We start from the raw sequence: 41258 nt of genomic DNA on the forward strand, positions 1-41258 counted from the left end.
GGGCTTAAATCGACAGGCTGTCGCGCTTGCGGTGCAGGAATCGCAAGCTGGAAGCTTACGCCACTTTCTTAGACCATCGGCATGCACAGCATACCCTACGGCTCATCCGACATCAGGGATTGATGGGCTTGCCCAACGACATCGTTCCAGTGGCCCATTTCACGTTGTCGCACCAACCGCATGTTGGGGTACCATTCGGTGCGGTCTCCGTCACGCAACCAGCGCCAATCGGGGACCCGGCCCAGCATCACCGTCGCCGGGACCCCCAGGGCGCCGGCCAGGTGCGCGACCGAGGTGTCGGTGGTGATGACGTGATCCAGGTTCTTCATGACGGCCGCGGTGTCGGTGAACGCGCCGCCACTGGTGTCGGTGTCGTCGGGCAATCGGTCGATGGCGTCGCCGAAATCGACTTGATCGAGTTGCTCGCTGCCGAAACCAAATTGCAAACTGATCAGGTTTAAATTTTTATCTTCGGCGAGTGGTCGAAACGTTTCCAACGGGATGCTTCGGTAGACATCGGCATGATGTTTCGGATTGCCTTGCCAAGCGATCCCAATGCGTTTTCGATGGTCCTTGCCCATCGCGTTTTTTTCCATCCAGCGATCCCAGTAGCTGACCAACGGATCGGAGACATTCAGGTAACCGCTGAGGTCGTCCCGTTCGGCAAACTTTTTGGCGGCATACGGCAAGCTGCCTGTCGCCTGGTACCAGCTATCGACGGCATCGATAAAGGACGCCTGAAAATCCACCGGCGGCAATTGGCTTCCCACCGGCAGCAGCGTCTGCACGCCTCGCACGGAAGTAAACAGTGGGATCATTTGCGGGTCGGTCTGCACGACGACGCGAGCCCCTTCGGCCGCCAACACACTGGCCATGCGGATGAAATGCATCTCGTCTCCGCGACCTTGTTCGGGATACAGCAAGATCGAACGCCCTGAGATCGGCTCCCCTTTCCACAGCGGCGCGCGCGATCCAGTACGGCGCAATCCGCCCATCTTCCATCGCCAACGGTATTCCGGCCAGCCACGATCGAAGTCGCCCAGCAGCAGATAGATCACGCCCAGGTTGCGATGCAGCTCGGGATCATCGGGTGCGATTTGCAGCCCCTTTTCATACCACCGAAGTCCCCGCTCGATTTCGCCGGACCAGATCCAAAGCGTGCCACGATTTTTGTAGACCGACAGGTACTCCGGATCCTGCGACAACGCCTTGTCGAAACAGGCATCACTCTCCTGGACGTCGCCGGTCATCCGAAGCGAGTTGCCGAGGTTGTTCCATGCGATCGGGAACTCGTCTTTGAGAGCGAGCGCGGTGCGATAGGCCATGATCGAGTCGCTGTAGCGCCGCTGGTCAAACAGCGCGATACCGAGATAGACATGCGCTTCGGGATTGCGCGGCGCCTGCTTGATGACGTGCTGATACAAACGCAGCGCATCATCGATCTTGCCGGCTTGATGAACTTTCCAGCCCTGCGAGAGGACCTCGGCGACGGTCGGCATTGAAATCAGCTGTCCGGGAGAGAAGAGCGTGAGAGGCTGGTGGGGTCGAATCCAAAAAAAAGGGCGGCGATTTTTCAATCGTCGCCCTGATTTTCGGGATGGCTAAGTGGCGTAAGCTTCCAGCTTGCGTTTCGTAAGCTTCCAGCTTGCGTTCGCACGCTGACGGCAAGCAGGCTGCTTGCCCCACGGCATACGCCGGATGCGGCTAATCGAGAAACCCGACCAGGTCCTGGCTGCGGCTGGGTTGCTGCAACTTGCGAACCGCCTTGGCTTCGATCTGACGGATCCGCTCGCGGGTCACCTTGAAAATGTGCCCGACCTCTTCCAGCGTGTAGCTGTACCCGTCACCGAGTCCATAGCGGAGCTTGATGATTTCGCGTTCGCGGTAGGAGAGTGATTTGAGCACATTGGTGATTCGGTCGCGGAGCATCTCTTGCGTGGCACCGATCTGGGGGCTTTCAGCGGTTCCGTCGGGCAGCAGGTCACCGAACTGGCTGTCTTCGCTGTTGCCGACCGGACGGTCGAGCGAGATCGGGAAGCGGCTCATGGTGAGCACTCGGCGCGCCTCTTCCACCGTCACGTCAGCGCGACGTGCCGTTTCTTCGATCGTGGGCTCACGACCGAGCTCCTGCAGCAATTGCCGAGCGACGTTGCGAACGCGGCTCATCGTTTCGACCATGTGAACCGGAATCCGAATGGTTCGGCTCTGGTCGGCGACGGCACGGGTGATCGCTTGTCGAATCCACCACGTCGCGTAGGTACAGAACTTGAACCCACGGCGGTATTCGAATTTATCGACTGCCCGCATCAAGCCGGCGTTGCCTTCTTGGATCAGATCCAAGAACGACAGACCGCGGTTGCGATATTTTTTGGCGATCGAGACGACCAGCCGGAGGTTCCCTTCGCTCAACTCCCGTTTGGCCTGCTGATACTCGGCGTAGACCATTTTCAGCATGCGGACACGATTGCGAAGCGAGGTCGGCGTTTCCTGGCACGCGGTCAGGATCTGGCGACGTTCGTGAAGCAGGGCATCACGGGTTTCACGGCCGTGCTTGGTCCGCCGTTGATCGCGGACCAGCGAATCGATTTCGGAGATTCGGCGACTAAATTTGTCGAGCAGATCGATCCGAGTCTCGATCCGCTGGGTTCGCAGCCCCAGCTCTTCGATCAACCGGACGGCTCGACGTCGACGACGCGCCAGGGCACGCCAAGCTTCGGCACGACGTCGCTTGGAAGCGCTCTTGCTGAGCGCGACTTTCCAGTCGTGCTTGTTCCGTTTGAGCAACGTTTGCAGCGTCAGCAGGTTGTGCGGCAGCCGTCCGATGATCTGCTCTTTTTCGAGCCGATCGGTCACCGAAACCTGAACGGTTCGGTCGAAGGGCAATTGGCCGCGATAAACCTTCTTCAGCGTCTTGTAGGCTTCAACGAGCACATAGTGGTTTTCGAGCAACTTGGTGCGGAAGCGGCGACGGGTCTCTTCGATCCGTTTGGCCAACTCAATTTCTTGACGCCGGGTCAGCAAGGGAATTTCACCCATCTGGGTCAAGTACATCCGCACCGGGTCGTCGGACCAGGTTTCCGCCTCTTCGACGGCTAACAACTCGTCGGGACTGTCCAACTGGACTTCGCCTTCGGCCACTTGCGAAGGCGAGCCCACGCCACCATCCTCCTCGTTCTCATCAACAGGAAGTTTGCGAAAGCCACCGGTTACCGCCTCGGCGGAATGTGCGGCGACGTCTTCAAATTCGTCCAAAAGGGTGTCGAACAAAACTAAAACTCCAAGAGGAACAGTGCAGGATATCTGTAATGAATAATGATCGGTGTGTCGGTTCGGCGTAGGGGGTTTTGGTGAAATTCACCAAACCATTTACTCCAGTTCAACGGGCGGGTTGATCGTGACCAACCCACATCGCCGGGAACCATGGCGAGAACGGTGTCTGATTCAAATTCGCTGGTGAAACTCTACCACCCCCCTTACGTTTCCCTGGCGGCCGCGGCTAATTGGAAAAACTTTCCAGTTGTCCCAGTTGGCCGTGATTGGTTGACTTTGCCGGGAGCGAGAAGGCGCGCTCGCGCTGCTCCCATTTCTCCTCTCCCGTGCAAATTTTTCCCCAAGTATGCCCCCTGTCCCTACTCCGCGACGGTGAACGACGTTTCACAGCGTCCCAAATCGAACCATCAGATTTGTGCCCGCGTACAATTACTGACCTGTACCTACTCGTGCCTACTTGCACTTGCGTCGTCTCTTGCCGCGACCGACCGGAACCGTTCCGATGCTCCAACGGTGAGAGTGAACGCCAAGGATTGTGCCGACAGATGGAGATTCGTTTCTGGAATACGTGCAACCGTTGCTCGTAATGGACTTCGACCTTCGCCTTCCTGGCCGTTCCCGACGTGTTCACGCCACCAAGGTGAATCGCAAATCCGAATCCATCGGATTGCTCGCACGAACAAAGTAGTTCGTTATTAGACCGCGGGTCATCGGGGATGTCCGACAGGCGTCGTGATTGCAATGCTGGACGAGTGACGAATCATTTCGTACTGCGACCGACAATCAGTTCGGTGTGGGAGCGGCGTGTATTGTGGCGTGATCGAGGACGTCTAAGATTTTAGTCTGGTCGCCAGTCGGGTCCACCCGCAACAACTTCAAAACTTCTTCATATTTTAGCCGATGCACTTGCTATCTTGCCCAAATTGCCACGCTGAACTGACAGTCACCCCTGCACAGGCGGGGGACAGCACGCAATGCCCCCACTGTCACGCAGATGTCGCAATTCCGAAACTGGGTGAGTTGCGGGAATTGCCGCAAGTCGAGGACGACCGAGACCGGCCGACCGCGAAGGCACCTTCGGGCGGTAGCACGATCGCTTTCCTCCTGCTCGGTCTGGTTGCCGTCGCGCTGCTGTTGGGGGCGGGATACACCACTGTTCGCTGGGCAATGATCGAGACGACCACCACGACGGAATCGCACCTGGCCGAGATCGAAGAAAGCTATGCGCGTGTCGAGCCCGCTTCGGTGGTCCTGGATTTCGAAGACATGGAAGTTCGCTCGCTCGATATGGTGTCACCGTACACCTACCACGCGGTTGTCACCGAGAAGGCCAGATGGGGGTGGAACGCGGTGATCACGGCCGGTCTGGCGGTGGTTTGCGGGATCGGCGCGTTCGGCGCTGCGTCGCTTGGTCGCAAGGACTGATTCCGTCCGTCCGCTCCATGCGGACACTTGGGCAGCGGCCCGCCGCAAGCCCGCTCGCGGGCTGTCGCTGTGATGGGATTCGTCGATCCAATGGTGAGCCGCTGGCCGTAAGGCCACGGGCAGCGCCAGGAGGCCCGGCCGCTCACGCGTCGCGGCTCACTAAATCGACAGGCCGCTCGCGCCGCAGCGCGAACAGCCTACGCTGATTTATCAGCTGCAGAGCTTGATCAATTCGCGGCAGAAATCCGGCAGATCATCCGGCCGTCGGCTGGTCACGTGGTTTTGATCGACGACCACGGCGGCGTCTTGGTAATTTGCACCGGCGTTGATCAGGTCGTCTTTGATCCCCGGTGATCCGGTCACGTGGATGCCTCGGTAGACACCGGCGGAGATCGGGATCCAGCCGCCGTGACAGATCGCGGCGATCGGTTTCTTGGCATCGTTGAAGGCCCGGACTAAATCGAGCACGACGGGATCACGCCGCAATTTGTCGGGCATGAATCCGCCGGGAACGACCAACGCGTCGAAGGTCGCTTCGTCCAGCTCGTCGATCCGGGCGTCGGAGACGCAGGGGTAGCCATTCTTGCCGGCGTAACAACGCCCCGCCTCCGGGCCGGCGACGGTGACCGACGCACCGGCTTCGATCAAACGCAGTTTCGGATACCACAGTTCCAGGTCCTCGTAGATGTCTCCGACCAGGATCAGGACGTTCTTGTCCGCCAACGGAGTGTCGCTCATCAGAATCACCTACTTTTTGACCAGATAGCGTTGATACGCGGCGACGGCCAACTGGTCACAGCGTTCGTTTTCCAGATGGCCGGAATGGCCTTTCACGTGTTCGAACTTGATCTGGTGTTTCTGCATCAACCGATCCAGTTCCTGCCACTGCTCGACGTTCTTGACGGGGACGAGTTTTGAGCCGTCTTTCCGTTTCCAGCCGCGACTCTTCCATCCCTTCATCCAGCTTTGCATTCCCTGCAGCACGTAACTGCTGTCGGCATACAAGGTGACTTCGCAGGGTTCCTTCAAAGCCTTGAGCCCTTCGATCACCGCCTGCAGTTCCATCTTGTTGTTGGTGGTCTGGGGATCACCGGCGGCGCGTTCGAGTTCCTTGTCGGTTTTGCCGCACCGCAAGATAAACGCCCAGCCACCCGGTCCGGGGTTTCCGCTGCATGCGCCGTCGGTATAGAGCTGGACTGGTTTCATCGCGAGAGAGTCTTTCGGTGATCGCCGCTGCTGTCAACGGGGAACGCAGTCGAAGAGCCGGGAGGATGCAGGAGCAGGTTGGTACTGGCGTTAGACTAACGCCATCGACTTTGGCACTGAAGGCGTGATCGGAACGGCGCGAGCCGTCCGATTTCAGCTTGAAAGACCGGAGGGCTCGCGCCCTACCGCTATCAAAAAAGCACTTCGCATGGCAAGTCGATCGGCCGCGTCGGTACATCCACCGCTCCGGCGGCGTTACTTGGCGACCATGTCGCCGGTCACGTCGCCGACGGTGCCCTTGGTCGGTGCGGGCAATCCGCGCGGCTGCGAGAGTTCAGCGGCCAATTGAATCGTCTCGTCGCTCAATCGCCACGGCAATTCGACCCAAAACGTGCTGCCGCGTCCGAGCTCACTTTCAAAACCGACTTCGCCGCCGAGCAGTTTCGCCAGTTCCTTGACGATCGAAAGCCCTAAGCCGGTGCCGGCGAATTCACGGGTCAGCCCTTCGCCGTCGAGCACTTTCCGGCTCTGTCGAAACTTTTGAAAAATCACCGATTGATCCTCTTCGGCGATCCCCACGCCGGTGTCGATGATCAACAGACGGAACCGTCCGGTCGAGATGCCGCCGGACAGATCGACCACGCGGACGGTCACCATGCCACCTTCGGGCGTAAATTTGATCGCGTTGGAAAGCAGGTTGTTGACGATTTGACCGAGCTTGTTGGGATCCTGAAACGCGGTCGGCAGATCGTCGGGGACGTCGACGGTCAACGAGATGTCTTTTTCCTCCGACAGCGATCCGATCATGTCGCACTGGGCGGTCACCAGGCGGCCGAGGTCGAATTCGTTCCGCCGGACCTCCATTTTCCCCGCTTCGACCTTGGCCAGATCCAGGATGTCGTTGATCATTTCCAAGAGCAGACGTCCGCTCTTTTGAATGTTCTGCGCGTAACGCCGCTGTTTGTCGGTCAGCGAGTCGATTCCTTGTAAGACATCGGAGAATCCGATGATGCTGTTGAGCGGTGTGCGCAGCTCGTGACTCATGTTTGCCATGAAGTCGCTTTTGACGCGGTTGGCTTCGTAGAGTTGCCAGTTCAGTTGGGCGAGCTGATCGACGCGACCATCCAGTTCCGCGTTGATGATCTTTTCTTTTTCCTGGCTTTCCAACATCCCCCGCAACATTCGATTGAAGGCGTCGGCGAGCTCGCGAAACTCGTCCTCCGATTCGATCACCGCACGCTGCGTCACGTCACCATGGGTGATCGAATCGCTGACGTCGCGCAAATGATACAACGGTTCGAGCACCAGGTAGCGGATCAAGGCGTGCAGCATGTACAGCGTCGCCGCGACGATGAACAAGGCCAAGGCGACGACGATCGAGCTGATCCAGGTGGTTTGGTTTTCCGTGTCCTTGTAGGGCATGCTGACGCGGATCACTCGGAACGGCGCCAAACCGGCTTGTTCGGTGGGAGTGCCCGACGTGGCCAACGCCGCCTTTTCGCCTTCGGGAGTGTGGCAGGTGATGCAGGTCAGTTTCGGAAAGACGGGGCGATAGTAAATGTAGCGGCCGTCGACCGGTCCGAGCTGCTGGTGCACCGGCAGCGTGCCGAGCCCGATCATGCTCATCGATTCATTTTCGCCCAAGTCGATCGACTCGGAGATATCGGGTTGCTGCTGGGCGATGCGACGGGCCAGTTGGCTGCGAAATTGAGGCTCGAGGGTCCGCAGGCGTTTCAGCTCGGCGGGGTCCTCCGGCGGCGAGATCGGGGGCAGATTGGTGTACGCCACTCGGTCTTCGAGCCCCAGAATCTCGAATTCGATGTCCTTGGCGAGCATCTCTGCCCGCAGACCGGCGAGAATCGGTTGGTTGGCCGCGATCGCTTCGGGGCTGCTGGTCTGGGCCCATTTGGCGTCGCTGTGCAACAGCATCAGCTCGGCATCGGCCAGGTCTTGGGCCCGCTGCTGTGTCGTCCGCTGGACCAATCGGTTGCCGAGCGTCTGCACGACCAAGAACGCACCGCACATCAGCAGCGTGAAGGCCGACCCAAAGAAGAGCAGGCACTTTCGCTCCAGGCTCATCGACGAAAACAGTCCTTGAACCAGGCGAAACATGATAAGTTTGAATCGTTTGGAGAGGGCGAATCGGGTGAGATTGGAAAGTCACGACGCCGGAAGTATTACAGCACCGGCCCCCACCTTCGTTCTACAGTGCTTGGTTTTATCGCCTATGCTGAGGCTGCCGACAGACCGATTGCGATGTTCTCGTGCTGGCAGAACAAGAGCAATTTGCCCAGTTTATCTGCTTGTGACGCGATTTTGGGCGAATTAGCATGGTCGGTTCTCACATTCGCCGATTTCGGCGACGCCTTTACCGCTTTCCGAATCTTCCCACACATCCGCGTGTCTCGTGCGGCACATCGGCCGCTCAGGAGCCCAAAACCATGAATCGAAAGGTCCGAAACGTATTTCAGTGGACCCTGGTCGTCTGCTTGACCGTGATGCTCGGCATCGGCCCTGCATCGGCCGGCGGCTTACTCAAACGCCTCCGCGGAAACTCGTCTGATTCATGCGCAGAGGTTTGCTGCCCGGAACCGGCTTGTGTTTCCCAGCCGATCTGTCCCGCGCCCGTGGTCACTTGCTGCGATCCGACCCCGGTGGTTTGCTGCGATCCCGTCCCGGCATGTGAAACGATTCCCTGCTCGCCGGTCGTGTCCGTCGATTGCTGTGGAAGTGCCGTCGCGCCCGCGGCCCACGAAACCGCACCGATGAGCACCACCCCAGGCGATTCAGCTACCGTCGAGGCACCACCGGCTCCAGAGCCGCCAGCAGAGCCCGAGCCAGAGCCGCCAGCAGAGCCCGAGCCAGAGCCGCCAGCAGAGCCCGAGCCAGAGCCGGCTACAGAACCCGAGCCGGAGCCAGAACCGGCTACAGAGCCCGAACCGCCAGCCGCCGAAGCGGAAACTAGCGAAGCGGCGACCATGCCCGCCGAAAACGCCCCCCCAGCCGCGGAACCCAACCCGTTTGACCAGGCCCCGACGACCGAGCCCGAGCCACCGGCCACCGAACCGGCAGCCGAAGAACCCGCGCCGGCCGACGGCGGACTTGATGATCTGTTCGGTGACGCGCCCGCGACGGAAGCGCCCGCCGACGCCGCACCGGCCGCCGAAGAACCGATGGACGACCTGTTCGGCGATCCGGCTCCCGCCGACGCTGCACCGGCAACCGAAGAACCTGCACCGGCCGACGGCGGACTCGACGACCTGTTCGGTGACGCGCCCGCTGCGGAAGCCCCCGCCGACGCCGCACCGGCCGCCGAAGAACCGATGGACGACCTGTTCGGCGATCCGGCACCGGCCGACGCTGCTCCGGCAACCGAAACGCCCGCACCGGCCGACGGCGGACTCGACGACCTGTTCGGTGACGCGCCCGCTGCGGAAGCCCCCGCCGACGCCGCACCGGCGACCGAAGAACCGATGGACGACTTGTTCGGCGATCCGGCACCGGCCGACGCTGCACCGGCGACCGAAGCACCCGCACCGGCCGATGGCGGACTGGACGACCTGTTCGGCGACACGCCCGAACCAGCAGCCGACGCTTCGGACGCATCGTCGGCCACCGAGTCCCTGGACGATCTGTTCGGCGATCCGGGCGACGGCGAGAACGCACCGGCAACCGAAGAGAAGCCCGCCGATGACGCAGCGGACAATCTGGACGACCTGTTTGGAAAAACGCCCGCGGCCGAGGGTTCGCTGAGTGTTCAAGTCGTCTCGGTCGCACCCGCCGTCGCGATCAACCCGCTGGACGAGACCCATGTGCGAACGTGGATCGACAACACGGGCAAGTATCAGGTCGAAGGCCGCTTGATCGAAATCAACACCGACAACGTGCGATTGCTCAAGTCCAACGGCCGAACCTGCACGGTCCCCGCCGGACGACTGTGCCCGGCCGATGAGTCGTACGTCGATTCGATCCGCGATGAAGTCAAGCAGTCGCGATTGCCCTTGCTGAGCAGCAAGTAGCGTCCGAACTTGACATCAGGAAACGATACAGCGAGCCTATCGCATCCGCGATGGGCTCGTTTTTTTGTTGACCGCCATTTCGGCCTGTTGATTGAAGCCCGCCATGACCGACACCGTCCGATTGATGCATTACGACCCGCGCTGGCGGCAGGAGTTCGAGCAAACGCGAAGCGGGATCTTGCACAGTTGCCTCGGTTGGGTGATCGACGTTCAACACATCGGCAGCACCGCGATCGGTGGCATGATCGCCCGCCCGGTCCTGGATGTGGTTGCGGCGGTCCGCGATGACAATGATTCCCAGCAAGCGATCGCCGAATCATCAGACATGATCGAGGGGCTGAATTTCAGACGCGTCGGCACACCAATGTGGGCCGCCGAAGCGATTGTGTTCTGCAAGCCACGTAGCGGGGAAGAAACCCATCGCGTGTTTTTGACCTATTTAGATAGTCCGTTTTATCGCAGTTCGATCGCCGTCCGCGATGCGTTACGTTCCGATCGGGAACTCTCGCTGAGGTTCGAGGAAACCAAAGTCACCCGCTGGCGACGGGGAGCCGGCGAGCCGCAAAAATACGCCGATGACAAATCGGTTTTCTTTGCGCATCTGATCGAGCACCACGGGGGCTGAATCATATCGGGTGGGTCAAAGAGGCGTACGTCTTACCCGCGCAAGAACACCGGCGCGGTTTCGCTGGACGATTCGGAGTCGTAGCGATAACCGTCTTCGGCAAACTTCACCAGCTTGGCCGGCGTTTTGACTTTGTTTCGAATCACCCAGGAGGCCATCGTCCCGCGCGCCTTTTTGGCAAAGTAGCTGATCACGCGAGACTTGCCGTTACTCTGCTCTTTGAACACCGGTGCAACGATCTCGGCCTGGACGCTCTTTTTCTGAATGCTCCGGAAGTATTCGTTCGACGCCAGATTCAACAGGTACCGCGAGTCGGTTGCGTCGAGTTGCTCGTTGATCGATTGCGTGATTCGCGTTCCCCAAAACGCATACAGATCCTTGCCACGACGGGTCTTTAGTGCCGTGCCCATCTCCAACCGATACGCCAACATGGAATCGAGTGGCCGCAGCACGCCATAAAGTCCGGAAAGGATTCGCAGATGATCCTGCGCGTACAGCAGTTGTTTTTCCGTCATCTGGTCGGCCTGAAGCCCGAGATAGACGTCTCCCTTGAACGCCAAAACTGCCGGCCGAGACGCCTCTTCGGGCATCGGAAGCTGCCAGTCCTGATAGCGTCCATGATTCAGTTCGGCCAGATTCTCGCTCACGCCCATCAGCGTCTGGATCTGCTTGGGGGTTTTCTTCTTGAGCAAGTCGACCAGCTTTTCGCTCTCGGCGAGCCACTCGGGAGTGGTCCGTGCCGGGACCTTCGGTCGGGATTCATAGTCCAGTGTCTTGGCCGGCGAAAGAACGATCAGCATGATATCGATGGGAAGCGGTGTGGACGGGGGGATCGTGATGTGATGTGAAACGGTGTGGTCGACCGCAGTGGTAGACGGGGGATTGTAGAACGAGTAAAAGCCTTGCCAATCACCGAAGCGTTTTCGTCCTCCTCCGTCAAGTGACACGCCGTGCAAGAACTGAACGAATCCATCTACGACCACCCGAAGTATTACGATCTGGTCTTCGGGGCCGATTGTGCCGCGGAGACCAAGTTCATTCTGGGTTGTGCGGAGCAGTATTCGAGCCGACCGGCGAAACGATTTTTCGAGCCGGCGTGCGGGACCGGGCGGTTGCTGTACTCCCTCGCCCGCCGCGGTCACGACGTCGACGGCTTGGATTTGAACCCCAAAGCGATCGAGTTCTGCAACGCCAGGTTTGAGCGTCACGGGATGCCTTATCGCGCCTTTGTGGCCGACATGTCGGACTTTCGGCTGCGAAAAAAAACGGATGTCGCGTTCAACACCATTAACAGCTTTCGCCACCTGCCGACCGAAGCGGCCGCACGCGGGCACTTCAATTCGATGGCCGATGCGGTCCGCGTCGGGGGACTCTACCTGCTGGGCGTGCACCTGACTCCGACCAAAGCGATACCGAGTGAAGGGGAATCGTGGTCGGCTCGTCGAGGTCACCTGACGGTCAACACGCACATGTGGACCAATTCACGCGACCCCAAACGACGCGTCGAACGGTTCGGCATTCGGTTTGATATCCATCGTCCATCGGGCTCGGTGCGGATCGTCGATGAACTGGTGCTGCGCAGCTACACGATGCGTCAGATGAAGGCGTTGATCGATCACAGTGGTTTGTGGGAGATCGTCGAAACGTTTGACTTTGGCTATGACCTGTCGGACCCGATCACGGTCGATGCGGCGAGTGAAGATGTCGTCTATGTGCTCCGCCGCCGGCGTTGAGCCGACAGGATGACAACGCGTTTCCGCCCGGCTCCAAGGACTCGCTCGCAATCAAACGACCTTGTTAGCGGAACGGCACGAGCGGGCTGTCGATTTCGTCGACGTTCCGAAATCTAAACGATGATCCCAGCCCGAACGCGTTAGCGAGGGGCGCCGCGTGACCCTTTGCTCACGCATGCGGACCTCAATCGACAGCCCACGAGCCGTCCGGGTCCGCTTGAAAACACCTTGAATGGCCGCAGGGCTCGCGCCCTGCCGCTACAAAGCGACGAGTCCTAAGGCGATTGGGAACCGACGTCAAAGACGACCTTGAACGAATTCGGATTGACGGCCGACGCGAACGCGGGTTTGACCTGATCCAGCGTGTATCGATCGGTGATCAAACCGTCCACGTCGACTTGGCCGCCGGCCAGCGCATTGAGCGCTTTTGCAAACGGACCGCAGCGTGAACCGACGACGCAAATTTCGTCGATCACCAGCGCAGCGAGTGAAAGTTGATGCGGATCGGCGACGGTCGTCTTGAGCACCACCGTCCCGCGTGGCCGGACCAGGTGCATGGCCATCGGCAACCCGCTCGTCGATCCGCTGCAATCGACCACCACGTCGAATTTGTGATGGGGAAGCTCCGCGGGATCGGTCGACGGGACTTGAACCACTTCGTATCCACGATGTCCGAAACGCAGCAGTTTGACACCGTGTTTGCCGAACACGGTGATGCGGTCGGCAACGGATGAAAGTACTTGGGCCGACAGATAGCCCAATCGACCGTCACCCAAGATCGCGATCTGGTCGGAGGACGTGATCGCAACCTGTTCCAAGATCTCAAAGGCGGCGGCGAGCGGTTCGGTAAAGAGCGCCTGGTCGTCGGTCACGTTTTCGGGAACCACATGTAAATTGTGCCCCGGAATCGCGACGATTTCGGCGAACGCGCCGTCGTGACGATCGATCCCGATCACCGTCCGCTTGGGACAGTGTGTCGGTCGCCCGGCCCGGCAGGTCGGGCAGACCCGGCAATTGCAATTGATCTCGCCGACCACTCGGTGTCCCGCATGAACTCCCGTCTTCGCGATGCCGACAAATTCATGCCCCAAGATCCCACGGAACCCCATGTAACCGTGAGCGAGTTGCAGATCAGTTTCGCAAATTCCCGCCTGGAGAACCTGCACCAGCACTTCACCCTCGGCCGGCGTCGGTGCGGGGTGCGAACTCTGGTAGTGAAGACCGCCTGGGTCCAGGATGATCGCTTCCATGGGGCTCTTTCCGAATCTCAGCTTTGGATCTCGATTTCAATCGGCGCACAACATGCCCCCGAGTTTACCCGCGACCACCTTCGCAACAGGTTTCACAAATCGAGTGGCAACGGGAACACTGCAATTTACCGCGAATCTCGATCAGCGTTTTGCCACGACAGACCGGACAGACGCCGTGTCCACTGGCGCCGCAGGTGGCATCGGCTGAACTCGTCGACGTGACGTTTCTCGCGGCCAACGGAGTGGTGTCCTGTGAATCCATCAATCCAACATCCTTCACGCGTTTGATCAGTTGAACGAAACCAAAACCGCAGTCTATCCGCAAGGCTGGAACGGGTTCAACGGTGACAGCAGCAGGATTGTGCTTTAGCCAAGCATGGAGTCCAACCCTTCGTCGACCCCCGATCGTGAACTGCGATAGGCCGAAAGCATCGCAATCGGGTCGATGAACCGCCACGCAGGTAAACTGGACGCGAACACCGTCATCAAGGCCCCGCCGCGCAATGCCCAGAACACGTATCCGATTGAAAACACACTCATCCCCGCGCCCGCGGCCCCGACCATCACCATCATCGATGAGTCGTCGTCTTGCTGCTGGGGATCATCCCACTGCGTCCAAACGATGGCTTGCTGCAGGTCTCGACGCAGTAAACGCTCGAGTTGCTGCAGTTCAGGGGAGTGGCTGAGGGTCAAACTGGAGGCATCGCTTGAGACCGCATAGACCCCGTAAAGTTGTCGCTCGCCCCGTATCACTTCGTCCGGCAACCCGCCGCTACCCCGCGCATCACTCCCATCGGACGTTCCCGCGACGCCACCGTCCGCTTTGACACCTGGACCATGCAGGACCGATGCCAGGGCGATGCCGGAATCTTCGCCGGACGTTGCAGTCGCCTCGGTGCTGTCCGTTGATTCGTCGAATTCCGATTCAATCTCCGATGGAGTGTCGGCATCCGATTCGGTCGCGTTCTCTGTCTCGGGCTCCTCAGAATCCGGATCAGTTGGTGACGTCGCCACCGATCCGCTGACCGCCGGCGCGGCGACGGGCACGTCAAGGACCACCTCGGCGACATTGCTCGAAAGCGTCCCGTCGGTGACTCGGTAAAAGAACGAGTCTTGGCCGAAGAAGCCCGCGTTCGGTGTGTAGGTGAAATTGCCGCCCGGATCCAAACTGAACGTGCCGTTGGTCGGCCCGGCAACCAACACGATCGCCAGCGTGTCACCATCGATGTCGGTGTCGTTGAAGATCACCCCCGCCACTCCCACGGACAACGTTTCGCCGATCGGCACCGTGAACGATTCCCCGGTCGCCGCGGGGGCTTCATTGACATCCGTGACGGCGATCGAGTTCGTCATCGTGGTCGTCGAACCGTCACTGCTCGTGGCCCGAACCGTGATCGTTTCGCTCGACGACGTTTCGTGATCGAGCGCTCCGGCAACCCGGACAATCCCCGTCGTCGTTTCGATCGAGAATCGTCCGCCGGCGTCGTCGTCGAGCGAATACGTGACAGTGGCGCCGGCGTCTACATCGCTTGCCAGTGCAGTGATGCCGACGAGGGTTCCGGACACCGCGTCTTCGGCAACGGAATTGGCCGACGGATCAACGTCAGCAATCGCGCTGATCGCATTGTCGTTGACGGGAGTCACCGTGATGGTGAAGCTCCCGGCGATCGCCGACGCGCCGTCTTCACCGCCATCGGCGAGCGTAAACCCAAAGCCATCGCCGACCGTCTCGCTATCGTCGTGACTGTACGTCACGTCTCCATTGTCCAGATCCGCCTGCGTGAACGTATCACCCAGCGTGAGTGTCCCGAATCCCGCCAACGTCAGCGTCCCGTTGTCGACGTCGTCCGTCAGGGTGTACGTCAAGTCCATCGAAGCATCGTCAACGTCACTACCGCTGAGCATGCCCGGCGCGATCGCGGTTCCCGTCGATCCTTCGGCAACCGTCATCCCTGTATTCGATGCCAAGTTCGGTGAATCATTGACCGCAGTGATATCGACATTAACCGTTCCGATCGTTTGATCCGTTCCGCCACCGGATCCGGTGTTGCCGCCGTCGTTGGCGACCACCTGGATCGTGTCGGCGTCGTTGCCGAAGGTGTGCGGCGCAGAGTGCAAGTACTGAATGTTGGCCGGCGTGTCCAAGAACGTGTTCAAGTCCGCGAGTGTTCCGGTCAGGGTCAGTGTCCCCGTGCCCGATCCGCCGACGGTGACTCCACCGCCCGTCGAAGCCGATAAATCCCCGCCGGTCGAAGTTGTCAGCGTGACGGTTAGGTTGCCGCCGTTCTCATCCAGGTCGCTTAAATTCAGCGCCGACAGATCGACGTCGCTGCTGACATCTTCGGTGACCGTGATGTCGCTCGGCAGTCCGGCGCCCGTCGGGTCGTCGTTGGTCGCCGCGATCGAGATATCACGCGTTTGTGTGTTGGAATCCACATCGCCATCGTTGACGGTGAACGAGACCGTGCGGGTCGCGATCGATGGATTGTCGCTGCTGTTGGTGTAGGTGATGCTGCGGAGGGCGACTTCGTACTGGGCCACCGTTGCGGTGCCAGAGAGTGTCAGCGTGCCGCTGCCGGCGTTCCAGACGCCGCTGATCCCGTTCTGATCGACGAAGCTCAGCACGTCTTCACCGCTGGCGTAGTTCCCGGTGATTTGGACCACCGCTGTTTCCAGATTGGCGTCATCGACATCGCTCAGAGTCAACGTCGACGTGATCGCCACCGCGCCGTCATTTTCCGTGTAGGCCAGCGTGCTGCCTTCGATCGATGCCTCTACCGGAGCATCGTTGACATTACTGATCGTCCAGTTGAACGTGCTGCTGGAGGTCGTTCCCGCACCGTCATCGACCGTGAAATCAAAACTGTCCGATGAAGTTTGGCTGCCATCGTGATCGTAAGTGATCAGGCCCGCATCGATATCGGCTTGCGTGAAGGTGTCGCTGACGTTCAACGCTGAACCGAGACGGTACAGGGTTCCGTTGGTCGGCACCGCATCAACCGTGTAAACCAATTGCGAATCCGTGTTGTCCACGTCGGTCGTCTCCAGCATCGCCGTGGTCACGGTGTTGCCGACCGATCCTTCCGGAACCGTGGCGCCGGTGTTGGTCGCCAGCACCTGCTCATCATTGACCGCGGTAATATCGACGTTGACCGTGCCGATCGTTTGATCCGTTCCGCCACCGGAACCCGTGTTGCCGCCGTCGTTGACGACCACTTGGATCGTGTCGGCGTCATTGCCGAACGTGTGTGGCGTGCCGTGCAGGTACTGGACGTTCGCCGGCGTGTCCAAGAACGTGTTCAAATCGGCGAGTGTTCCGGTCAATGTCAGCGTGCCCGTTCCCGATCCGCCCACGGTCACTCCACCGCCGGTCGAGGCCGATAAATCGCCGCCGGTGGACGTCGAAAGCGTGACCGTCAAATTGCCACCGTTGTCATCCAGGTCACTCAGGTTCAGCGCCGACAGGTCGACGTTGCTGCTGACGTCTTCGGTCACGGTGACGTCGCTCGGCAGGCCGGCGCCCGTCGGATCATCGTTCGTCGCGGCGATCGAGATGTCGCGTGTTTGTGTGTTGGAATCCACATCGCCATCGTTGACGGTGAAGGCCACGGTGCGGGTTGCCGTCGATGGGTTGTCGCTGCTGTTGGTGTAGGTGATGCTCCGCAGCGCCGCTTCGTACTGGGCGACCGTCGCCGTGCCGGTCAGCGTCAGCGTTCCGCTGCCGGCGTTCCAGACGCCGCTGATCCCGTTCTGATCCACGAAGCTCAAAACGTCTTCGCCGCTGGCGTAATTCGCGGTGATCTGGACGACAGCTGATTCCAGGTTCGTGTCATCACTGTCGCTCAAAGAAAGCGTCGACGTGATCGCTACCGCGCCGTCATTTTCCGTGTAGGCCAGCGTACTGCCTTCGATCGATGCTTCCACCGGTGCATCGTTGACGGCGGTGACCGTCCAATTGAACGTGCTGCTGGTCGTCGTCCCAGCGCCGTCGTCGACGGTGAAGTCGAACGAATCGCTGGTCGTTTCACTGCCGTCGTGATCGTACGTGATCAGGCCCGCATCGATGTCCGCTTGCGTGAAGGTGTCGCTGACGTTCAACGCTGAACCGAGACGGTACAGGGTTCCGTTGGTCGGCACCGCATCAACCGTGTAAACCAATTGGCTGTCCGTGTTGTCCACGTCGGTCGTTTCCAGCATCGCCGTGGTCACCGTGTTGCCGACCGAGCCTTCCGGGACCGTGTCACCGGTGTTGGTCGCCAGCACCTGCTCGTCATTGACGGCCGTGATGTCGACGTTGACGGTGCCGATCGTTTGATCCGTTCCGCCACCGGAACCCGTGTTGCCGCCGTCGTTGACAACGACTTGGATCGTGTCGGCGTCGTTGCCGAAGGTGTGCGGCGCAGAGTGCAAGTACTGAATGTTGGCCGGCGTATCCAAGAACGTGATCAAATCGGCGAGCGTGCCGGTCAGGGTCAATGTGCCCGTTCCACTGCCGCCGACGGTGACTCCGCCGCCGGTCGATGCCGATAGATCGCCGCCGGTGGACGTCGATAGCGTGACGGTCAGGTTACCGCCGTTTTCATCCAAGTCGCTTAAATTCAGCGCCGACAGATCGACGTTGCTGCTGACGTCTTCGGTGACCGTAATGTCGCTCGGCAGTCCGGCGCCCGTCGGATCATCGTTGGTCGCCGCGATCGAGATGTCACGCGTCTGCGTGTTCGAATCCACATCGCCATCGTTGACGGTGAACGAGACCGTGCGGGTCGCGATCGATGGATTGTCGCTGCTGTTGGTGTAGGTGATGCTGCGGAGGGCGACTTCGTACTGGGCCACCGTCGCGGTGCCGGTCAGCGTCATCGTCCCGCTGCCGGCGTTCCAGACGCCGCTGATCCCGTTCTGATCCACGAAGCTCAGCACGTCTTCACCGCTGGCGTAGTTCCCGGTGATTTGGACCACCGCTGTTTCCAGATTGGTGTCATCGACATCACTCAGCGTCAACGTCGACGTGATCGCCACCGCGCCGTCATTTTCCGTGTAGGCCAGCGTGCTGCCTTCGATGGACGCCTCCACCGGAGCGTCGTTGACGTTGCTGACCGTCCAGTTGAATGTGCTGCTGGTCGTCGTGCCCGCGCCGTCGTCGACCGTGAAGTCAAAACTGTCCGATGAAGTTTGGCTGCCATCATGATCGTACGTGATCAGGCCCGCATCGATGTCGGCCTGGGTAAACGTGTCGCTGACGCTTAACGCAGAACCGAGACGGTACAGGGTTCCGTTGGTCGGCACCGCATCAACCGTGTAAACCAATTGGCTGTCCGTGTTGTCCACGTCGGTCGTTTCCAGCATCGCCGTGGTCACGGTGTTGCCGACCGAGCCTTCCGGGACCGTGTCACCGGTGTTGGTCGCCAGCACCTGTTCGTCGTTGACGGCCGTGATATCGACGTTGACCGTGCCGATCGTTTGATCCGTTCCGCCACCGGAACCCGTGTTGCCGCCGTCGTTGACAACGACTTGGATCGTATCGGCGTCGTTACCGAACGTGTGCGGCGTCCCGTGCAGGTACTGAATGTTGGCCGGCGTGTCTAAGAACGTGTTCAAATCGGCAAGCGAACCGGTCAGGGTCAGTGTCCCCGTTCCACTGCCGCCGACGGTGACTCCGCCGCCGGTCGATGCCGATAGATCGCCGCCCGTCGAAGTTGTCAGCGTGACGGTCAGGTTACCGCCGTTGTCATCCAGGTCCGCCAGATTGAGCGCCGACAGGTCGACATTGCTGCTGACGTCTTCGGTCACCGTGATGTCGCTCGGCAGTCCGGTGCCGGTCGGGTCATCGTTGGTCGCGGCGATCGAGATGTCGCGGGTCTGCGTGTTGGAATCCACGTCGCCGTCGTTGACCGTGAACGAAACCGTGCGTGTTGCCGTCGACGGGTTGTCGCTGCTGTTGGTGTACGTGATACTCCGCAGGGCCGCTTCGTACTCGGCCACCGTCGCGGTGCCAGAGAGTGTCAGCGTGCCGCTGCCGGCGTTCCAAACGCCGCTGATCCCGTTCTGATCGACGAAGCTCAGCACGTCTTCACCGCTGGCGTAGTTCCCGGTGATTTGGCCCACCGCTGTTTCCAGATTGGCGTCATCGACATCACTCAGCGTCAACGTCGACGTGATCGCCACCGCACCATCATTTTCCGTGTAGGCCAGCGTGCTGCCTTCGATGGAGGCTTCCACCGGAGCATCATTGACGTTGCTAATTGCCCAGTTGAACGTGCTGCTGGTCGTCGTTCCCGCGCCATCATCGACGGTGAAGTCGAACGAATCGCTTGATGTTTCACTGCCGTCGTGGTCGTAGGTGATCAGGGTCGCGTCGAGGTCTGCCTGCGTGAACGTGTCATTGACGTTCAAGACGACCGCGTTGCGGTACAGCGCGCCATTGGCCGGCAGGGCATCGACGGTGTAAACCAACTGGCTGTCGGTGTTATCGACGTCCGTCGTCTCCAGCATCGCGGTGGTGACCACGTTGCCGGTGGAACCTTCCACGACCGTGTCGCCAGCATTCGTCGCCAACACCTGTTCGTCGTTGACCGGAGTGATATCCAGCGTCGCGCTGCCGGCGACGTTGTCGGTTCCGTCATTGATCGTGTAACTGAAACTGACCGAAGTGTCATCGTCACCAGCGGGGGTGTAGTCCCAAGTGCCGTCGCCATTATTGATCAACGTTCCTGCACCGGTACTGACCGCAAGTCCTGTCGCGGTCAAGGAGTCACCTTCCACGTCATTGGCATTGGCTAACAACTCAGCCTGCGTGATCGTCCGCGCCCCACTGTCTTCGGCGATCGCGGTCAATGCGACGGGACTCGTTGTGGGGGCGTCATTGATCGCATTGACTGAGAGATTGAAGGTGCCCGTAGCGGCCGACGCCCCGTCTTCCCCGCCATCGGCCAGCGAAAACACGAAGCTGTCAGCCGTGGTTTCTGAACCGTCGTGGTCGTATGTTATCAATCCCGCGTCGATGTCGTCCTGGGTGAACGTGCCTCCCACGATTAAAGCGGCTCCGTTGTTGCGAATCGTTCCCTGAGCGGTATTCGTCGTGATTGTGTAGACGAGTTCGTTGCCGTCGTCATCAGCGTCGCCTTCGTCCAGCATCAGTTCATTGATGACATTGCTGAGTGAGCCTTCGTCCACGGTAACGCCGGAATTGACAGAGATTGTGGGCGCGTCATTTTCGCCATTAATCGTGACAGTAACCGTTGCAACGTCGGTCGAGCCTTCGCCATCGCTGACCTCGTAGGTGAACGTGTCGTCGACGCTTTGCCCCGAGTCAAGCCATTCAAACTGGCCGTTCGGATCATAGCTGATGCGACCGTTCGGACTGATAGCGATGATGGCTCCAGACGGTAACGTCACTCCGTTGGCGATTTGAACCGCGTCGGTGACCTGCGATCCCGTACCAGAGTTGATTGCGGTGATGGTGAGAATGTCGGCGTCCAGATCGATGTCGTTGGACAACGCGCCTTCGGAACCAAAACTGATCAGCGAATCCGTCATCGATGCGTATTCCGCAGATATCCAGTCCGTCGACCGCGTCGCTCCGACGATCCGAACTTCATCGATCGTTCCATCAAACGTACGGGTGGTGGCGCCGGCAAAGTTACCGATATGCAAGTCCTTCGCCGAGTCGTCGTCGGCCGCCCCGGCCGGTGTTTGCGTTTCCACAAGATCCTGCATCACACCGTTGATGTAAATGACCGGATCGTTGCTGATCGAACTGCTGTCATAAACAACCACCACATGTTGCCACTCGCCGAGGGTCAACGAACCCGTCTCCGTACTCCAGATTCCGCGGTCGGTTCCTGCGAAACCGACCTCCAGATCGATCGACTGGTTACCTGCATTGACCTGTAATCCCCACCCGCCATCTGCACTCGTCGCGGACGACTTGTCGAGAATATTTCCATAGTTGTTCTCGCCGAAACTTGTGGGATTGATCCAGGCGGAAAGCGTGCCCCCGCCTACAAAGAGGTTATCCAAAGAAATGTCCGAGCCGGCATTGATCGTATCGTCAACGCCATCGAACACCTGTCCATCGGCAAACTGCCCCCCGGAATCCGTTGACCCTGCGTTCGTCGCATGGTTTCCGGTCCCGCTCGAATCTAAGAAGTCATCGTTCAGATGGTAAACGCCGGCAAAATCCGTTCCCCAAGTTCCATCAGTGTTTTGTCCGTCCAGTGCACTCGAGTTTCCGTAGTACATCCAGATGCTGTCGGTCGTTGAACTCGCGTTAATTTGCGGGACCCGCACCCAAACGTAAGACGTCCCGGCTTCATTCCAATCCTCGATTTCATGATCCAGCACCGTGACGCCGTCCGAATCGACAAACCGAAGATCCTGTCCACCGTTCTGCGTCAGGCTGTAGTCGATGCGTGAGCTGTCAAGCTGAACGAGCACCGCGAAATCGGTCAGGTTTTCAATTCGATCGGCATTGTCAAACGCCAGTTCGCGGCGAGCCGTCCAGTCGTTGTTCCACCACGCGGATCCCGTCGCGACGGTGCCGTTTTCCGCGACGACTATGTTGTCATCATTGGCACTTACAGAATCGTTCTGGGCGGCGACGGTGATCGTCTTGGCAGCGATGTTACTGGTTCCACCATCGCCGTCTGAGAACACCCACTCCAGCTCGCGGTTGACGGTGCTGGGTGCATCCGAGACGTTTTCAAAAGTCATTGCACGCATTACCGCCTGCACCGCGGCGAGATCGGCCCCGCTGTTGAAGGTGATTGCGAGCGGGAGTGTGCCGCTCGTTCCGCCCGTAATCGTACCGACCGTAACGGCGCCGCCACCATCGTTGTACGTGACCGAGCTTCCTGCAACGCCAACCTGTCCAACTCCCGTTCCCTGGTTCTCGATCGCGAGCCGATCTTCCGCCGAACCGCCGGAAGTAATTTGCACTCTCAATTGACCGTTGTAAAAGTTGAGCGAGTCCGCGTCGGTGACCGTCGCTCCAGGGTCGATGACCGTCGCACCGTCACCTTCGGTATACGCCAGCGTCGCTCCGGCCACGTCGATCACCGGGTCCGCAACTCCTCCTGCGATGACCGTCGCCAAGGACGTGATCTCATCGTTCGACGAGCTGAGTCCTGTGTCGCCGCCCTCGAAGAACAGATCGATCGAACCCTGGGTGGTTACCGCTTGACCGGCCTGGGTCAAACGAAGAACGGCGACGTCATCTTTTGAAACCGATAGACCAGAAACATCATTGTCGTTCTTCTCGAGACTGACGAAGATGTCGCCGGCCTGAAATGTCGTGCCGTTGATCGTAATGTCAGACTGAACTAAATCCAACGACTGAACGTTGTTGTTTCCGGCGCCCAACCCCAAGTCATCGCCGTAAACGAGCGTTGTCATTGTTCCTGATGCAGACGCTGCGCCAGCGCCGACTTGGTTGGGGTCGAACTGGTAGATGTCGTTGGCGACCAGATCGGCGCTCGACAGCAGAAAGCTCCCTGTATTGACGATCGTTCCGCCGACATCCACGTCGGCTTGTACGAGCGAAACGCCCTGGATCTCATTGCCCACACCCGCGGCACTATGAAGCAATTCAAAGAAGTCACCGGATCGATAATCATTCCCTGCCGCGTCGACCGGCCGGAACACGAAAACGTCTTCGTTGGTCGCCGAGACACTTGTCGTGTCGCCGGTAAATGTCACATTGCGATCCACCGTGATCAGTATATCGCCGACCTCAAGATCAAAGGTGAATCCGCCTTGACCCAACGTCAGGGATTGACCGACATAGTGCAGCGCGTTGATGCTGAATCCGACGTCTCCCGCGGTCTGCAAAAAATCGCTTACCAAGCCAAACGTTCCTGAACTGGTGCCCGGTTCAATATGAAAGTTCGGATCGCCGATCGAAACGATGTCTTCGGAGGTCCAGTTATTGAGTCCGACGGTGCTTGAGTTCGAAGCATCACCGGCCGTTGACAGCAGAATTTTGATGTCGACGGGCAGCATGTTGATCGTCGCCGATTCGACCGCCGAACTGTAGGCGGACGTGCCCCCGTTTGACGAAACATTGACGCCCGTGGTGCCAGAAGGATTCCCATCGGTCGTATCCCAGGCGCGGAAGCTGAACTGCGCCGTGCCACTAAAGTTGCGATTCGGCAGGTAGCGAACCCGGTCATTTGCCGTGGTCGTCAACAATACAGCCGAACTGTCGCTTGCGCTGGCGATCGGGTTCCAAGAAGATCCGCCGTCCGTGGAAAACTGCCACTGACCGTTCGTGTTGTCAACGTTTGTAATCGCAATGCCTTCGACGGGGCTCGAATCCACATCGGTGATTCGGTCACCGCCAGCGCTCAAAATGACGTCGGAGATCAAGTCGCCGTTGCTGCGATCGTCGTTCTCAAAGATCTCGGTCAGCGTCATCGTGCCGCTGTTGTCCAGCACCGGTGCGTCGTTATCAGCCGTGATATCGACGTTGACGGTGCCGAGCGTTTGATCGGTTCCGCCGCCGGAACCGGTGTTGCCACCGTCGTTGACGACGACTTGGATCGTGTCGGCGTCGTTGCCGAAGGTTTGTGGCGTGCCGTGCAAGTATTGGACGTTGGTCGGCGTGTCCAGGAATGTGTTTAGGTCGGTCAGCGATCCGGTCAAGGTCAGCGTGCCCGTTCCAGATCCGCCGACCGTGACCCCGCCGCCGGTCGAAGCCGATAAATCTCCGCCGGTCGATGTGGTCAGTGTGACCGTCAAGTTGCCGCCGTTGTCATCCAGATCCGCCAAGTTGATGGCCGTCAGGTCGACGTTGCTGCTGACGTCCTCGGTGACCGCGATGTCGGTCGGCAATCCGGTGCCGGCCGGATCGTCGTTGGTCGCCGCGATCGAGATGTCACGCGTCTGTGTGTTCGAATCCGCAGCGCCGTCATTGACGGTGAAGGACACCGTTCGCGTCGCCGTGGTAGGATTGTCGCTGCTGTTGGTGTAGGTAATGCTCCGCAGCGCCGCTTCGTACTGGCTCACGGTTGCGGTTCCGGTCAGGGTCATGATCCCACTGCCAGCGTTCCAGACGCCACTGATGCCATTCTGATCGACGAACGTCAGTACGTCCTGCCCATTGGCGTAGTTGCCCAAAATTTGGACGACCGCCGATTCCAAATTGGTGTCGTCGACGTCGCTCAAGGTCAACGTCGAGGTGATCGCCAACGCACCGCCGTTCTCGGTGTAACTCAGTGATCCAGCCTCGATGGAGGATTCCACCGGAGCGTCGTTGACGGCGGTGATGTACATGTTGATATTCGACGCGGCGCTCGTTCCACCACCGCCGTCGGAAACGACACCACTTATGACGCGGGTGGCCGTCGACGGATTCTCTGAAACATTGCTATAGGTGATCGCCCTGGCCAATCCCTGGACCGCGGCGACGCTGGCGTTCACATTCAGATCGACTGCCAGCGCGGTCGCTCCCGTACCTCCGCTGAACGTCCCGATCAAGTTTCCTTCGTAGTAGACATTTGCACCGGTTGTGCTGATTTGCCCTGCGCCCGTGCCCACATTGCGGATTCCCAATCGATCGTCGACTGTCGCATTTGCCGTGATCGTAACGGTGAAGTTACCGCCATCGAAATTGGCTGAGTCCGAGTCAGTGACGGTGGCGAACCCGTCGTAAAGGGGCGCGTCGTTCTCGGTGTACAACGCATTAACGTTCGATGCAGTCAAGGTGGGTGCCTCGGAGACAACATACTCAACGCTCAACTCGGGTCGCAGTGAGGCCGTCGATGCTTCGGAGCTCTCGAAGTCGAAGCCGTTCACGTTGCTATTAAAAAGTGCCCAGCCGTTGTTTGTGCCCCCGTTGGACCACGTTTGCAACGCGTCCTCCAAGCCGGTGATCGTGTACAAGCCGAAACTGCTTAAGTCGGTGATCGATCCGTCCGCCGATGCGACATACTCGCTGCCCGACTGCAATCCACTGCCGAGCGAGTTGTAAGTTGACGTTTCGTCCCAAGAGGCCAACATCTCATGAAGCGACAAGGTGCCGGCCGCGTCGCCGGTCCCGACCGCATTGATCGTCAGGCTCGCGGAAACGATCGTTGAACCGAGCGGGATTTGCCCCGGGCCGGTTCCGAAGATACTGCCGAACTGAATCAACCCGACACCCTCAAATCCATTGTTATGATCCGCATCAACGACAACTGAAACGTCATTGCCATACGACGAGGCGGGCGAATCACCGTTGATACTGGTGTCCTGCGTTCCCGTGTAGCCGCCGATTCCCTCTTGGAACGTCGCGGTTTGTGTAGGAACGGTGCTGTACTGGACTTGAACGTTGTCAGCATAGAAATAGGCTTCAGTCGATCCTGATCCGATGAAGCGAATTTGTGTGTTACTTGCAATGTAGGCCGTTAGATCAAAGGATGCGCCGGTTGTACCGTTTGTCGACGAAAGGCTATACGACTGCAGAGTATTCCAACTGCTGCCGCCGTTGTCCGAAACTTCAATGGCAACGCTACCACCGCCTCCGTCGATATCGACGCGTCGGTAGTCAAAGGTAAGTGTTGCTGAAACCGCACCTGAAAGGTCGACTTCCCGGCTCATGCCGTCATTTGTGATCGTAACCCCGTCTCCACCGAGACGAAATTCGCCACCGGTGACTCGAACGTCACCCGATCCCGTGCCGTCGCTTTCGCCGAGTTCTTGCCAATTTGCGGACCAGTTTTCTGACCCATCGTTGTTGCTGAAACTGTTGGTGGAGAATTCGTCTCGCACGGTACTGGTTGCCAGCAAATGTGCCCAATCCTGCTGCACGTCTACGCGAAACGCGACGTCCGTCTGGATCTGTCCTGTTTCGTACTCCAGGTCCCAGTCACCACCAAGTGAATGATGTCCCGTTGCATCGTTGCTTGCCGCAACGTCGCATTCGCAAAGTTCGGCGAGGGCCTCGATCAGATGGCGTCCTTCTGTCGTACTTGCCAGGTCACAGCCGTAAATCAATAGATCGGCGTCCGCGTCCAGTGATCCCGCCCACGCCGCAATATGACCGGCGAAACCGTTCGCCGATTCCTGATCCAACCGCGTGTTGCCGAGTTGAATTCCGTCGCCATTTCCGTGGCTGAGGATGTGGATCGCATCGACGCCGGACATGTCAGCCAGCGTCTGCGTGATTTGGGCGATCCCGTCTTCGTCGGAAGACAGGCGGACGATGGACCACTGAGTGCCGTCATCAGAATGATCGCGCAGCCCCGCCAGCAATGTCTCAGCGTCCTCAACTCCTGCGTCGACGAAGACAACTTCCAGCGGGCGTGAAGGATCAAACGCTGGCCTGTCGACCCGATCGTTTGATTCAGCCTCAGCCGATTCTGCATCGCTCGGATCAACCGAATGGGCACCGAAAAACGGGTCCGACGTTCCCGCCGGATCGGATTCGAGCAGCTGGGTCATCAACGCGTCGAGGATTCCGACATCCCCGTGCGCAGGCGCATCACCGGCATCGAACCCGTCCGCGCTGAGCAGGATTCGGTCTTCCAATTGGTAGAATTCAAAGACGCGTTCGTTCTTTTGAACAGGCAAGGTGGTGGATCCAAATCTAAAACATCGCGACCAGTAAGAAACGACATTTGACGCCCTCCGCACTCGTCGTTTTTCACTTTTCAAACCTATGTCGGTGTGAATGCAATGCGGTGAAGAACTTCCGCTACGGCGGTCAATGCAGGAGAACCGACGTGGTGGATTGTCCCGATCGTAGCGATCACTCCCGTTTGCACGCGTTGGCAGCGGACCTTGGGCGATGCCCAAGGCTATGGCTGTAAACGGCCGTTGGCCGAAACCATGCACTCAGACCAGATCTGACACGCAAAAGATGTGTAGACACCAATGCTCTCTGGCAGGGTCGCGGAAGAGTGTGCGCTCGGAGCGGGAAGGGTTGCTGCGACGCCCGCGAACGCTGGACGAAGTGAACGTCTATTTCCTGCGGTTGAGCAACGCTTCGAGTCCCTCGTCCGGCGCAGCCCCAACGCTACGATAGGCCGAGAGCATGGCGATCGGATCGATGAACCGCCATGCGGGCAAGCTAGATGCGAACACTGTCATCAGGGCGCCGCCGCGTAGTGCCCAGAACACGTATCCGATGGAAAACACGCTCATCCCGGCGCCCGCGGCCCCGACGTAAACCAGCATCGGAGATTCTTCGTGCTGCTCGAGATCATCCCACTGAGTCCAGAGGATCGCTTGTCGAATGTCCTGTTGAAGCAAACGTTCCAGTTGCGTCGATTCGAATGAAGACGACCTTCCAGCGGAAACCTGGTTGTCGGAGACTCCGTACGCGTCAAAGAGCCGTCCCGCTGCACCGCCTTGCAATTCGCCGGGCAGGTCAGCGTCGACGCCCGCAGGGTTCCCCCCACCGATACTTGATGCATTCCGTGCAGCTCGTGCGGCGGCGTCCAGTGCGGCTTGGATCGCCGCGGCATCGCTGCTAGCGGACGGGTCGGTTTGAGACTCGTCTGACGAATCACTTTCGGACAACGGATCCGATGCATCTTCCGTGGCGGTTTGGCTCTCTGACGTTGTTAAAGCCTCGGGTTCGATCGTCGGATCCGAGGGCGAACGCGTCACCGGCGAATGCCCCGTTGCCGGGAGAACCTCAATCGTCACCTCGACCGCGCCACTGACCAGCAAACCATCGGTCACCGAATAGAAAAACGAATCTTGTCCAAAGAAGCCGGCGTTGGGTGTGTACGTGAACGCGCCACCGGGCTGCAATGAAAACGTCCCATGGTTCGGACCGGTCACGAGGATCGTCGACATCGCATCTCCGTCCACATCCCTGTCATTAAAAATCACTCCCGGGTCAGCCACCGACAACGTCGCAGCGGGACCAACCGCGTAGGAATCCGAGGTGGCAACGGGAGCATCGTTGACGGGGGTGATTGTCAGTTGAATCGATTGGGCAAGTGTGTCGGTTCCGCCGCCGTCATCCATCACCTGATACAAGAAGTAAGTCGGTCCGCCGTTGATACCTTCAGAGGGTTTGAACTGCATTCCCCGGATCTCTGCCAAGCTGTACGTGGACGTGGTGACGGTGGTCACCCCATCGGCCAAGAAGATTTCTCCGAGGGACGCAGACGGCACCAGGGTCACTTGATAGGTCAGTGTTTGAGTTAGTTCGTCGCTTCCGCCGCCGGGCCCGTAGTTGACCGAACCCAATCCCAGTGACGTGAATCCGGAATTCTCTAGTACCGTCAAATCATTCAACGCGCCGGCGGTCAGCACGGGTACGTCGTTGATCGGAGTGGCAGTCATCATTTTGACTCCCGTGACCGGTGGTGCCAATCCATCGTCGACGCTGGTCGCGATCGTGAAGTCGTTCGCGTAATCCGCAGTCGGCGAGAACGTGACGCCGGCCAGCAGCGCATTGACATCCGCCACCGCACCGCTGGCGGTCCAAACGCCGGCGGCAAAGGACGACGTCACCGCGCCCGACGTGCCGGTGCTCAACGATCCGGCTGCTGCGTCAGAGAGCGTCAACGTCACCGTCAAATTGGCGTCATCGATATCGCTGACCACGATGTCCGTCAGGTCCAGCGAAGCGTCCTCGGTGTAGGTTTCGGCCGCGCTCAGGTTTGTGCCCAGGGGAGCGTCGTTGATCGCGGTGATGGTCACCTTCACTGTCGCCGTGTCGGTTCCGCCGTTGCCATCATCGACTTGATAGGTGAACGAATCGATCGCCGTTTGTCCCAGCGCGAGATAATCGAACACGCCGTTGGGATCATACTGGTAGTCCCCTCCCGCAGCGACGGTCAACAGGGCTCCCGATGGCAAGGTCAGCGTCGAACCGACATTCGCCCCGCTGCCGTTGACCTGGGTGACGGTCAGCGGATCTCCCTCTCCATCGAGATCATTGCCCAGAATTCCGTCGGCCAGATTGATGGTCAGCGTGGTGTCCTGATTGGTCAGATAGCCGGTCCACTGCGGCCCGACCGTGCCAGAACCCCCATCGACGAGTGATCCCGTATTGGCATTGGCTGTCAAGTCAGCGGTGCTCGCCCCCGCCCCTTCATCAAAGCTCCAATAACCGATCAGGCCCGTTTCGGTTCCGGCCAAGGGTTGATCAACACTGGTGCGGATTTCGTTCTGAGTCCTGGAGACGTTCCAAATTCGAACTTCGTCGATCTCTCCGGAAAAATATTGCCCGACCGGGTTGTTTTGTCGGCCGCCGACGATGAAGTCATCCTTTGTTGGGTGCGCATCCCCGATGCTGCCCGAACCATAGTAGGTTTCGACCAGATTGCCGTTGACGTAAGTGCTCATCGTGCCGTTGTCATAGACCACCGAAACGTGAGTCCATTCATTGAGCGGGACGATAGACCCGGTGTCATGCCAGGCCCAACCGGGCGTGGTGTTCGCGACGGCCCACCGCAGGTTGCCCGTCGACGTGATGCCGATTTCGTACTCGCCTTCCTTGTTCAGAATGATGCTGGATGACGCCGGATAAGCATCGGGGCGAATACGGGCCTCCATGGTCAGTTGGTTGCTGACTTCCAGAACAGCGCTGACACCCATATTCACCGCGTCGTCGATGCCGTCAAATTTCAGTCCGTGGTGGTCGTCGACCGCGACCGGGTCATCATCGACGGTTGTCACAGACAGGGACCGTTGTGACGTATTGCTCGTGCCTCCGTCGCCGTCGGTCACCACAAAATCGATCGTGCGCAGCGATGAAGAGGGATCGTCCGAGACGTTGAAATAGCTGACCCGTCGTCCGACTTCCTGAGCAATCGTGGGTGTGCTGTTGCCATTAAACGTGACCACCAGCGGTGCCGTCCCCGTGCCACCGGCCAGCGTCCCGACTTGTGTGCCGCTGTGATAAACCCCCGTCCCCAGCAAGGTGATCGCACCGCCGGGCGAGATCGTCAATCGATCGTCTGCGGTGGCGTTCGTTGAAATCGTGACCGTCAATTGTCCGCCGTTGAAATCAACGGGATCCACATCCGTGATCGTCAGCAGTGAATCCACGACTGTCGCCACGGCATTTTCCGAATAAGCCGCCAGGCCTCCGGAGCTGCCGGTGACCGGCGCATCGTTCACGTCGGTCACGGTCAGGCTGGCGGTTTCAGCCGCACTGCTCAGTGCCGTGACGCTGCCGCGAACGGTCGCGTCAATTTTGGTTCCTTCCGTCCCGCTGGTTTGGTCCCAGCCATAGAAATCAAAACTGGCCGTCGTGCCTGATTCGCCGTTGGGGATGAAACGAACCAGGTCGACCGGTCGCAACAACAATGCCGATGAATCGGAGACTCCGCTGAGGGTCAACCAGGACGATCCTCCGTCGGTGGAATACTCCCAGGTGCCGTTGCCACTGGACAGCGAGGTGATCGCGACGCCTTCGATGGCTCCGCTGTCAACGTCGGTGATCCGGTCACCACCGGCGCTGGCAAGGACCGCACTGATCGTGTCGCCGGCGTTGTTGGTTTGGTCTTCATTGATCGACGTCAATGTCATGCTGCCGGTGTTGTCGACCACGGGAGCATCGTTCACGCTGGTGACAACAATGTCTGCCGATTCGATCGCCGTAGAGAACGCGGACGTGCCACCATTGGCTGCGGTGCTGACTTTCGTGCCGGCGGTTCCCGCGGATTGGTCCCAACCGCGATAGTCAAAGCTGGCGGTCGTTCCATTCTGCGCGTCGGGCACGAATCGCACCAGATCGCTGCCCCGCAACAACAGTGCCGACGCGTTAGAAACCGAACCGATGTCGGTCCAATTCGCCCCGGCGTCCACCGAGTATTGCCAAGTGCCGCCGCCACTGACCAGCGCCGTGATCGCGATCCCTTCCAATGCCCCGGCGTCCACGTCGGTCATCCGGTCACCACCGGCGCTGGCGATGATCGATGCGACGGTGTCTCCGCCGTTTGCCGTCTCGTCCTCGGTAAGAGTCGAAAGCGTCGTCGTACCCGCAGGATCATACACCGGCGCGTCGTTGACATCCGTGACCGTGATCGCAGCCGTTTCGGTGACCGAGCTGAACTCGGTGATTCCGCCGTTGGAGGACGTGTCGACTTTGGTTCCGAACGCCCCGATGGATTGGTCCCAGGCGCGGAAGGTCACATCGGCTGACGTGCCGCCGACGCCATTGGGCACCAGTCGAATCAGATCGTTTGAACGCAACAACAACGCCGACGTGTTCGATACAGCTCCGATGTCACTCCAGGATCCCCCGGCATCGGTCGAGAACTGCCAGGTGCCGTTCCCGTTGTTCCAAGACGTGATCGCAATCCCTTCGACCGCCCCGATGTCAACGTCGGTGATGCGGTCGCCACCGGCGCTCAACAGGACACTGGCGACCGTATTGCCCGAATTGGCCAGATCGTCTTCGGTGATGGACGTTAGCGTCATGACGCCGCTATTGTCCAGCACTGGTGCGTCATTGACATCCGTCACCGTGATCGAGGCAACTTCGGTGGCGACACTGTAGGGCGTCGTCGCACCGTTGATGGAGGTGTCAGCGGTGGTGCCCGCGGTTCCGGTCGCCTGATCCCAGGCCCGGAACGTGACCGTGGGCGGAGTTCCGTTCTTGGCGTCGGGAACAAAACGCAGCAGATCATTTTCGCGCAACAACAGCGCCGAGGTGTCCGACACGGTTGCGACATTCGACCACGACGAGCCACCGTCGATCGAGTACTGCCAATAACCGTTACCGTTGTCGGTTGCGGTCACCGCAATGCCTTCGACCGGTCCAAAATTGACATCGGTGATGCGATCCCCGCCGGCGCTGGCGATGATCGCAGCCACCGTATCACCGACGTTGTTGACTTGGTCTTCGGTGATGGTCGTCAGGGTCATCACCCCCGAACTGTCCAGGATTGGAGCATCGTTGACCAACAGCGAAGCCGTGTCGCTGGCGATGGAAAACGCGGTCGTCGTTCCATTGACCGAAGCATCGGCCAACGCTCCGTTAACGCCCGACGTTTGATCCCAACCTCGGAAGGTGATTGCCGAGGCGATCTGGCCGTTGTAGTCGGGGTCCGGCTGGAAATAGAGTCGTGTGCTGGCGTCGGCGGCGAGCAGTCGCGCCGAGCTGTCGCTAACCGCTCCGAGCGGATTCCAATTGGCCCCATTGTCGACCGAATAAAACCACGAACCGTTGGTCGTGTCGGCTGCCGTCACGGCGATCCCCAGCAACGCCCCGATGTCAACGTCGCTGATGTTGTCGACTTGACCGGAGGGAGAAGCGAAATCAACGAGCGAGGTAATCAACGTACCGACCGCCCCGACCGGCGCCGGGGCGTCTTCGTATTGACCGTCCAGGATCGGGCTTTCGCTTGAATCCAGAACCGGCGCGTCGTTGACATCGGTCACCGTGATGGATGCGACTTCGGTTGCCGAACTGAAGGGCGTCGCCGCCCCATTGCTGGAAGCATCGACGACGGTCCCGGCCACTCCGGACGCCTGATCCCAAGCCCGGAATGTAACCGTCGGCGCGGTACCGTTCTCCGCATCGGGCACAAACCGCAAGAAATCGCTGTCGCGCAGCAGCAGTGCCGCAGTGTCGGAAACGCTCGGGACGCTCGACCAGTTGGTGCCTCCGTCGAGCGAATATTGCCAGCTTCCGTTGCCGTTGTTGGTCGCGATCAAGGCGATCCCTTCGACCGCACCGGGATTCACGTCGGTGATCCGGTCCCCGCCGGCGGTGGCGATGATCGACGCCACGCTGTCACCCGCGTTGGTCACCTCGTCTTCGTTGATCGTTGTCAGTGTCATCGACCCGGTGTTGTCCAACACCGGAGCGTCGTTGACCAACTGAGATGCCGTATCGGTCGCGGCGGAAAACGCGGTCGTCGTCCCGTTGATCGACACATCGGCCAGAGAACCGTTGCCGCCGGTTGTTTGATCCCAGGCGCGGAACGTTAGCGCACTGGCGACCTCGCCGGTGTACCCGGGGTTGGGTTGAAAATAGACACGTGTGTTTGCATCGGCCGCCAGCAATCGGGCCGAACTGTCGCTGACCGGTCCCATCGCGATCCAATTCGATCCGCCGTCGATCGAATAGAACCAGGTTCCGTTACTCGCATCGACACCGGTCACCGCGATTCCCAGCATCGAACCGCCATCCACATCGGTGACGTTATCGAGTTCACCGGACGGCGTCGCGTCGTCGACCAACGAAGTGATCAACGTGCCCACCGCACCGACCGGTGCAGGTGCATTCTCCGCCACGCCTTCCAATTCCGGGCTGGCGGCGGAATTCAGGACGGGAGAGTCATTGACGCTCGTGACGGTGATGTCGGCGGTTTCGATCGACGTGCTGAATGCCGAACTGCCACCGTTGGTGGACGTGTCGTCCTTCGTTCCGAACGTTCCGCTGGTCTGGTCCCAGGCCCGAAAATCAAAACTCGCCGAAGTGGCGTTGCGGCCGTTGGGGACAAACCGAACCAGATCCGTGTCTCGCAGCAGAAGCGCAGAGCTGTCCGAAACGCTGCCGACGGCCAGCCAGGTGCTACTGCCGTCGGTCGAGTATTCCCAGTCACCGTTGCCATCGGCGGTCGCCGTGATCGCAATGCCTTCGAGTGATCCCGAGTCGATGTCGGTCACTCGATCACCACCGGCGCTGGCGATGATCCAAGCCACGGAGTGTCCGGCGTTGGACGATTCGTCTTCATTGATCGTGCTCAACGTCATCGTGCCAGTGTTATCCAGCACCGGAGCATTATTGCTGTTGACGATCAGATTCGACGAAAACTCGGACGTCGCGTTGGTGGTCAAGTCCGTCGCCGTTGCCGAGATGACTTCACCGACTGCGACTGCGGATCCCAGCGTCGGACTGAACGATGCATCGCCGGTTCCATCGGCCGTGACGTTCACAAAGCCCAGAAAACGCTGGCCTTCGCCGTAGCCGCTGGCGTCACCGGTCGCATTGGCAAAAAACTCAATCCGGAACGAGCGACCGGGCGTCGACGCCAGCGTGCCGACGATCGTCGTCGAGGGTCCCGATGCGACCGCCGTGAGCACAGGGAAATTCTGTAAATCGTTGGCACCGAAATCCAGGTCCGGGGTGGGAGTCAATTCGCCGTCATTGACCGTCACACCGTCGCCTCCCAAATCGATCGCCAAACCACCGTTGGAATGAATCGAGTTGCCGAGAATGGAATTGCCGGTTCCCGACGATTCAACCTGAACACCGTCGCCGACGCTGTAGGCGATCACGTTGGCTTGACCGGCTGTCGTGCCGCCGATCGTGTTGCCGGATCCGGCGATCGCAATTCCATCGCCTTGGTTGGCCAAGGCACTCATGCCGGTCGCATCGGTGCCGACGTAATTGCCCTGCACCACGGTACCACTGACCCCCGCACCGATTTCAATCCCGGCGCCATCGTTTCCACCGATCAGATTGCGATCCGCGACCGCCGCGCTGCCGATTGTATTGTTGTTGGCAACGATCGTGATCCCGTCCTGCAGATTACCCAGATCGGAACCACCACTGCTGTCGGTGCCGATGAAGTTACCGAGAATCGAGTTGCCGGTGCTGGCGATTTGGATTCCGCCGAGTTCAAACCGGTTGATCACCAGTCCCCTGATCGTGCTGCCATCGCTACCTGCGCCAAGGTCCAGGCCAAATGTCGTTCCGGCGGACGATCCGTCGAGCTGGATCTGGAGTACCGCATCGTCACCGGTCGACAACGTGTTCACCGACGAACCGGATTGGGTGTAGCCGTCGATCAAGACCGCGTCCGTGATCGTCGGGAGCGCAGTCGAAAGAGAAATCGAATGCAGCCCTGGCCCGCTGAGATTGAATTCGATGGTGTCCAACCCCGACAATGCGTTGGCATCCAAGATGGCTTGGTGCAGTGATCCGGCACCGGTGTCGTTCACATTCGTGACGGTAAACGTCGCCAACGCGCCGCTCCAGTTCTGTTGCGACTGGACATCAAACGCGACAGACGTCTCGATCGCACCCAACGTGTACTCCAAGTCCCAATCGCCGCCGAGTGCCTGGTGCCCCGTCACATCGTCGCTGGCCGCGACATCGCAATCACACAGGACCGCGATCGAATCCACCAAGGCACGTCCGTCGTCGGATCCGGCCAAGTCACATCCATACAGCAACAAGTCGGCATCGGGATCCAAGGCACCGCCCCACAAAGCGATGTCGCCCGAATACGCCCAAATCGTCTCGGAGTCCAGCCGCGCGTTGCCAAGTTGCAGCCCCTGTCGATCCCCATGGCTGACCAGATGGACCGCGTCGACACCGGAGAGTTCACCGAGCGCTTCGGTGATCTGGCGTATCCCATCTTCATCCGATGACAGACGGACGACCCACCACTGCGTTCCATCGACGGACTGGTCGCGAAGTCCGTCCAACAGCACTTCGGCGTCCTCCACCGATTCATCGATGAAGACGACTTCGAGCGGACGTGACGGATCGAAGCGAGGAGACTCGACGGACTGGCCGAGAAATGATTGTTCCGATTCGGCGACAGCAATCTCGCCGAGAGCAGAGTCGCCCCACTCGTCCGCGGCGCCTGCCGGACCCGATTCGAGCATCTGAACCAACATCGAGTCGAGAAGCTCGACGTCCGCCGGTGTATCCGCCGCACCCTCTGCAAAACCCTCTGCACTGAGCAGTATTCGGTCTTCCAGCAAGTAGAAGTCGAAAACGCGTCTGGGTTTCTTTACAGTCAAGGATTCGTTCCGGGCTTTCACAGAAGGTCGACAAACGCACATCGACCCCACATCGATCGGCAGGGCTCTTCCAAAGGTAGGATGCGAACCGGCGGAACCGGATGAGATCTTTGCTCGGTCTCGTCAATGACGGACAACCTCGACGAGGGATCTTGCCGATCGCAGTGATCAACCTGAAGTTAACGATTGCAACCCGAATGCTCCGCCAACTTTTCAACTTAGGGTGCCGCGGAATCACCTCTGCTCAATAGCGACTCCAACCCCTCGTCGAGTTTCGATTGTGAACTACGATAGGCCGACAGCATCGCGATCGGATCGATGAATCGCCATGCCGGAAGGCTCGATGCGAACACCGACATCAAGGCGCCTCCGCGCAATGCCCAGAACACATAACCGACCGAAAACACGCTCATCCCTGCTCCGGCGGCGCCCACCACCACGGTCACGGGAGACTGTTCCTGCTCCTGATAATCATCCCACTGCGTCCAAACGATCGCTTGCTGCAAATCTTGCTGAAGCAAGCGTTCGAGCTGCTCGAGTTCCGGCGAATACGAGAGAACAAAGTTTGCCGAGTTCTGAACGGTTGTGTAGGAGGCGATGAGCCGCTGCTCTGACGCCGCCAACTCATCCGCCGTGCGTTCCGCCGCAGCACGCTCCGCCGCTTCGTTTGACGACCGTTCTCCCACGCCCCCTTGAATCGGTGAAACGAGCGGAACGGCAATGGCTGATGAACTGCCCCCGTCATCGGTCGACTCACTCGCTTCGCTCTCATCGGCCGCATTGTCGGTTTCCGTTTCGAATTCCGACTCCGACTCAGACTCCGTCAGCGTTTCCGAATCCGGTGTTTCGTCCGCCACAACTTCGTCGCCCGGAAGCGGATTGGACGTGCCGTCCACCGGCGCGACAACCGGCACTTCAAGGACCACCTCGGCGACATTGCTCGAAAGCGTCCCGTCGGTGACTCGGTAAAAGAACGAGTCTTGGCCGAAGAAGCCCGCGTTCGGTGTGTAGGTGAAATTGCCGCCCGGATCCAAACTGAACGTGCCGTTGGTCGGCCCGGCAACCAACACGATCGCCAGCGTATCACCATCGATGTCGGTGTCGTTGAAGATCACCCCCGCCACTCCCACGGACAACGTTTCACCGATCGGCACCGTGAACGCTTCCCCGGTCGCCGCGGGAGCTTCATTGACATCCGTGACGGCGATCGAGTTCGTCATCGTGGTCGTCGAACCATCACTGCTCGTGGCCCGAACCGTGATCGTTTCGCTCGACGACGTTTCGTGATCCAGCGCTCCGGCGACTCGGACAATCCCCGTCGTGGTTTCGATCGAGAATCGACCGCCGGCGTCGTCGTCGAGCGAATACGTGACTGTGGCCCCAGCGTCTGCGTCGCTTGCCAGTGCGGTGATCCCGACGAGGGTTCCGGACACCGCGTCCTCGGCAACGGAATTGGCCGACGGATCAACGTCAGCAATCGCGCTGATCGCATTGTCGTTGACGGGAGTCACCGTGATGGTGAAGCTCCCGGCGATCGCCGACGCGCCGTCTTCACCGCCATCGGCGAGCGTAAACCCAAAGCCATCGCCGGCCGTCTCGCTGTCGTCGTGACTGTACGTCACGTCTCCATTGTCCAGATCCGCCTGGGTAAAGGAATCGCCGAGCGAGAGCGTTCCGAATCCCGCCAAAGTCAGTGTCCCGTTGTCGACGTCGTCCGTCAGGGTGTACGTCAAGTCCATCGAAGCGTCGTCAACGTCACTACCGCTGAGCATGCCCGGCGTGATCGCGACTCCCGTCGATCCCTCGGCAACCGTCATCCCTGTATTCGATACCAAGTTCGGTGAATCATTGACCGCAGTGATATCGACATTAACCGTTCCGATCGTTTGATCTGTTCCGCCACCGCTGCCGGTGTTGCCGCCGTCGTTGACAACGACTTGGATCGTGTCGGCGTCGTTGCCGAACGTGTGCGGCGCAGAGTGCAAGTACTGAATGTTGGCCGGCGTATCCAAGAACGTGTTCAAATCGGCGAGTGTTCCGGTCAGGGTCAGCGTGCCCGTGCCGCTGCCACCCACGGTCACTCCGCCGCCGGTCGATGCCGATAGATCGCCGCCGGTTGAAGTCGAAAGCGTGACGGTCAGGTTGCCGCCGTTCTCATCCAAGTCCGCCAGGTTGAGCGCCGAGAGATCGACGTTGCTGCTGACGTCTTCGGTGACCGTGATGTCTGTCGGCAGGCCTGCACCCGTCGGATCATCGTTGGTCGCCGCGATCGAGATGTCGCGGGTTTGCGTGTTGGAATCCACGTCTCCATCGTTGACCGTGAACGCAACGGTGCGGGTCAACGTCGATGGGTTGTCGCTGCTGTTGGTGTAGGTGATGCTCCGCAGGGCCACTTCGTACTGGGCGACCGTCGCGGTGCCGGTCAGCGTCAGCGTGCCGGCGCCCGCGTTCCAGACGCCGCTGATGCCGTTCTGATCCACGAACGTCAATACGTCTTCGCCGCTAGCGTAGTTTCCGGTGATTTGGACGACGGCAGATTCCAGGTTCGTGTCGTCGACATCGCTCAGCGCCAGCGTCGACGTGATCGCCACCGCGCCATCGTTTTCCGTGTAGGCCAACGTGCTGCCTTCGATCGATGCTTCCACCGGAGCGTCGTTGAAATTACTGACCGTCCAATTGAACGTGCTGCTGGTCGTCGTGCCGGCGCCATCATCGACGGTAAAATCGAAACTGTCCGATGAAGTTTGGCTGCCGTCGTGATCGTAGGTGATCAGGCCCGCATCGATGTCGGCCTGGGTAAACGTGTCACTGACGCTTAACGCAGAACCGAGACGGTACAGGGTTCCGTTGGCTGGCACCGCATCAACCGTGTAAACCAATTGCGAGTCCGTGTTGTCCACGTCGGTCGTTTCCAGCATCGCCGTGGTCACCGTGTTGCCGACCGAACCTTCCGGGACCGTGTCGCCGGTGTTGGTCGCCAGCACCTGTTCGTCGTTGACGGCCGTGATATCGACGTTGACCGTGCCGATCGTCTGATCCGTTCCGCCACCGGAACCTGTGTTGCCGCCATCGTTGACGACCACTTGGATCGTGTCGGCGTCGTTACCGAACGTGTGTGGCGTGCCGTGCAAGTACTGAATGTTGGCCGGCGTATCCAAGAACGTGTTCAAGTCGGCGAGTGCTCCGGTCAGGGTCAGTGTTCCAGTGCCCGATCCACCCACGGTCACTCCACCGCCGGTCGAGGCCGATAAATCGCCGCCGGTGGACGTCGAAAGCGTGACCGTCAAATTGCCACCGTTGTCATCCAGGTCCGCCAAGTTGAGCGCCGACAGATCGACGTTGCTGCTGACGTCTTCGGTGACCGTAATGTCGCTCGGCAGTCCGGCGCCCGTCGGATCATCGTTCGTCGCGGCGATCGAGATGTCACGCGTCTGCGTGTTCGAATCCACGTCACCGTCGTTGACAGTGAACGAAACCGTGCGTGTCGCCGTCGACGGGTTGTCGCTGCTGTTGGTGTAGGTGATGCTCCGCAGTGCCGCTTCGTACTGGGCCACCGTCGCGGTGCCGGTCAGCGTCATCGTCCCACTGCCCGCGTTCCAGACGCCGCTGATTCCGTTCTGGTCGACGAAGCTCAACACATCTTCGCCGCTAGCGTAGTTTCCGGTGATTTGAACCACGGCCGATTCCAGGTTTGTGTCATCACTGTCGCTCAGCGCCAGCGTCGACGTGATCGCTACCGCGCCGTCATTTTCCGTGTAGGCCAGCGTGCTGCCTTCGATGGAGGCTTCCACCGGAGCATCGTTGACATTACTGACCGTCCAATTGAACGTGCTGCTGGTCGTCGTCCCAGCGCCGTCGTCGACGGTGAAGTCGAACGAATCGCTCGTCGTTTCCGAGCCGTCGTGATCGTACGTGATCAGACCCGCATCGATGTCCGCTTGCGTGAAGGTGTCGCTGACGTTCAACGCTGAACCGAGACGGTACAGGGTTCCGTTGGTCGGCACCGCATCAACCGTGTAAACCAATTGGCTGTCCGTGTTGTCGACGTCGGTCGTTTCCAGCATCGCCGTGGCCACGGTGTTGCCGACCGAGCCTTCCGGGACCGTGTCACCGGTGTTGGTCGCCAGCACCTGCTCATCATTGACCGCGGTAATATCGACGTTGACGGTGCCGATCGTTTGATCCGTTCCACCGCCGCTGCCGGTGTTGCCGCCGTCGTTGACAACGACTTGGATCGTGTCGGCGTCGTTGCCGAACGTGTGCGGCGCAGAGTGCAAGTACTGAATGTTGGCCGGCGTATCCAAGAACGTGTTCAAATCGGCGAGTGTTCCGGTCAGGGTCAGCGTGCCGGTTCCCGATCCACCCACGGTGACTCCGCCACCGGTCGATGCCGATAGATCGCCGCCCGTCGATGTCGATAGCGTGACGGTCAGGTTGCCGCCGTTCTCATCCAAGTCACTCAGGTTGAGAGCCGACAGATCGACATTGCTGCTGACGTCTTCGGTCACCGTGATGTCACTCGGCAATCCCGTCCCCGTCGGGTCATCGTTGGTCGCCGCGATCGAGATGTCGCGGGTTTGCGTGTTGGAATCCACATCGCCATCGTTGACCGTGAACGCAACGGTGCGGGTCAACGTCGATGGGTTGTCGCTGCTGTTGGTGTAGGTGATGCTCCGCAGCGCCGCTTCGTACTGGGCCACCGTTGCCGTGCCGGAAAGCGTCAGCGTGCCGGCCCCCCCGTTCCAAACGCCGCTGATCCCATTTTGGTTCACGAACGTCAGCACGTCTTGGCCGTTGGTGTAGTTGCCAGTGATCTGAACCACGGCAGATTCCAGATTAGTATCATCGACATCGCTCAGAGTCAACGTCGACGTGATCGCCACCGCGCCGTCATTTTCCGTGTAGGCCAGCGTGCTGCCTTCGATCGATGCCTCTACCGGAGCATCGTTGACATTACTGATCGTCCAATTGAACGTGCTGCTGGTCGTCGTGCCCGCGCCGTCGTCGACCGTGAAGTCAAAACTGTCCGATGAAGTTTGGCTGCCATCATGATCGTACGTGATCAGGCCCGCATCGATGTCGG

At 59.7% G+C, this 41258-nt stretch carries 15 protein-coding genes; 4 read left to right on the top strand and 11 right to left on the bottom strand.

Features of this window, described 5'->3' with window-relative positions:
- Positions 1-95: 95 nt before the first annotated feature.
- Positions 96-1499: a tetratricopeptide repeat-containing glycosyltransferase family protein gene (locus NZK35_RS13680; RefSeq protein ID WP_259633097.1), complete on the bottom strand. Its 1404-nt coding sequence runs from the start codon at positions 1497-1499 to the stop codon at positions 96-98.
- Between the two features lie 205 nt (positions 1500-1704).
- A complete protein-coding gene (locus NZK35_RS13685; RefSeq protein WP_259633098.1) occupies positions 1705-3267 on the bottom strand; it encodes a sigma-70 family RNA polymerase sigma factor in 1563 nt (520 codons plus the stop codon).
- A gap of 903 nt (positions 3268-4170) precedes the next feature.
- Here NZK35_RS13685 and NZK35_RS13690 point away from each other — a divergent pair.
- Positions 4171-4695, top strand: coding sequence for a hypothetical protein (locus NZK35_RS13690; RefSeq protein ID WP_259633099.1), 525 nt, complete (start codon positions 4171-4173; stop codon positions 4693-4695).
- Positions 4696-4905: 210 nt separating this feature from the next.
- Here NZK35_RS13690 and NZK35_RS13695 read toward each other — a convergent pair whose 3' ends face one another.
- The 4 genes from NZK35_RS13695 to NZK35_RS13710 all read right to left on the bottom strand — a co-directional run bounded on the left by NZK35_RS13695 (position 4906) and on the right by NZK35_RS13710 (position 8677).
- Entirely contained in the window at positions 4906-5433 is a 528-nt protein-coding gene (locus NZK35_RS13695) for a type 1 glutamine amidotransferase domain-containing protein (RefSeq protein ID WP_259633100.1), read from the bottom strand.
- A gap of 9 nt (positions 5434-5442) precedes the next feature.
- On the bottom strand, positions 5443-5901 hold the full coding sequence (gene rnhA, locus NZK35_RS13700) for a ribonuclease HI (protein ID WP_145391288.1): 459 nt from the start codon (positions 5899-5901) through the stop codon (positions 5443-5445).
- 255 nt (positions 5902-6156) lie between these two features.
- Complete coding sequence (locus NZK35_RS13705) at positions 6157-8013, bottom strand: sensor histidine kinase (protein WP_259633101.1); 1857 nt, start codon at positions 8011-8013, stop codon at positions 6157-6159.
- A 355-nt stretch (positions 8014-8368) separates the two neighbouring features.
- Positions 8369-8677, bottom strand: coding sequence for a hypothetical protein (locus NZK35_RS13710; protein WP_259633102.1), 309 nt, complete (start codon positions 8675-8677; stop codon positions 8369-8371).
- Positions 8678-8879: 202 nt separating this feature from the next.
- Between NZK35_RS13710 and NZK35_RS13715 the strand changes: the two genes are divergently transcribed.
- Positions 8880-9920, top strand: coding sequence for an SHD1 domain-containing protein (locus tag NZK35_RS13715; protein WP_259633103.1), 1041 nt, complete (start codon positions 8880-8882; stop codon positions 9918-9920).
- A gap of 103 nt (positions 9921-10023) precedes the next feature.
- Entirely contained in the window at positions 10024-10545 is a 522-nt protein-coding gene (locus tag NZK35_RS13720; RefSeq protein WP_259633104.1) for a GrpB family protein, read from the top strand.
- 32 nt (positions 10546-10577) lie between these two features.
- On the opposite strand, the gene yaaA is transcribed toward NZK35_RS13720, so the two are convergent.
- Positions 10578-11345, bottom strand: a complete 768-nt coding sequence (gene yaaA, locus NZK35_RS13725) for a peroxide stress protein YaaA (RefSeq protein ID WP_259633105.1) — start codon at positions 11343-11345, stop codon at positions 10578-10580.
- A gap of 150 nt (positions 11346-11495) precedes the next feature.
- Between yaaA and NZK35_RS13730 the strand changes: the two genes are divergently transcribed.
- Positions 11496-12278, top strand: a complete 783-nt coding sequence (locus NZK35_RS13730) for a class I SAM-dependent methyltransferase (protein ID WP_259633106.1) — start codon at positions 11496-11498, stop codon at positions 12276-12278.
- Positions 12279-12553: 275 nt separating this feature from the next.
- On the opposite strand, the gene NZK35_RS13735 is transcribed toward NZK35_RS13730, so the two are convergent.
- The 4 genes from NZK35_RS13735 to NZK35_RS13750 all read right to left on the bottom strand — a co-directional run.
- Positions 12554-13528 carry an MDR/zinc-dependent alcohol dehydrogenase-like family protein gene (locus NZK35_RS13735; RefSeq protein WP_259633107.1) on the bottom strand — a complete coding sequence of 325 codons (975 nt, stop codon included), beginning with the start codon at positions 13526-13528 and terminating at the stop codon, positions 12554-12556.
- 366 nt (positions 13529-13894) lie between these two features.
- Entirely contained in the window at positions 13895-27073 is a 13179-nt protein-coding gene (locus NZK35_RS13740) for a DUF2341 domain-containing protein (protein ID WP_259633108.1), read from the bottom strand.
- 390 nt (positions 27074-27463) lie between these two features.
- Positions 27464-36175, bottom strand: coding sequence for a DUF4347 domain-containing protein (locus tag NZK35_RS13745; protein WP_259633109.1), 8712 nt, complete (start codon positions 36173-36175; stop codon positions 27464-27466).
- A 218-nt stretch (positions 36176-36393) separates the two neighbouring features.
- The coding region (locus NZK35_RS13750) for a cadherin-like domain-containing protein (protein WP_259633110.1) at positions 36394-41258 on the bottom strand (4865 nt) is incomplete at its 5' end.

The sequence above is a fragment of the Stieleria sedimenti genome, assembly GCF_025060895.1.
Lineage (GTDB): Bacteria > Planctomycetota > Planctomycetia > Pirellulales > Pirellulaceae > Stieleria > Stieleria sedimenti.

Bases quoted from the DNA above. Each gene is read 5' to 3' on its own strand.
- rnhA (WP_145391288.1), bottom strand. From the start codon at position 5,901: ATGAAACCAGTCCAGCTCTATACCGACGGCGCATGCAGCGGAAACCCC.
- NZK35_RS13735 (WP_259633107.1), bottom strand. From the start codon at position 13,528: ATGGAAGCGATCATCCTGGACCCAGGCGGTCTTCACTACCAGAGTTCG.
- NZK35_RS13680 (WP_259633097.1), bottom strand. From the start codon at position 1,499: ATGCCGACCGTCGCCGAGGTCCTCTCGCAGGGCTGGAAAGTTCATCAA.
- NZK35_RS13705 (WP_259633101.1), bottom strand. From the start codon at position 8,013: ATGTTTCGCCTGGTTCAAGGACTGTTTTCGTCGATGAGCCTGGAGCGA.
- NZK35_RS13715 (WP_259633103.1), top strand. From the start codon at position 8,880: ATGCCCGCCGAAAACGCCCCCCCAGCCGCGGAACCCAACCCGTTTGAC.
- NZK35_RS13690 (WP_259633099.1), top strand. From the start codon at position 4,171: ATGCACTTGCTATCTTGCCCAAATTGCCACGCTGAACTGACAGTCACC.
- yaaA (WP_259633105.1), bottom strand. From the start codon at position 11,345: ATGCTGATCGTTCTTTCGCCGGCCAAGACACTGGACTATGAATCCCGA.
- NZK35_RS13720 (WP_259633104.1), top strand. From the start codon at position 10,024: ATGACCGACACCGTCCGATTGATGCATTACGACCCGCGCTGGCGGCAG.
- NZK35_RS13695 (WP_259633100.1), bottom strand. From the start codon at position 5,433: ATGAGCGACACTCCGTTGGCGGACAAGAACGTCCTGATCCTGGTCGGA.